A 57671-nucleotide genomic window follows, 5' to 3' on the forward strand; every position below is an offset into this window, starting at 1 on the left:
GAGGCCGAGAGCATCTTCATCATGCGTGAGGTGGTCGCTGAGTTGGAGCGGCCGGTGTTGTTGTTTTCGGGTGGTAAAGACTCGATCGTGATGCTGCGGTTGGCGGAGAAGGCGTTCGCGCCGGCGCGGGTTCCGTTTCCGGTGATGCATGTGGATACCGGTCACAATTTTCCGGAGGTGATCGCGTTCCGGGATGCGCGGGTGGCTGGGTTGGGCTTGCAGTTGGTGGTGGCCAGCGTCCCGGAGGCCCTGGAGGCGGGGTTGGTGCGGGAGTCGGGGGATGGTTCGCGTAACCGGATCCAGACGCCGGTGTTGCTGGCGGCGGTGGAAAAGTACCGGTTTGATGCGTTGTTTGGTGGGGCGCGGCGGGACGAGGAGAAGGCTCGGGCCAAGGAGCGGGTGTTCTCGTTCCGGGATGATTTCGGGCAGTGGGATCCGAAGAACCAGCGGCCGGAGTTGTGGTCGTTGTACAACGGTCGGCACCATCCGGGTGAGTCGATCCGGGTGTTCCCGTTGTCGAACTGGACCGAGTTGGACGTGTGGCACTACATCGCCGCCGAGGGGTTGGCGTTGCCGGAGATCTACTACGCGCATGAGCGTGAGGTGGTGGATCGGGCCGGGATGTTGTACGCGGTCAACGAGTTCTTGGCGGCCCGCCCCGGCGAGATCGTGTTCACCGAGACGGTCCGGTACCGCACGGTCGGTGACGCCTCCTGCACGGCGGCGGTCCGTTCGCGGGCGGACACGGTGGCCGCGGTGATCGAGGAGGTCGCCGCCACGCGGATCACCGAACGCGGCGCGACCCGCGGCGACGACCGGGTCAGCGAGGCGGCGATGGAAGACCGTAAGCGGGAAGGCTACTTCTGATGAGCGTGCCCGTGCTGGAGACCCGCACGATGGACCTGCTGCGGTTCGCGACCGCCGGTAGCGTCGATGACGGCAAGTCGACGTTGATCGGTCGGCTGCTGTACGACACCAAGTCGCTGTTCACCGACCAGTTGGAGGCGGTCGAGGCGGTCAGCGCCGCCCGCGGGGACGAGTACACCAACCTGGCCCTGCTCACCGACGGGCTCCGCGCCGAACGCGAACAGGGCATCACCATCGACGTGGCCTACCGCTACTTCGCCACCCCGCGGCGCAAGTTCATCATCGCCGACACCCCCGGCCACATCCAGTACACCCGCAACATGGTCACCGGCGCCTCCACCGCCGACCTGGCCCTGATCCTGGTCGACGCCCGTAAAGGCCTGGTCGAACAATCCCGCCGGCACGCGTTCCTGTGCTCGCTGCTACGCGTGCCCCACCTCGTGCTGTGCGTCAACAAAATGGACCTGGTCGACTGGTCCCAACAGGTCTACGAACGCATCGCCGACGAGTTCACCTCCTTCGCCGCCAAACTCGAAGCCCCCGACCTGACCGTCATCCCCATCTCCGCCCTACACGGCGACAACATCGTCACCCGCTCCGAGCACAGCCCCTGGTACGAAGGCCCCTCCCTGCTACACCACCTCGAACACGTCCACATCGCCTCCGACCGCAACCTGGTCGACGTCCGCTTCCCCGTCCAATACGTCATCCGCCCCCAATCCACCACCATCACCGACTACCGCGGCTACGCCGGCCAGGTCGCCTCCGGCGTCCTCAAACCCGGCGACGAGATCATGGTCCTACCCTCCGGCTTCACCAGCCGCATCACCAGCATCGACACCGCCGACGGCCCCGTCACCGAGGCCTACCCACCCATGTCCGTCACCATCCGCCTCCAAGACGAAATCGACATCTCCCGCGGCGACCTCATCTGCCGCCCCCACAACGCCCCCACCACCACCCAAGACATCGACGCCATGATCTGCTGGATGGACGAAACCCGCCCCCTCACCGTCGGCGGCAAATACACCGTCAAACACACCACCCGCACCGCCCGCGCCATCATCCGCAGCCTCCAGTACCGCCTCGACGTCAACACCCTCCACCGCGACGAAACCGCCACCCAACTCGGCCTCAACGAAATCGGCCGCATCCGCCTACGCACCACCATCCCCCTACTCGCCGACCCATACCGCCGCAACCGCACCACCGGCGGCCTCATCCTCATCGACGAAACCACCAACCGCACCGCCGCCGCCGCCATGATCACCGAAACCACCTAACCCCCACACCACAACCCCGCAGCCGCACCCCATCCGACAGCCCTACCAGCGGCGATCAGCCGAACGGCCCCCTCCGACAGCGACCGCCGGTCGTCAATCCAGAAAGCTCTCAACCTGCACGCACAAACAGGGCAACTCCAGAGCCGCTTCAGACAACCACCCGGCCGGCCCCGGGACCGGCGCCCGAGCCCCGGCCGCCCGGACCTGGTGGGTCGCCGCGGGTGGGTTCGCGACGGCTAGTGGGAGCCGGGTGGGCGGAGGGGCGGGCGGGCTACAGGCGGGTGGCGCCTGGGCCGGGGATGGCGACGAAGGGTTCTGGCGGGGTGTAGCCGCAGGCTGCGAAGGCGTCGGTGACCGCGCTGGTCACCTTGTTTGTCGCGTCCGCGTCGACCAGGGCCAGTACGCAGCCTCCGAAGCCGCCGCCGGTCATGCGGGCGCCGTAGGCGCCGGCGGAGAGGGCTGCCTCCACGGCCGTGTCGACCTCGGGGACGGTGATCTCGAAGTCGTCGCGCATGGAGGCGTGCGAGGCGGTCATCAGCGGGCCGATCTCGCGTACCCGGCCGTCGCGGAGCAGGGCCACCGTGTCCAGTACCCGCTGGTCTTCGGTCACCACGTGCCGGGCCCGCCGCTGCTGCACCGGGTCGGCGAGGTCGGCCACCATGGCGAGTGTCGCGTCGCGCAGCGCCGGGATGCCGAGCGCGTGGGCGGCTTCCTCGCAGGTGGTGCGGCGGGCCGCGTACTCGCCGGTGACGTGGCGGTGGGGTGCCTTCGTGTCGATGACCAGGACCGCGAGGCCGGCCGCCGCGACGTCGAACGGGATGTGCTCCACCTCGAGTGTGCGGCAGTCCAGGAAGAGCGCGTGCCCCGCGCGGCAGCGGATCGACGCGGACTGGTCCATGATGCCGCAGGGCATGCCGGCGTAGTCGTTCTCCGCGCGCTGGGCCAGCGCCGGGCGCTCGTCCACCGGCAGGTCCAGGCCGCCCAGGTCGGCGAGCGCGGTGAGCACAGAGGACTCCAGCGCGGCCGACGACGACAGGCCGGCGCCCAGCGGGACGTCGGAGGTGAGGGCCATGCGGGCGCCGGGCACGTCGAAGCCGGCCTCGCGCAGGACCCAGACCACGCCGGCCACGTACGCGGCCCAGCCGGCGACGTGCTCGGAGAGGTCGAACGTGATCCGCTCACCGGTCTGCTCGGACCAGACCGTCCACTCCGGAGTGTCGACGCGGGACGCGCCGACGACGGTGCGCTGCGGTAGCGCGAACGGGAGCACGAAACCGTCGTTGTAGTCGGTGTGCTCGCCGATCAGGTTGACCCGCCCGGGCGCCGCCCACACGCCCTCGGGCTCGGCGCCGTAGACCGCGACGAACTGCTTCACGACACGTGCTCGCGGTAGAAGGCCCACGCGTCGGAGACCATGTCGTGCAGCGTCGGCTTGGCCGGCACCCAGCCGAGCTCCTGGCGGGCCAGCTCGGACGAGGCCACCAGCGCGGCCGGGTCGCCAGAGCGGCGGGGCGCGATCTCGACCGGGAGCGGGTGGTCGGTGACCTCGCGGACCACGTCGACCACCTGCCGGTTGGAGAAGCCGGCGCCGTTGCCCAGGTTGTAGATCTTGTGCTCGCTGGGCGTGGCCACGTCCAGCGCCAGCAGGTGGGCGCGGGCGAGGTCTTCGACGTGGATGTAGTCGCGCACGCAGGTGCCGTCGTCGGTGGGGTAGTCGTCGCCGAAGAGCTGCAGCTTGTCGCGCTTGCCGGCGGCGACCCGCAGCGCGATCGGGATCAGGTGGGTCTCCGGCTCATGCCGCTCACCGATCGACACGCCGGGGCGCAGGTAGGCGCCGGCCACGTTGAAGTAGCGCAGCGACACCGCGGCCAGCTCGTGCGCGAACGCCTCCGAGGTCAGCGCCAGGTCGAAGGCGAGCTTCGTCGACCCGTACGTGCTCGTGGGGTGCTTGACCGCCGTCTCCCGGATGGGCAGCTCGGTCGGGTTGCCGTAGACGGCGGCGGTGGAGGAGAAGACGAACCGGCGCACGCCGGCCGCGCGCACCGCGTCGAGCAGGGCGAGCGAGCCGACCACGTTGGCGTCCCAGTACAGCTCGGGCTTGACCATCGACTCGCCGGCGGCGATCAGCCCGGCGAAGTGGAGCACGCCGTCGAAGCCGGCCTCCGGGGTGAGCACCCGCGCCGCGTCGTGGATCGACGCGCGCACGAACGTGGCCTCGGGCGCGATCGCGACCGCGTGACCGGTGCGCAGGTCGTCGAGGACGACCACCTCGTGGCCGGCGTCGAGGAGCATCCGGCTGACGACGCTGCCGACGTATCCGGCGCCGCCGGTGACGAGCAGTTTCACTGGTGGCCTCTCAACTCTCTTGATGTGCTGCCGTGGGCAACGCTACGGCCTCCACTATTCCACCAGATTCGCCCAAGAGTAAACAAGTTCGAACACTGGCTGGGAAAGCACACGGTGCCCGCGCCTGTCTACCATTTCCCCATGCAGGACACGGGCGGCGGAAACGCCGGGCCCCGACGACATACCAGGACGTCGGGGCGTCCCCGACGAGAGCCCGGTCCGGTCAGGCGAGCCGCCGCCCGGATCGTGATCCGGCTGGCCGACGCGGTCGCCGGAGTGCTCGGCGCCGGCCGCACGGCCGGCCGCGAGCGGATCAGCGAGGCCGAGCTGCGTGACCTGATCGCGGCCAACACCCTGCTCGACCCGGTGGAGCGCCGGATCATCGACGAGGTGCTCACCGCGGGCGCCAGCCTGGTCCGCGAGGTGATGATGCCACGCACCGACGTAACCTTTCTCGACGCCGGGCTCACCCTTGACGAGGCGGCCCAGATGGTACGGGCGGAGACACACACCCGTTACCCGGTAATCGATGGCACACACGATGACGTCGTGGGTTTCGTCCACCTGCGTGACCTGCTCATCCGGCCCCCGGGCGACGGGCGGGGTACGGTGCGGGAGCTGACCCGCGAGGTCAAGCGGCTGCCCGGCAGCAAGCGGGTGCTCGCCGCCCTCTCCGAGATGCGCCGGGAGCGGCACCACCTGGCGGTGGTCGTCGACGAGTACGGCGGGACGGCCGGCATCGTCACCCTCGAAGACCTCATCGAGGAGCTGGTCGGCGAGATCCACGACGAGTACGACGCCGCGCCCGACCCGGCCGCCGCGGGCGCCGAGGTCGACGGCCGCCTCAACCTCGCCGACTTCGCCGAGCGCGCCGGCTTCCCGCTGCCCACCGGCCCGTACGAGACGGTGGGCGGCTTCGTGATGGCGCGGCTGGGCCGGCTCCCGCTGGTGGGCGACGAGGTGACCGCCGTGGTGCCCGAAGACGACGACGGCGAGCCGGCCGCGTGGCGCCTGCGCGTGCTGGAGCTCGACGGCCGCCGGGTCGCCCGGGTGGCGATCGCCGCCCACGCGCCGCTCGCCGCGCCCGTACCGGCGACCCGCGTCCCGATCGAGGTCACGATCACCGAAAACGCGTAGCTAGTTCACCTGGAGCTTGCGCCACGTCGAGCCGTCCGCCGAAAACGCGGCCCAGTCCGAGCCGAACAGGTCGTACGCGACGTAGCCGGCGGGCGTGCGGACGATCGGCCCGACGGCGGGAAGCGAGCCGTCCGCCTGGGCGAACGTGCGCCCGTCGTCCTCGCTGACGTACCACTTCTGGTCGGTGCCGGTGACCAGCAGCCGCCCGTCGAGCAGCGGCACCGCCTCGCCGGCCAGCCCCGCCGGGGTGGCGACCGGGCCGGGAGTCGTAGGCGTGAACCGGCGGCCGGAGTCGGTCGACAGGAAGATCGCCGAGATCGCCCGGCCGGCGCCCAGCACCGTCGCGTACACGTGCTCGCCGAGCACCGACACCTGCGCGGTCGAGCCGGCCGCGGCGAGCGGATGTACCTCCCAGCTGCGGCCGGCGTCGCGGGTGACCGCCACCGCCGGCGCGCCGTTCCGGGTGCCGCCGACCCACCAGGCGCCGGCCGCAGTGGGAGCGCCGGCGACCCAGGTGACGGTCACGCCCGCCGGCTGCGTGACGAGTTCGCCGCGCCGGCCGTACATCGAGCTCCAGACCTCGACCGCGCCGCCGCCGAGCCGCAGCAGCTGGCCGTCGCCGACCGCGGTCGCCGGGCCGCCGGGGCGGGCGGTGGCCTGCCAGGTCCGCCCACCGTCCGTGCTGACGTACCCGCCGAGGAGGAGCCGCCCGTCCGGAAACGCGGTGAGGTCAAGGCCGGCACCCGGAGCCGGCGGCATCGTGGCGAGCGTCCAGGTGATGCCCCCGTCGGTGGAGCGGGCGAGGCTCGGCGGGCAGGGTTCCTCGCCGGCCCGGCACTGGACCAGCGCGTACCCGTGGTCGGGGTCGGCGAACTCCACGTCGGTGATCCACCCGCGCGGGTCGATGTACCCGTCGCCGGTCAGGCCGTTGATCGTGATGCCGGCGTCGGTGTAGACGACGCCGGGCGCGGGGTCGGCGACCGGCGGCGGGGGTGGCGGGTCGCCGCTCCACGGCCGGAGCGCGGCGAGGCCGGCCACCGCGAGCAGCGCCACTGCCGCGCCGGCGCGCCGGGCCCCCCGCCGGCGCCGCACCGTGGCCGCCCGCGCGCCGATCCGTTCCAGTGGCGGCTGCTCGATCGCGTCGAGCAGGTCTTCCCGCTCGCGGGCCAGCCGGGTCTCCAGCTCAGGCACGGGCCACCTCCGAGGGGGCGGGGCCGTCCGGAGCTCGGGCGGGTCGCAGGTCGCGGTAGTCGCCGAGCCGCTCGGCGAGCGCCGCCCGGCCCCGGGACAGGCGGGACTTCACCGTGCCGACGGGTACCGCCAGCACCGCCGCCACCTCCTCGACCGGCAGGTCGGCGAAGTAGTGCAGCACGATCACCTCGCGGTACGCGATGGGGATGCCGGCGAGCGCCTCCCGCAGGTCGGCCCGCTCGGGCCCCGGAGCCGGCTCGACCGTACGGGTCACCGGGCGGTCGCGGAGCAGGATCGTGTCGAGCAGCTTGCGGCGCCGCCACCGCCGGCGGACCACGTTGACCGCCACCGTCCGCAGCCACGCCTCCGGGTTGTCCACGCCGGCCAGCCCGTGCGGCCGGGCCAGCGCCCGGGCGAATGCCTCCTGCACCACGTCCTGCGCCTCCGTCAGATCGGTCGTGAAGGCGTAGACCTGCGCGACAAGGCGTCGGTAACAGGCGTGGTACAGCTCACCGATCGCCTGTTCCGCCGCCGCCCGCGCGTCCCGTCCCGGCACCCATCACCGCCCTCTGTGCGTTCTGTGGGGTATGAGCCCTGGCCGGCTTCGGTGGTTCCGGCCGCTCCTGTCAGAATGGCCGGCATGTCGGTGTCTGACGCAACCCCCCGCCCCCGGGTGCTTTCCGGCATCCAGCCGACCGCCGACTCGTTCCATCTGGGCAACTATCTCGGCGCGGTGCGCAACTGGGTCGCGATGCAGGAGACGCACGACACGTTCTACTGCGTCGTCGACCTGCACGCGATCACGATGGGCCACGACCCCGCCCAGCTGCGCCAGCGCACCCGGCTCTCGGCGGCCCAGCTCCTCGCGGCCGGCCTCGACCCCGAGCGCTGCACGCTCTTCGTGCAGTCGCATGTGCCCGAGCACCCGCAGCTGAGCTGGGTGCTGAGCTGCATCACCGGGTTCGGCGAGGCGAGCCGGATGACCCAGTTCAAGGACAAGTCGGCCAAGCAGGGCGCCGACCGGGCCAGCGTCGGCCTGTTCACGTACCCGATCCTGCAGGCCGCCGACATCCTGCTCTACCAGGCCGACGCGGTGCCGGTCGGCGAAGACCAGCGGCAGCACCTGGAGCTGACCCGCGACCTGGCGCAGCGCTTCAACGGGCTGTTCGGCAAGACGTTCACCGTGCCCGCGCCGTACATCGTGCGCGACACCGCCAAGATCACCGACCTGCAGGAGCCGACCGCCAAGATGTCCAAGTCGGCCTCGTCGCCGGCCGGCATCATCGAGCTGCTGGACGACCCGGCCCGCTCGGCGAAGAAGATCCGCTCGGCGGTCACCGACACCGGTCGCGAGATCATCTTCGAACCGGAGGCCAAGCCCGGCGTCTCCAACCTGCTGACGATCTTCTCGGCGCTCACCGGCCGCACGATCGACGACCTCGTCGCCGCGTACGACGGCAAGGGCTACGGCGACCTCAAGAGGGATCTCGCCGAGGTGGTGGTCGAGTTCGTCAAGCCGGTGCAGGAGCGCACCCGGGCGTACCTCGACGACCCCGCCCAGCTCGACAAGCTGCTCGCGATCGGCGCGGAGAAGGCCCGCGCGGTCGCCGCCGAGACGCTGCGGCTGGCGTACGAGCGGGTCGGGTTCTTGTCGCCGGCGCGAAACGCGTAACAGGTGTCCGCCGATGACCGGGTCACCCGGATCGGGGTGGCCATCGACATCCCGGAGCCGTGGGGGAGCCTCCTCACCCGCCGCCGCGCCGATGCGGGTGACCCGCAGGCCGCGTACGTACCGGCGCATCTGACCCTCCTCGGGCCGACCGAGATCGAGCCCGACCGGCTGCCCGCGATCGAGGAGCACCTCGCCGCGGTGGCAGCCACGCAGCCGCCGTTCGCGCTGCATCTGCGCGGCACCGGCACGTTCCGGCCGCTCACCGAGGTGGTCTTCGTCGTCGTGGCGGCCGGCATCAGCGAGTGCGAGCTGCTCGCCGCCGCGATCGGCAAGACCGGCGACATCCACCGGGAGCTGCGCTTTCCGTACCACCCGCACGTCACCGTCGCGCAGGACGTGTCGCCCGAGGCCCTCGACGCGGTGTACGAGGACCTGGCCGGCTTCTCGGCACTGTTCACCGTGGACGCATTCACCCTCTTCTCGCACACCGGCGAGGCGCGGTGGCGGCCCCGGAGGGACTTTCGTCTGGGCAGGTGACGGGCGCGTCGTGCGCGCATCCGTCAGGATGTCGGCGTGAACATCGTCGCCCGGGTGGAAGCGGGCATCAACGGGCGGCTCGACGCCGCCCGCCGCCGTTCCCGGGCGTTCGACCACGTGTACCGGGCGCTCGACCGGTACGGCGCGGTGCTGGGCGGTCGGCTGGCGGCGGCGATCGCCTACTACGGGTTCTTCGCGGTCTTCGCGCTCGGCCTGGTGGCGTACTGGGCCTTCGGCTTCGTGCTCAACCGGAGTGAGCCGCTGCGGGACGCGGTCGACGACTTCCTCAGCCAAAACCTGCCGTTCCTGCAGCTCCAGCAGATCCAGGAGAGCAGCGGCACGATCGGCGCCGTCGGCCTGCTCACTCTGGTGTTCACCGGGATCGGCTGGGTGGAGGCGATCCGCTCCTCGCAGCGCGCCCTGTACGGGGTGCCGCAGCAGCCGGGCAACCTCGTGGTCCGGCGGGTCCTCGACCTGGCCGTGCTGATCGTGGTGTTCCTGCTCCTGGCGATCTCGGTGGCCGCCGCCGACGCGGTCGAGGCGCTGCTGCGGTGGCTGGTCGGCCAGGACGGGCTCCTGCTCACCATCGTCGGCTGGGTGCTGACCGTGGCGTTCAACGTGGTGCTGGCGACCGCGCTGCTCGTGGTGATCCCGCGGCTGCGCATGCCGCTGCGGCGGCTCTACCCGTCGGTGCTCGTGGTCGCGGTCGGCATCACGGTCCTCAACAGCGCCGGCCGGGAGTACGTGATCCGGGTCGACCGCAACCCCGCGTACACAGTGGTCACCGGCGCGGTCGGCCTGCTGCTCTACCTGTACCTGCTCAACCAGCTGCTGCTGCTCGGTGCCGCCCTGGCCGCCACCAGCGGCCACGGCGAGGTGACCGACCTCGCGGCTGGTGGCCCGACTGGCACTGATTTGTCCGAAAACGAGGATCCGCGGCGCCCAGACACCTCATGATGACTGGAATGGGGGCGCTGGTGACATTGGAGCTGCCGGAGGACTCGCCGGCACTTGAGCTGCCGTGGATCGTGACGTTCGGCCCGCTCGGCGACGCCGAGGAGTGGGAGCCGGTGGTCTGCGGCCCGTACGAGCGCCCGCACGCGCTCGCCCTGGCCGAGTCGGTGGTCGCGGACGAAGACCTGATGGCGGTCGTGGAGCCACTGCTGCCACACGTGACCGTCGAGGAGATCCAGGGCGAGATCGCCGCGGCCCGGATGGCGGCCGAGGACGAACGCGCCACGGCCGACGACGCCGCGGACTTCGAGGACTACGACGAGCTCACCCTGAACGGCGCCGACGCCGTGGACGAGGACCAGATGGTCGAGGCCTCCCCACCGCCGCCCCCGGAGGAGGTACGGGCCGGCATGACACGCATAGCCGCCCGGCTAGCGGGGTAGGACCAAACAAGCCCGGTCGTTCGTCGCGCTCCGCGCCGGCGGGCGGCTGAGGAAAAGGTGGCTCCCGGGCCGCCACGGGCCACCGGGAGCCACGTTCCTCCCCGCAAGTGGGCCGACCTGCCGAAAGGCGGGCCGGTCCACTGCCATGTGGGCGGGCTAGGCGGGCACCGGCAGCGGAGCCGCGCCGGTCGAGGAGCGGACCACGAGCTCGGGGCGGAAGACGTACTCGGAGCGGTGGGTGCCGTGGCCGTTGATCTCGTCGATCAGCGCCCGTACGGCCGCCACCGCCATCGCGGTCACCGGCTGGCGCACGGTCGTCAGCGGCGGGTCGGTGAACGCGATCAGCGGCGAGTCGTCGTACCCGACCACGGAGACGTCTCCCGGGATGGCGAGTCCACGCTGGCGGGCGGCCCGGATCGCGCCGAGCGCCATCAGGTCGGAGCCGCAGACGACGCCGGTCACGCCCTGGTCGAAGAGGCGCCCGGCGGCGGCCTGGCCACCCTCGACGCCGAAGAGCGAGAGCGAGATCAGCTCGTCGATCGCCGCGTCGTCGAGCCCGGCGAGCTTCTTCACCGTCGCGCGGTACCCGGCGATCTTGCGCTGTACCGGCACGAAGCGGCGCGGGCCGGAGATCAGGCCGATCCGCTTGTGGCCCAGCGCGACGAGGTGCGCCACCCCGAGCTCGCCGGCCGCGCCGTCGTCGCACGAGACGAACGGCGCGTCGATCCCCGCGGCGTACCCGTTGACCAGCACGATCGGCAGCGGCCGGGCGAGCAGCCGGCGGTAGCGCTCGTGGTCGGCGCTGGTGTCCGCGTGCAGGCCGGAGACGAAGACGATGCCGGAGACCTGGCGGTCGAGCAGCATCTCCACGTACTCGTCCTCGGTCACCCCGCCCGGCGTCTGCGTGCACAGCACCGGTGTGTAGCCGCTCTGGGCCAGGTTGGACTCGATGATCTGGGCGAACGCCGGGAAGATCGGGTTGTCCAGCTCGGGCACGACCAGGCCCACCAGGCCGGCGCTGCGCTTGCGCAGCCGGGCCGGACGCTCGTAGCCGAGGACGTCCAGCGCCGTCAGCACCGCCTGGCGGGTTTCGGTCGACACGCCCGGCCGGTCGTTGAGGACGCGGGACACGGTGGCCTCGCTGACCCCGGCCTGCTGGGCGATGTCGAGCAGTCGTGCCGCCATGCGAACACGCTAGCGCAACGGCAACTTCTTACGCTGCGCGCAAGAGCTTGCTACGCCACCGCCACCCGCAGGGCGTCCCGCAGCCAGACGTAGAGCGGCGTCTGGGTCGGGATCGGCGGCCAGCCGTTGATGATCCCCATGAGCTGCCAGTACCGCTCCGGGCGGGGATCGGTCGAGGATTCGAGTGCGGCGAGCACTTCCCGACGGTACTCGGGCAGGTCGGAACGGCCGGACGCGCCGGCCATCGCGGCGAGGAGGTCGTCCACGACGGGCGCCGCCGCCGCGGAGGCCGGGTCGATGCCGGCCGTGACCGCCGCACCCACCTTCTCCGTGATCAGCTCGGCGGTCTGCGCCCCGACGGCCGGGGGCGCCGGTGCCGCGCCGCCGAACGTCCCCTCGCTCATCCGCCGCAGCAGCGCCCGGAAGTCCGGGTCGCTGACCAGCTCGTGCAGCTCCAGCCAGGCGTCGACCTGCTCGTCCGTGGGCTCGTCGGGCAGCTCGGGCGCCACCGAGCGCATCCGCCCCTCGAACTCGGGGTCCACCGGTATGCCTTCGAAGACGCTGTCGAAGAACTCGGCGATGATGCGGCGGCGCTCCTCGGCCGTGGCGCGCGCGATGCGGTTCATCCGGTCCACCTCCTGTGGTGTGGGCTCATGCCTGGCCAGCGCGCGCAGCACCGCTCGCTGTACGCGCAGCACCCGGATCTGCGCCCCGATCGCCTCCGCGTGGCGGGCCGCGACGCTGCGCAGGTCGGCCTCCCGGTCCAGCAGGCGGCGGATGGTCGCCAGGTCGAGGCCGAGCTCGCGCAGCGTGCGGACGAAGTCGAGGCGCAGCGCGCTCTCCGCGTCGTACCGCCGGTGTCCGGTCCGGGTCCGCGCCGCCTCGGGAACCAGCCCGAGGTCGGAGTAGTACCGGACGGTCTTCACCGACAGGCCGGTGCGGCGAGCGAGCTCTCCGATGTGCATGAGACCGATCGTGGGACCTCCAGCCACGGGAGATTCAACCCTTTAAGAGCACCCGCAGCGCGTCCGCGTACGTCTTGCGGTCCGGGCCGTTGGCGAGGATGCGCTGGAGCGCGAAGCCGGGGATCATGCCGAAGAGCGCGGCGCCGATCGCCTCGGTGTCGGCGTCGGGCGGCAGCTCGCCGGCCTCCTGCGCGCGGCGGGCCAGCGTGGCGAAGAGCCCGCGGAAGCGCCCGTACTTCTCCGCCACGAACCCCGCCAGCGCCGGGTCGCGCAAGGACTCGGCCCACACCTGGATCGCGATCCGCAGCGCGCCCCGCGGCCCGGTCTGCGAGTCGGCGAAGCCCAGCGCGCGGTCCATCGCCTCGGCCAGCGGCAGCGGCGGCTCGTGTGCCGCGAGCTCGGCGAACACCTCCCCGGCGCCCTCCAGCGCGCCTTCCGCGATCGCGGTGATCAGGTCGTTCTTGCTCTTGAAGTAGCGGTAGACGGCACCGACCGACAGCCCGGCCTCGGCGATCACGTCCTGCATCGAGGTGTTGTGGAAGCCGTTGCGGCTGAAGCAGGCGTGGGCGGCGTCGAGGATCTGCTGCCGCCGCGCGGCCAGGTGTTCGTCCGAGACTCGGGGCATGCCGCCAGTATAAAACGAATGCTCATTCGGAGAATGGCACGGTATGCTCACCGGCCGTGGAGGCTCTGCGACTCATCCTGCTGTACGCCCACCTGATCGGCTTCGCGCTGCTGCTCGGTGGCGTGGTGGTCCAGTACCTCTCGGGGCCGATCCGGATCAACCCCCCGATCCTCTGGGGCGCGATCATCCAGCTCGTCACCGGCATCGGGCTCGCCGCCCCGCTGCGCGGCGAGGGCGAGGAGCCGGCACCGGCCAAGCTCGCGGTCAAGCTCGTCATCGCGCTGATGATCTTCGTAATGGTCTTCTTCGCCCGCAAGCGCGAGGTGGTCAACAAGGGCCACTTCCTCGCGATCGGCGGACTCACGCTGGTCAACGCGGCGGTGGCTGTCTTCTGGCGCTGATCCCCTCGGAGAAGCCCTGACCCCACCTTGGAGAAACCTACGACCCGGCGGGAACGCCGGAGGGTTTCCTTTGGACGGTCCAGGCATTACCGGTCGCTCGGGCGCCTGTTCTACTACCCGGAACGCCGCTCACCTCCGGCTGGTGATCTCTGAACCTGCCGGTCACAGGCGGGTAACAGGGGTTCAACAACCGTGCACGAATCTCAGCCGTCGAGCGTACGGAAGCGTACGCTCCCGACCGTGGAAGCACCGCAAACTTTGCGGTGAGCTTTGGGGAAGGAGACCGTCTTGCGCTCAGCGCGTGGGATGCGGGTCGTCTCGTTGTTTGCGGTGGGCGGGCTCGCGCTGAGCGCCGCCGCGTGTGGAGACGCGCCCGACGAGGGTGGCAGTGGCTCGAGCCCTGCCGCTCAGAAGTACACCGCCTGCATGGTTACCGACGTCGGCGGCATCGACGACCGTTCGTTCAACACCTCCGCCTGGAAGGGCGTCCAAGCCGCCGCCAGCGAAAATAACAACATCGATCCGAAGTACGTCGCGTCCAGCGCCGAGGCGGACTACGAGCCCAACCTGACCGGCTTCGTGACGCAGAAGTGCAACTTCATCCTGGCGGTCGGCGGCCTCATGTCCGATGCCACGAAGAAGGTGGCCCAGGCCAACACGACCCAGCAGTTCGGCATCGTCGACTCCAACCCGGGCGTGTCCAACATCTACCCGATGCAGTTCGACACCGCGCAGGCCGCGTTCCTCGCCGGTTACCTGGCCGCGGGCTACTCGAAGACGGGCAAGGTCGGCACGTACGGCGGCCTGCCGATCCCGCCGGTGACCATCTTCATGGACGGCTTCGTCGACGGCGTCGCGCACTACAACCAGGCCAAGAGCAAGAACGTCCAGGTGCTCGGCTGGAACAAGGGCACCCAGAAGGGCAACTTCACCAACGACTTCGTCAAGCAGGACGAGGGCAAGAAGGTCAGCGACACGCTGGTCGCCCAGGGCGCCGACATCGTCTTCCCGGTCGCCGGTGGCGCCGGTCTGGGTACCGCCGCGGCCGCGCAGGCCTCCAACGGCAAGTACAGCGTGATCTGGGTCGACGTCGACGGATGCGAGAGCGCGCAGCAGTACTGCTCGACGTTCCTGACCACCGTCGTCAAGAACATCCCGGACGCCGTGAAGGACGCCGTCTCCAAGGGCGCCAAGGGCGAGGCCCTGCCCAGCTCGCCGGGCTTCCTCGGCACGCTGGCCAACAACGGCGTCTCGCTCGCCCCGTACCACGAGTTCGACAGCAAGGTGCCGGCCGAGCTCAAGGCCGAGGTCGACAAGCTCAAGCAGGACATCATCGCGGGCACCATCAAGGTCACCTCGGCGGCCCAGCCCAAGTAACCGTCCCTTCGCGATCAGGGCGTCCTCCAAAAGGGGGACGCCCTGATTACCACCCGGAGGTTCCGCTGAAACTCGAGCTGCGCGGCATCACCAAGCGGTTCGGTGAGCTGGTCGCCAACGACCACATCGACCTGACGGTGGAGCCCGGAGAGATACACGCCCTGCTGGGCGAAAACGGTGCCGGCAAGTCGACGCTGATGAACGTCCTCTACGGCCTGCTCCAGCCGGACGAGGGCGAGATCCTGGTCGACGACGAGCCGGTGCAGATCCGCAGCCCCCGCGACGCGATCAACGTGGGCATCGGCATGGTCCACCAGCACTTCATGCTGGTACCGGTCTTCACCGTCGCGGAAAACGTGATGCTGGGCGCGGAGAAGGTGCGCGGCGGGATCGCCGGCTTCCTCGACCGCCGCCGCGCGCGCCGCGAGGTGGAGGAGGTCTCCACCCGGTACGGCCTGCGGGTCGACCCGGACGCCGTGGTCGAGGACCTGCCGGTCGGCATCCAGCAGCGGGTCGAGATCGTCAAGGCGCTCACCCGCGAGGTCGACCTGCTCATCCTCGACGAGCCGACCGCCGTGCTCACCCCGCAGGAGACCGACGAGCTGCTCGCCGTCATGCGGTCGCTCAAGGAGTCCGGCAAGTCGATCGTCTTCATCACCCACAAGCTCGGCGAGGTAAAGGCGATCGCCGACCGGATCACCGTGATCCGCCGCGGCCGTACGGTCGCCACCGCCACGCCCGACGCCAGCCGCGACGAGCTCGCCGCGCTGATGGTGGGGCGCAGCGTGAGCCTGACCGTCACCAAGCTCCCCAAGGAGCCGGGCCCGCCGGTGCTGCGGGTCGAGGGCCTGGTCGTCAACGACGAGCGCGGCCACCAGGCGGTCGCCGGCGTCGACCTCGAGGTGCACGCGGGCGAGGTGCTCGGCATCGCCGGCGTGCAGGGCAACGGCCAGACCGAGCTGGTCGAGGCGATCATGGGCCTGCGCCCGGTGCTGGCCGGCACCGTCACCCTCGACGGCCAGCGGATCGACGGCTGGAGCGCCAAGAAGGTGCTCCACGCCGGCGTCGGCTACGTACCCGAGGACCGCAGCGTCGACGGGCTGGTCAAAGAGTTCACCGTCGCGGAAAACCTCGTGCTGGACATCTACGACCGGCCGCCGTTCGGCTCCCGCGGCGTGCTCCGGCCGGACGCGATCGCGGCGTCGGCCAAGGAGCGGATCGCCCAGTTCGACGTGCGAACCCCCTCGCACGACGCGACGGTCGGCACGCTCTCCGGCGGCAACCAGCAAAAGGTCATCGTGGCCCGGGAGATGTCCCGCCCCCTCAAGGTCTTCATCGCCGCGCAGCCCACCCGGGGCGTCGACGTCGGCTCGATCGAGTTCATCCACAGCCGGATCGTGCACGAGCGCAGCGTCGACACCGCCGTACTGCTGGTGTCGAGCGAGCTCGACGAGGTGATCGGCCTCGCCGACCGGATCGCTGTCATGTACCGGGGACGGATCCTCGCGGTCGTCCCGCCCGACACCCCGCGCGAGGAGATCGGCCTGCTGATGGCCGGCGTCGTCCAGGAGGAAGGATGAGCACCGCGACCGAGGAGAAAGCCCCGCAGCAGCGCAAGGAGTCCTTCGCGGAGGCCTTCCTGCACGGGCTCTGGGCGGCCAACACGGTCACCGTCACGATCCTGGCGGTGGTGCTCGCACTGGTCATCGGCGGGATCCTGATCATCGTCTCCGACCCCGACGTGATGGCGCAGTACGGCTACTTCACCGCCCGCCCCGGCGACGCGCTGCAGGCGAGCTGGGACGTGGTGAGCAACGCGTACGCCAGCCTCTTCAAGGGCTCGGTCGTCGACCCGGCGGCGGTCAGCGACTGGATCAGCGGCGACGGCAGCTGGGAACGGGTGTTCGCGCCGATCTCGGAGACGCTGACGTACACGACGCCGCTGGTCTTCACCGGCCTCTCGGTGGCGCTGGCCTTCCGCGGCGGCCTCTTCAACATCGGCGCGCAGGGCCAGGCGATCGTCGGCGTGATCCTGGCCGCGCTGGCCGGCTTCCTGATCCCGCTGCCGCCGGTCATCCACCTGATCGTGGCCCTGCTCGCGGGCGCGCTGGGCGGCGCGATCTGGGGGTTCATCCCGGGCTTCCTCAAGGCGCGCACAGGCGCCCACGAGGTGATCAACACGATCATGCTCAACTACGTCGCGCTCTACTTCCTCACCTGGATCATCGTCCAAAAGGGAATCCAGAACCCGGACCGCACCGACGCGATCAGCAAGCCGGTCGACTCCTCCGCCCAGCTGCCCCGGCTGCTCGGCGACAACCTGCGGGTGCACGCCGGCATCATCCTCGCGGTGCTGGTCACCTGGGGCGTGGCCTGGCTGCTCAACCGCTCGACGCTCGGCTTCGAGCTGCGCGCGGTGGGCAACAACCCGGACGCCTCCCGTACGGCCGGCATCAGCGTCACCGCCACGTACGTCTCGGTCATGGTCATCGCCGGCGCACTGGCCGGCCTCGGCGGCGCCAACATGGTCGTCGGCTCCACCGCCGACGCGCTGACCCCGCTGGTCGTGGCCCAGATCGGCTTCGACGGCATTCTGGTCGCACTGCTCGGCCGGGTCAGACCCTGGGGCGTCGCGCTCGCCGCGCTGCTCTTCGGCGCGCTGCGGGCCGGCGGCAACACCATGCAGTCGGTATCGAGCATCTCGCTGGAGCTGGTCACCGTGCTCCAGGCGCTGATCGTCATCTTCATCGCGGCACCCGCACTGGTAAAGGCGATCTTCCGGTTGCGCGCCGCCCGGGCCGCGCGCCTCTCGACGAGCTTGGCGAAGGGCTGGTGACCGGGGTGTCCACGATCACCGCGGAGGAGATTGCCGTCGCGCCGGTCGAGACCGGCTTCTGGACCCGTTCCCGGAAGGTCGGTGTCGGGCTCGCCGCCGCCGGTGTGCTGGCCGCGATCGTGTTCGGGGCGCTGGCCACCTCGCAGACCGCGCGCTTCACGCTGAGCGAAGACGCGCAGGGCGCCGCGCTCTCGATCGACGGCACCTTCGGCGCGATCCTGTTCGGCCTGATCGCCGCCGTCGCGGGCGCCGCGATGTTCACCGACCGGTGGTTTCCGTGGCTGCTCGGCGTGGGGATCGTCGGCTTCGTCCTGTCGTTCCTGTGCTGGCAGATCTCCGACGCGCCGGCCGGGCAAAACTTCATGCCCCTGGTCAACATGGTGCGCGGCACGTTCCTGCTGGCCGTACCACTGATCTTCGGCGCCCTCGCCGGCGTGCTCTGCGAGCGCTCCGGCGTGGTCAACGTGGCGATCGAGGGCCAGCTGCTGATGGGCGCGTTCGCCGGGGCGCTGGTCGGCACGATGGCGGCGAGCGCCTGGATCGGGCTGATCGCGGCGGCGATCGGCGGCGCGTTCGTCTCGCTGCTGCTGGCGATCTTCACGATCCGCTACCTGGTCGACCAGGTCGTCATGGGCATCGTGCTCAACCTGCTCGCGCTCGGCCTCACCGGCTTCCTCTACGAGCGGCTGATGCAGACCGACCAGGCCAAGTACAACCAGCCACCGCACTTCGGCAGCTGGGAGATCCCGCTGCTCAAGGACATCCCGGTACTGGGGCCGGCGCTCTTCCGCAGCAACCTGTTCCTGTACCTGGCGCTGATCCTCGTGCTCGTCGTCCACATCGCGCTCTTCCGCACCCGCTGGGGGCTGCGCACCCGCTCGGTCGGCGAGCACCCGACGGCCGCCGACACGCTGGGCGTGCGCGTGCTCGGCCTGCGCTACCGCAACGTGCTGCTGGCCGGCGTCGTGGCCGGTATCGGCGGGGCGTCGTACACGCTGCTGCTCTACTCGTTCACCAAGAACATGATCGGCGGCAAGGGCTTCATCGCGCTGGCCGCGCTGATCTTCGGCCGCTGGAGCCCGACCGGGGCGCTGCTCGCCGCGCTCTTCTTCGGCTTCGCCGACCAGCTCGGCGTCTACCTCGGCGCGATCAACAGCATCATCCCCAGCCAGTTCCTCGCGATGCTGCCGTACCTGGCGACGATCCTCGCGGTCGCCGGTCTGGTCGGCCGGGTGCGGGCCCCCGCGGCTGACGGCAAGCCGTACATAAAGGGGTGACAACCGCGCTGGGAAGGAGCTTCGCTCGCGGGGGAGGGTAAGAAAGACACGTGGAGATCGATTGGGAACGGCTGCGCGCGGCGGCCGTGGAAGCCATGCGCAACGCGTACGCGCCGTACTCGAACTTCCCGGTCGGCGTGGCCGGGCTCGTCGACGACGGGCGGATGGTCGTCGGCTGCAACGTGGAGAATGCCTCGTACGGCGTGACGCTCTGCGCCGAGTGTGGACTGGTCTCGTCGCTGCACGCGACCGGCGGGGGACGGCTGGTCGCGGTCTCCTGCGTCGGTGGCGACGGCGAGCCGCTGATGCCCTGCGGCCGCTGCCGCCAGCTGCTGTACGAGCACGGCGGCGCCGAATGCCTGGTCGAGGCGGTACCCCGGCCGCTGCGCGTCGCCGAGCTGCTGCCGTTCGCGTTCGGCCCGGAAGACCTGGTGGCGGCCGAGGCGTCCAAGGAGCCGAAGGTGCCCAGCCGGCTGCTGCGCTGGCGCGGTCGCGGCACCGTCTTCGTACACCCCGACCTGGCCGCCGGGCAGCGGGTCTGGACCGGGTACTGGGACCGGTCCACCGGCACCGACGGCAAGGAGACCGGCATCCTGGAGGAGGCCCCCTCCTGGGGCAACGTCGATGACGCGATCGCCTGGGGACGGGTACGCACACCCCGGGTCGTGCTGATCGACGAAGAGGGCAAGATGCGCTGGGTCGGCGAGGGCGATCCGCCTCCCAGCGAGTGAGCGCCGCCGCCCGGCGGCGTGACCGGGGCCAGAAAGCAGGGCGGCGATGACGTTCGCGGCGGTTGACGTGATCCGGACCAAGCGCGACGGCGGGGTGCTCTCCGACGCGCAGATCGACTGGGTGGTCGACGCGTACACCCGGAGCGAGGTCGCCGACGAGCAGATGGCCGCGCTGGCCATGGCGATCCTGCTGCGCGGCATGACGCCGGCCGAGATCGCCCGGTGGACCGCGGCGATGATCGCCAGCGGGGAGCGGCTGGACCTCTCCGCGGTGTCCCGCCCGACCGTCGACAAGCACTCCACCGGAGGCGTGGGCGACAAGATCACGCTGCCGCTGACGCCGCTCGTGGCCGCCTGCGGTGCCGCGGTGCCGCAGCTGTCCGGGCGCGGGCTCGGCCACACCGGCGGCACGCTCGACAAGCTGGAGTCCATCCCCGGGTGGCGGGCGGCGCTGACCAACGAGGAGTTCGTGGCCCAGCTCCGGGACGTGGGCGCGGTCGTCTGCGCGGCCGGCGAGGGCCTGGCGCCCGCCGACCGCAAGCTGTACGCCCTGCGCGACGTCACCGGCACGGTCGAGGCGATCCCGCTCATCGCCAGCTCGATCATGAGCAAGAAGATCGCCGAGGGTACCGGGGCGCTCGTGCTGGACGTCAAGGTCGGCTCCGGCGCGTTCATGAAGTCGGCGGCCGACGCCCGCGAGCTCGCCCGCACGATGGTGGACCTGGGCAAGGCGCACGGCGTGGCGACGGTCGCGCTGCTCACCGACATGTCCACGCCGCTCGGCCGCGCGGTCGGCAACGCGGTGGAGGTGGCCGAGTCGGTCGAGGTGCTGGCCGGCGGCGGACCCGCCGACGTGGTCGAGCTGACGCTGGCGCTGGCCGACGAGATGGTCGCGGCGGCCGGGCTGCACGCCGACCCGGCGCGGGTGCTGGGCAGCGGCAAGGCGATGGACTCGTGGCGCGCCATGATCCGCGCGCAGGGCGGCAACCCCGAGGCGCCGCTGCCGGTCGCCCGGGAGACCGAGACGGTACGCGCCGAGCGCGACGGGTACGTCTCCACAGTGGACGCGTTCGGGATCGGGGTGGCCGCCTGGCGGCTCGGGGCCGGCCGGGCGCGCAAGGAAGACCCGGTCAGCGCCGCCGCCGGCGTGGTGCTGCACAAGAAGCCCGGCGACCCCGTGCGGGCCGGCGAGCCGCTGTTCGAGCTGCGTACCGACGATGCCAGCCGGATGCCCGCGGCGCTGGCGGAGGCCGTCGGCGCGGTGCTGGTGGCGGAGGTCGCGCCGGGTCCTCGTGCCCTGGTCATGGAGCGCATCGCCTAGAGCCTGCGGGAGGGGCGTGGTGCGGACCGGCCGGAAGAGCTATTCTCCCTGGCCAGGGGGCGCAGCAGCGACGATTGGCAGGACGAGGACCAGTGGCTGTTCCGGCTCCCGACCCGCGGCACGTGCGCCTGGCCAGCGTGGAAGAGATGCGCCGCCTGGGGCTACCCCTGCCGCCGCCGCAGTTTCCGCTGGTCTGGGAGCCGGGTGACGAGGTCGAGCTGCGGCCGACCGCCGAGATCGAGGCCCGCGCGGCGATCCTCCACGTGGTGCTCGCCCGCTGCTTCGGCATGCCGGCCCAGGCGGCGATGAGCTGGCTGCTCGGCTCGCGCCTGGTCGAGCAGGTGACCCCGCCGGAGTGGCAGTTCGTCATGGGCGGGCGGGGCGACCACCGTTCGTTCGTGCTGCACCACGACGCCGTGTACGCGCTGGCCTGGCTCCTCGGCCTCTCCAAGCATCTCGACCCGGAGCAGGTCGCCGACGACCGGCTGGTGGAGTTGCTGCCCAACCTGCCGGCGGGGGAGACGTTCGCCGAGTGGCGCTCGCGCAGCCTCGCCGCGCCCCGCTCGGCCGTCGACGCCGCCACCGTGCTCGACTTCTACTACTGCCTCGACTGGGGATACCTGGAGGCTGAGCGGATCGGCGCGCCGCTGCCCGGCGAGATCGACGCCAACGCGATCGGCCAGCGGCGGTGGGCCCTGGAGTGGGCCGTGGTCTTCCGCGGGCCGTATCACGACCCGCCGGCAGGCTGGGAAGAGGTCGACCTCTCCACGTAGACGCCGAGCCGCACCGACGCGGTCACCGTGACCGGGCTCGCTCCGCTCCGGAGGGCGGCGGTCGCCGGGACGGTGTGCCAGGCGCTCGGGCCCATCCCCACCAGGGTGGCCGCCTCCCGCGGGCTGAGCGTCAGCGTGCGGGTGAGCGAGGTCTCCTCGGCGAGCCGGAAGTGCCCCTCCAGGCTGGCCGCCACCCGCTCGGCCTTCTCCGGGTCGACCTGGAGCAGCGATAGCCGCTCGACAAGCTCCGCCAGGTGGTCGGCGGCGGGTGTCACCACCAGCAGCACGCCGCCCGGCCGCAGCACCCGGCGAAACTCCGTGCCGTTGCGCGGCGCGAACACGTCCAGCACCACCCCGGCCGACCCGTCCGCCACCGGCAGCCGGCCCCACGTGTCGCAGAGGGCGGCGCCGGCCCGCGGGTGGGCGCGCGCCGCGCGGCGCAGCGCCGGCTTCGAGACGTCCAGCGCCAGACCGGGCGCGGCCGGGAGGGCGTCGAGCACCGCGGCCAGGTGCCGGCCGGTGCCAGCGCCGGCGTCCAGGACCAGACCGCCCGGGTACGCGGCACGCGCGGCAGCCGCCAGGGCGGTCGAGATGAAGTCGTAATGCCCGGCAGCCAGGAACTCGGCCCGCGCCGCGACCATCTCCGCGGTGTCGCCGGTGTGCGGGGAGCGGCCGGTGCTCAGGTTGACGTACCCCTGGCGGGCGATGTCGAAGCTGTGGCCGCGCGGGCAGCGGAGCACTCCCGGCGCGGCGCCGAGCGGCTCGCCACAAACCGGGCACCGCATGTTTGCGAGTACCGGAGCGTCCATAATCTTTCCCATGGTCGCAATCGCGTACGAGGACATCGTCAAGGCCCCGAAGGCTCTGTTGCACGACCACCTCGACGGCGGGCTCCGCCCGGCGACGATCATCGAGCTGGCGGCCGAGGTCGGCCATCCCCTCCCGGCGACAGAGCCGGACGAACTGGCCAGATGGTTCGTCAGCGCGTGCGACTCCGGCTCGCTGGAGCGGTACATCGCGACGTTCGAGCACACCGTGGCGGTGATGCAGACCGAGTCGGCGCTGCGGCGGGTGGCCGCCGAGTGCGCGCTCGACCTGGCCGACGACGGCGTCGTGTACGCGGAGGTCCGCTTCGCCCCCGAGCAGCACCTCAACCGCGGGCTCACGCTGGAGCAGGTGGTGGAGGCGGTGCTCGCCGGGTTCGCCGAGGGCGCGGAGCGGGCGGCGGCGGCCGGCCGGCCGATCCGGATCGGGACGCTGCTCACCGCGATGCGGCACGCGGCCCGCTCGATGGAGATCGCCGAGCTGGCGGTCCGCTTCCGGGACACCGGCGTGGTCGGCTTCGACATCGCCGGCGCGGAGGCCGGCTTTCCGCCCACCCGGCACCTGGACGCGTTCGAGTACCTCCAGCGGGAGAACTTCCACTTCACCATCCACGCCGGCGAGGCGTTCGGGTTGCCGTCGATCTGGCAGGCGATCCAGTGGTGCGGCGCCGACCGGCTCGGCCACGGCGTACGGATCGTCGACGACATCACCGGCGGCGTGCTGGGGCGGCTCGCGGCGTACGTGCGGGACAAGCGGATCCCGCTGGAGCTCTGCCCCTCCTCCAACGTGCAGACCGGCGCGGCTCCCTCGATCGCCGAGCACCCGATCGGCCTGCTGCGCGACCTGCGCTTCCGGGTCACGGTCAACACCGACAACCGGCTGATGAGCGGCACCTCGATGTCCCGCGAGATGGCGCTGCTGGTGGAGGCGTTCGGATATGGCTGGGCTGAATTGCAGTGGTTTACGATCAATGCGATGAAGAGCGCTTTTATCCCGTTTGACGAGCGGCTCTCGATCATCAACGAAGTGATCAAGCCGGCGTACGCGAAGTTGTTGTAATTCCGTGTCGCTGGCCGTACGGGCAACTGTGGCGATACGGTCAGTCAGGCCGCACCGAGTGGTTACCCGGCGGTATGCACGCAGCGCGTAAACCGGCACTTCGGCCTTGCCGTCGATGGCCGGTCGGGCAATGGTCGGCACTGCCGCGGCGTCGCCATCCTTGGCGAGGTACTCATCACGGCCCAGGCCTAGCGAGCAGGACAAGTTGGACAGCGGGTGCGCTCACAATCAGTAGTTGATCGCAGACGCATTGCTATCAATGCTACTTTCGTCCAAATGCGGGGATGGTTAGGGCGAACCTGGCCTTTCTCTTTGACACGGGTCGTGATGGAATCTCGGGGGTTCGACCCGACCGGGTCGGTCGATGAGCGGTGCCCAGTTTGACGGGCCGGGCGCCGGAGCTGGAGAGGGCGGTGACGTGAGTAAGCAGCCGAAGACGGCGGACTCTGTCATGTCGCGTCTCCGCCGGCCGCTGGGCCGGCTTCGAGATCTTCCGATCTGGTCCAAGCTTGGCCTGATCATGATCGTGCCCACGCTCGCCACGATCGGCGTCGGCACCAACGGCCTGATCGAGCACCTCGGCACCGCAAACGACGCTGACCGCGCGCGCACCCTGTCGCAGCTGTCGGAGGCGTCCGGCGCTCTGGTGCACAACCTGCAAAACGAGCGGGCCGCGGCGGCGATGCTGCTCGGCGTCCGGGCGAGCGACACCGCCGCCAAGCAGAAGTACAACGAGGCGTACACGAAGGTGCAGCCGACGGTCGACGAGACCAAGCGGCCGTACCAGCAGGAGCGCAACGCGCTCAACGCCGACGACCTCCCGGTCAACTTCCGTGACGCGCTCACCACGATCGACCAGCGCCTCGCCGACCTGCCCGCGATCCGCAGCCAGGTCACCAACGCCAAGCTCCAGCTCAGCCAGGCCAGCAGCAACTACACGACGCTGCTCACCAGCCTGATCTCGGTGCGTGACTCGGCCGCGCAGCTCGCCGGTGACACGACGCTCGGTGACCAGATGCGCGCCACGGCGGCGCTCGCCCGCTTCAAGGAGTTCATCTCCCAGGAGCGGATCGTCGGCCTCAACATCATCAGCACCGGCACGTTCACGCCCAACCTGCGGACGCAGTACATCGAGACGCAGACCGGGCAGGACCAGGCCGTGCAGGCGTTCAAGGCGGTCGCCACCCGGACCGACGCCGAGCTGTTCGACCAGACGGTCGCCGGCTCCGACCTGCGCAAGGTCGAGGGATACGCGGGTTACCTGCAGAGCCGCGACGGCCCCAACATCAGCGACCGCCCGTTCGACGCGGCGAGCTGGGACAGCGCCCTGCTGGCCAAGGCCGAGCTGGTCCGCAGGGTCGAGACCGCCGTCGACGGCGAGGTCGTTGACCGCGCCACCACACTGCGTGACCAGGAGTACGAGCAGCTGCTCATCGAGGCCGGCGTGCTGCTCGGCGTCCTCCTGCTCGCCATCCTCTTCGCCTGGGCGGTCGCCCGCTCGATGGCCCGGTCGCTGCGCGAGCTGCGGCACGGCGCCCTCTCCGTCGCGCAGTACGGGCTGCCCCAGGCGGTCTCCCGGCTCCGTGACCCGGCCCTGTCCAGCCAGCTCTCGCCGGTGCAGGTGGCCAACCAGATCGCCGAGCCGCTGCCGGTCCGGAGCAAGGACGAGTTCGGGCAGGTGACCGAGGCGTTCAACGCGGTCCACCTGGAAGCCGTCCGCACCGCCGCCGAGCAGGCCGCGCTCCGCGCCTCCGTCGCGACGATGTTCGTCAACCTGGCCCGCCGCTCGCAGATCCTGGTCGACCGGCTGATCGGCCACCTCGACCGGCTGGAGCGCGGCGAGGAAGACCCGGACCGGCTGGCCGAGCTCTTCCAGCTCGACCACCTGGCCACCCGGATGCGCCGCAACGACGAAAACCTCCTGGTCCTCGCCGGCGCGGACTCCACCCGCGTGCAGCGCGAGCCGGCGGCGCTCATCGACGTGCTGCGCGCGGCCCAGTCCGAGGTCGAGCACTACACGCGCATCGAGTTCGGCGTGATCGACCGCGACATCGAGGTCGCCTCCAGCGCCGTCAACGACCTGGTCCACCTGGTCGCCGAGCTGTTCGACAACGCCACCGCGTTCTCGCCGCCCGACTCGCACGTCATGGTCGAGGCGCGCCGCGTCGGCGACCGCGCCGTGCTGTACGTCGAGGACCGCGGCATCGGCATCACCCCCGACCAGCTGCACGACCTCAACGAGCGGCTCGCCACGCCGCCCATGGTCGACGTCGCCGTCTCCCGGATGATGGGCCTGGTCGTGGTCGCGCGGCTGGCCGCACGGCATGGCGTCAAGGTCGAGTTGCGGCCGGCCAGCGAGCGGGGCACCGTCGCCGATGTGACGCTGCCGACGTCGGTCCTCGTGCCCCGGGCCCTGTCCGGGCGCAACGAGCCGGGCGCGGCTCCGTTCCAGCCCACGATGGTGCCGCCGGCCGGGCAGCCGCCGCTACCGCCACCGCCGGTGCAGCGCCCACCGGTCGGCGCGACGCCGCTGGCCCTGGAGAGCGGCCCGACCTCGGCACCCCCGGGACGCCCGTTCGACCCCGCACCGCTCAACGGCGGTCGTATGGTCGGGCCGTCGGGTCAGCCGCAGCGGTCGATGCCGGCCTGGTCCGACCTCACCGGCGCCGCCTCGGCGGCCAACGGCGGCACCAACGGCGCGGGCGGCACGTTCAGCCCGCGTACGCCGACCAACGGCCAGTCGAGCGACCCGCTGCCGCAGCGGCGGGGCACCGACCACTGGACCGTCGACGGCGAGGTGACCGGCGGCACTCCGGCGCCCGGCATCCCGCGGCAGATCCCGGCCAACCCGGAGACCCAGACGCGTGGCGGCGGCTTCCCGCCGGTTCCCCCGGTGTCCGCGCCGCCCGTACCGCCGGTCTCCGCCCCGCCGATCCCGCCGCAGGCGCAGGTGCCGCCACCCGCTTCGGCCCCGCCGGCGCCGCCCGTGGCCCCACCCGGCCCGGCCGTTCCGCCCTCTTCGGCACCGCCGGTGTGGCCGCCGGTCAGCGCGCCGGAGACCGGACCGACCACGACGCCGCCGGTCCCGGAGACGCTCGCCGCCGCGCTCGACATGACCGCCGAGCTGCCCAAGGTCAACAATCGCAACGAGTCCGGCGCCAAGCCGCCGGCCGCGACCACTCCACAAGCGACCGCCCCGCCCGAGGCCACGCCGGCCCCGGCCGCGGCGACCGGGCCCACGACCGCTGCGACGGCCGGAGCGGCCGGCCAGCCGCGGTTCGCCGACGAGACCATGGAACTGCCGATCTTCCGCGAGCTGGAGTCGGCCTGGTTCCGCACCCGGCGTGCTGTGCCAGAGGAGCCGCGCACGCCCGCACCAAACGGTGACTTCGTCACCGTGGACGCCGCACGACCGGCCAGCCCAGCCCCGCAGGGCGCCCCGACGGCCAGCGCGACCACCGCCACACCGGTGCCCGCCGCGGCCACCCGCCCCTCCGTTCCGCCACCCTCCGGCGGCAACGGCAACGGAGCGGCGCGCAGGGAGCCCGTGGGCGGCTGGCAGACCGCCGCCGACGACGGCTGGCGCGCGGCCACCGCCGCTGCCGAGCGGCCGGCATCCGAGACCACCCAGGCCGGGCTCCCCAAGCGGGTGCCGATGGCTCAGCTTGTGCCCGGTGGGGTGGAGAAGGGCGCCGCTGCTGTGCAGCGTCGTACACCAGAGGCGGTGCGCGGTCTGCTGTCCGCGTACCACCGCGGGGTGCAGCGCGGTCGCACGCACCCCAAGGACGACCAGCCGGCGACGTCGGGGGAGACCTCGCAGACCGGTTTGGGCCCCGCGGCCGGGAGCGGCCAGAAGGAGCATGAGGGATGACAACAACGCAGGATCTCGGCTGGCTACTCGCCAACTTCGCCGATCGGGTGCCGGGCGTCGCGCACGCGGTCGCGGTGTCCGCCGACGGTCTGCTGCTGGCAGCGTCGCGTGATCTCCCGCGCGACCGGGCAGACCAGCTCGCGGCGATCGCGTCGGGGCTCGTCAGCCTCACCCAGGGGGCCGCGCGGTGCTTCGAAGGCGGCGCGGTGCTCCAGACAGTGGTCGAGATGGACAACGGCTTCCTGTTCCTGATGTCGATCTCGGACGGCTCCTCCTTCGCCGTGCTGGCGGCGCGCAGCTGCGACGTCGGCCAGGTCGGCTACGAGATGGCGCTGCTCGTCGACCGGGTAGGCGACGCGCTGACGCCAGCTCCGCGCACGACCGCAGGCATGTTGGGTTGAGCGCACAAGCGGTCCGACATAGGGGGCCGCAGGTGCACGGATTCTGTTCGAGATTTGTTCGGGTCGACAGGAGGGGGTGAACGGCGATGATGGCGGAACGCGACGAGCCGACCGGTGCGCTGGTCCGACCGTACGCCGTTACCCGCGGCCGGACCCGTCCCAGGCTCGAGATCGCGCTCGAGGCGCTCGTGGAGACCACCGTAAGGGGCCGGTCCGCGGGCGCTACCAAGGGCGGTCAGGGCCGGGAGCATCAATACATCGCCGCGCTCTGTGACGGGCGGCTGCAATCGCTTGCGGAGATCGCCGCGCGGATGCAGCTTCCGCTCGGGGTGGCCCGGGTCCTCATCGCCGACATGGCCGCCGACGGCCTGCTCGCGGTGTACGAGCCGACCTCCCTCGACGACGCCAACGACGCGGTGGGCACTGAACTGCTGGAGAGGGTGCTGAGTGGACTTCGCAGGCTCTGACATGTCGCATCGCCCGCCGCTGACGGGGCGCGTGACGTCGGCGAAGATCGTCATCGCCGGTGGGTTCGGCGTTGGTAAGACGACGCTGGTCGGCTCGGTTTCGGAGATCACGCCGCTGACCACCGAGGCGATCATGACGTCGGCCGGTGTCGGCGTCGGCGACACCCGGCAGGTGCCGGGTAAGACGACCACCACCGTGGCCATGGACTTCGGCCGCATTTCGATCGACCGCGACCTGATCCTGTACCTGTTCGGCACACCCGGCCAGACCCGGTTCTGGTTCATGTGGGACGAGCTGGTGCGGGGAGCCATCGGCGCGGTCGTGCTCGTAGACACGCGCCGACTCGCCGACTGCTTCGCGGCGATCGACTTCTTCGAGCACCGCCGGCTGCCATACCTGGTGGCCATCAACTGCTTCGATGGCATGCAGTACCACGACCCGCAGGATGTGCGCGACGCGCTCGCCATCTCCAGCGAGATCCCCGTGGTCAGCTGCGACGCCCGCAACCGCGAGTCCACAAAGCACGTTCTCATCTCCCTTGTGGAGTACGTGCTGAGCATGCGCCGCTCCCGCGCGGTCGCACCCGCCTGACGGACTCGCGCCACCTCGCCGCCGGCGGGCCAACGCCCGTCGGCGGCCGTGTGCTGCCCAGACTCCGCAACGTCCACTGTGGGCAATGCGCGACGCGGCATCGTTGCTCCGCGGCCTCACCCTCCGCGGTAGGCAACCCACTCCACGCGTTCGACCCGCTGATCGTCAGGCTGCGCCCGCTGTAGGCGCCTGCGCACGAGGGCTGAACGTCGCGGAGCAAGATCCCGACAAAGTCCCTGACTTTGCTGCCTCGCCCGCGGCCCGTAGCACCAAAGTCAGGGATTTTGCTGCCACCCCGGCCAAACCCGGCCCGGCGGCGGCTGCCCTGGAGTTGGTGACGCGAAAGCGTAGGTGCGGCGCGGAAACCGTGACGGGCCCGCCTTCCAGGGACCAGCGGCCGAAGGCCGGTGAGCGTTGGTGGCCACCGGAACTAGCGAGGGGCGATGGGTGACCACGAAGCACGGCGTGCGGCGATGTCGACCTGAGCCTTCGGGACAGGCCATCGGCTCTGCCTCCCGGACGTTCGGACCGGTGGTGAAGCTCGCCGAGCGGCATCGACCCGGGTGCCGACCACCATCCTGGCGGCGCCGCCGACCATGCTGGCGGGGCGGCAGCGAAAAGGCGCCGGACCGTGCGGGTCCGGCGCCTTCCGACGATGGGTCAGGAGCGGTAGCCCGCCGAGCGGTACTCGTCTTCGCGGCCCACGGAGTCGCGGCTGAAGTCCCAGCCGCCGGCCGACTCGCGGCCCGGGCGGCCGCCGACCGCGTACCCGCCGATCTCCTGACCGCGACGCCAGCCGCGGAAGTAGCCGGTGGTGTGGGCGGCGATGCTCTGCGCGTCGCGGACGATGCGCAGCGGGCGCTCCTCGCGGGGCGGGAGGGCGGAGCCCGGCACCAGGTTGGCCTGGGGGACGCGGCGGGGGAGCCCCGAATTCGTCTCGGCGCCCACGGAGGGCGTCGCGGCCTGGGACGCGGCCTGCCAGCCGGTGTCGGCGGAGGAGGTCCAGTCGAGCTGGTTTTCTTCGTCCGGGTGGCCGACGAACCAGGCGGAACGGGTCTGGGCGAAGATCAGCAGGTCGCCGTCGCCCTCCTCGGCCACCGGCACGGCACTGCGCTCCACGGCGCGGCGAGACCGGGCCGTACGGGCACCGCGGTCGCTCGTGTCGGTGTCGACCAGGCGCAGCGACGGCGCGTCCAGCGCGGTCGTGCCGCTGAGCGGGCGGTCGTCGAGCGCGCGGTCGGACAGCGGCGGCGGCTCCACCAGGCGCAGCATCGGCGGCTCCTGGGGCAGGTCGTCCGCCTGCCACGGCGGCTTTATGCGGCCGTCCGTGGCGGCCGGCTGAGCGGGCCGGTCGAGCTCGCTGTAGCCCGAGTAGGGGCGGTCGCCGTTTGCCCGCTGAGGCAAGCCCGGCCGGGCCGCCGGCTCGGCCTCGCGACGCGACCGGGCGGCTGGCTCAGCGTCGACGCGCGGCCGGGCAGGGGGCTCGGCGTCGAGGCGGGGGCGCGAGGGCTCGGCGTCCGCGCGGGAACGGTCGCTGTCGGACGAGTTGACCAGGGGCCAAGCGGCGCGCGAGCCGGGCTCGGGCGCGTGTCGGGGCAAGGGCACGCTCAAATCCGTAGCACCAAAACCACCCTGAGTGGGCGCGCCACTCTGGTCGGGTGACGGGCCGTCGTGCCGGGTGCTGGGGCGCGGCGGGATCGGCGTGGGGCGCTGGCGCTCGGCACGGGCGCTGTTGATCGCGGCCGTCGTGAGCGTGGCGCGGAACGGCTCGCCGCTGTCGGCCGGTGCCAGGCCGCGCTGGCTCGGCACCACGGCGGCGGGCGCGATCGGCGTGATGCCGGGCGGCGGGGGCGGCGGCGCGGAGACCGGCCGGTTGCTCACCGGCTCGGGGGCGCGTGGCGGCTCCACGCGGGGCGGCTGCGGCGTGCGAGGCGGCTCCGGCCGGGACAGCGGCATCGCGATCTGGGCGGTGTCGGACATGCCACCGCCGCCGTACACCGTAGGGGTTGCGGGCCGGGCCGGCGGTGCCGACGAGCGGATCGGCAGCGGGGTCGGTGCGCTGATCGCGGCCGGCGCGACCGGCGGTCGGCTCGCCGGGGGTGGCGCGACCGGCGGGCGCACGGCCGGTCCGGCCGAAGCGGCCGGGGCCAGCGGCGGTGCCGAAGCCGGCGCGACCGGCGGTGCCGAGGCCGGCGTGGCCACTGGCGCCGGGTGGGTGGCCGGCTCGGCGTGGCGGCGGCCGGTGTCTCCGCCACGCGCGGCGGCGGGGCGGCTGACCGGCGGGGGCGCGACCGGTGGGCGGGTAACCGGGGAGGGGGCCACCGGCGGCGTCGTCACGGCGTGCGGGATCGCGGGAGCGGCGCTGGCAGCCGCGGGCTCCGGGCGGGCCCGGCGCCCGACGCGGGTCGGCGCGGGCTCCTCGGCCGGCGGGCGGACCGCGTGCAGGCCGGCACCGGCCGGGGTGGCCTGTGGCGCGCTGGTGGCGCCGGCCCGGCGCAACGTGCTGCGCCGCCCGGTGCTCGCCGGAGGAGCGGTCAGGCGGGCGCTGAGCGTGGAGATGAGGGCGTCGCAGCCGAGGTCGCAGGCGCGCACGGCGGCGACCGCCTGCCGCACGGTCTCGGAGATCGCCGGCACCAGCGCCTTGCTCGTGCTGCCGCGGCGCGGGGTCTCGGCGATCGCCACGCGCAGTGCGGTGATCTTTTCGGAGACCGTCTCGGCGTCGGCCACGCCTTCGGCCGCGAGCTGGCCGATCACCGCGTCGGCGGCGGAGGTGGACTCGCGCCCCCGCCCGCCGGCCGTGCCGTTGAGCAGGCTCGGCTCGGGCAGCGCGTCGAGCACCGCGAGCGACACCGGCTCGGCCGGGTCGGGGTAGGCCCGCAGGGCCGCCGGGTAGAGCTCGCGAAGCACCTCGCGCAGCGCGACAGCGGCGGAGAGCCGGCCGTTGCAGAGTGCGGCGTGCGCGGCGAGCACCGGCTTGTACGACAAGAGGTCGCGCGGCACGGGGAGGGCGACCGCGGAGAGGGCACCGGCCTGGAGGGCACGCGCGAGGCCGACCGCACGCCGCTCGGCGGCGGGAGACTCCATCTCCTCTACCGATTCGTCATCGGCAAAGCGCTCTGCGTAATCGTCGACCGCGTCGTCATCCGCGACGGCGAGCAGGCGTCCAGCTGCGGTGAGGAGCGACGTGACCAGGTGATCATCGCTGTCCGCGGCGATCGCGACCCCGGTCGGCCCGCTGGAACGCTCCACGAGCAGCGCACCCAGCTGGGCATAGCCCGCCGGGTCGTCGCTGACCTCGCAGACGTCGAGCAGCCGCCCCGCGTCGTCGACCACGGCGACCGTCAGGCGCGACTCAGCCGAAGCCGCTCGCGCTGTCGGATCCGCCGACGCCAGACCGCAGTACACGCGCACGAGCGCCACGGCGTCGTCCTCCTCCCCGGACTTGAGCGTGTGCCAAGGACTGATGCTCCCTGGTAAGGGGTCAGTCGCGCCAGTCCACAGCGGCAGAGATCTTGCCGATAATCGTGCGCCAGCCGAGACTTGCCTGTTGTGCCCCGATTTTCTTCAGCCGCCGGCGACCCCGGAAAGCGCCGATTCCACCACCGGCGGCGGAACGAAGTGCCTCGTCAAGGTCATCGAGCGGGGATCCGGGGGACAGGGCGGTAAGGACTGGTGTGAGGCGCAGGGCATACGACAGGTCGCGTGCCGCCTCACCGGCTTCGATCAGCAGGTTGAAGTCCCAGGTGTCGTGCCCGCCGCGCAGGTTTTCCACGACCAGGTCGAGCTCGTACGAGTCGTCGTCCGAGGGAGCCACGTCGGCCGGCTGGATCCGCTCGACCACCTCGGCCCAGCCGTCCACCTGGGCGAGGTCGTTGGGAGCGCCGGAGCGCACGAAGGTCACCAGCGACTCGGGGCTCTTGAAGAGCAGCAGCTTGCCCCGGTGGCTCAGGAAGACCGGCACCTCTTCGGCCGGCGCTTCCTCCTCCTCTTCTTCCTCGTCTTCGAAGTCTTCGGCCGAGGGCTCGTCAGCCTCGTCCGAGTCCGAGTCCGAGTCCGAGTCGTCCGAGTCCGAGTCCGAGTCCGAGTCGTCCGAGTCCGAGCCGGAGTCGTCGCGGGCGTGCCGGCCGCGCCGCTTGGCCTCCTCGGCGTCCTCCTCGTCCTCGTCGCCCGGGAAGTCGTCGTCGAGGATCACCACGGTGTCGTCGTCGTCATCCAGCATCGCGTGCCTGGCCTTCGCGGCGAACGGGTCGTCTTCGTCGCGGTCGCCGATGTCGGTCGGGGTCAGCGAGGTGGAGAGCCGGTACGCCCGGAGCGTGTAGCCGACGCCGGACGGGAGCGCGATCTCGACCGGATCGATCCTGGTGTCGGCCCACAGCGACGACGGGCCGCCCGACGAGGCATCCTCTGCCTCTGCCTCTTCCTCTTCGTCGACCTCCTCGAGATCCTCGTCGATCTCGAGGTCGGGCTCGGGCTTGTCGGCGTCCGGCCGGTTGGGCGACTGGCGGGCCACGCTGACCTCCGTGTGGGCTCAGGTCTGGCACCGGCCCGATGGCTGTCGGGTCGGCGACTCTGCGCACACAGTAGTAGCCCATGCTGCGCGGTGAACGCCCGCACCCCGTTGGAGAAGCCCGCCCACATCGGTAGCCTTACTACCTATGAAGTCGCAGGCCCTGCACGGACACCTGGATGCGCTGCTGCTTTCCGTGCTGGAGGGCGGCGCACTGCATGGCTACGCGATCATCGAAGCGCTCAAGTCCCGCAGCGGCGGCACGCTCAATCTGCCCACCGGCACCATCTATCCGGCGCTGCGCCGGCTCGAGCGGGCCGGGTATGTGGAGAGCGAGTGGAGCACGGTCAATGGGCGCGAGCGCCGCACCTACCGGCTCACCGCCCCGGGCCACCGCGCCCTCGCCGGGGAGCGGGCAAGCTGGCAGGAGCTCAGCTCGACGGTCGGCCGCTTCCTGGGGACCGAGCCGCCGCCGGCCGCTGCGACCTGACCGCACCGCCGCCGGCCGGCACGCGACGACCCGCTATAAACCTGGACGAGCCGCCGCTGGTCGCTGCGACTGACCGCACCGCCGGCCGGCCGGCACGCGGCGACCCGCCAAAAGCGGCGACCCGCTATAAACCCGGCCGAGCCGCCGCCTCCCGCTACGACCTGACCGGCTCGCCGGCCGGCACGCGGCGAGGGGCCGCGACCAGGCAGGTCACCGCCGAGTGCGCCAGCCAGGTGACCGCCGCTCCCACCAGCAGCCCGCCCGCCACCATCGGCGGCCAGGTGAGCGCGGCGTCCCACAGCGAGAGCGACCAGACGTAGATGACCGTGCCGGCCAGCCAGGTCAGCCCGACGATCGAGAGCGCGCCGGCGCCGATCGCCCGCACCGTAACCCGCCCGGTCGGGCGGCCGCGCCGGGCGGACCAGGTCAGCCACAGGTAGGCGGCCAGCGCCAGCCCGGCCCAGACGTACCCGAGGTAGTCCTGGGCCTGCGAGATCATCAGGTATCCCGCCGGCGGCCGCTCCGCGGTCGTCGAGGTCGACCATGGCGAGCCGCGCCACATGAAGTCGGCCAGCGTGGTGAAGAGCGCCGGCACCAGCACCATCTTGAGCGCCAGCCGCCGGGCCGCGCCGAGGCCCAGCTCCGCCTGGTAGGCCGGGGCCAGCGCCCGCACCTCGCCAAACTCGGCCACCGCGAGCCGTTCCGCCTCCGCGCGAGGCAGACCCTCCTCCTGGTACGCCTCCGCCGCGTCCGCCAGGCCGTGCCGCGCCTCGCGCAGCATGTCGCCCTTGAGCCGGCCCGGGCCGCTGAGTGCGCGGTCCAGGGTCCGGACGTACTCGTCGATCGGGGCCGGCATGGCCCGAGCCTGCCACGCACCCGCCACGCGCCACATCCGGGAGCGGCCCTAAGGGCGGGTGATCAGGTATCCGCGCTCGGCCGCTTCCTGGGCGAGCCACTGGTCGCGGTACCAGCCCGGGGCCTCGACCAGCTCGGCGTGCGTGCCCCGGGCCACCACCCGGCCGGCGTCCAGCACCATCACCTCGTCCATGCCCTCCAGCCCGCGCAGCCGGTGCGTCACCAGTACCACCGCGCCGCGGGCCGTGCTGGTTGCGCTCGCTTCGCTCGCTGAGAGGCCCGGGAGGCCGGCGCCATCCGGTCTCGTCGCTGCGCTCCTCGGGCCGGATCCCGCCAGCCCCCGGGCCGCCCCGAGCACACCGGCCAGCACCTGGTCGGCCGCCGCCGGGTCGAGTCCCTCGGTGGGCTCGTCGAGCAGGAGTACGGCCGGGTCGAGCAACACCGCGCGGGCCAGCGCCAGCCGCTGCCGCTGCCCGCCGGAGAGCTGCGCGCCGTCCTCGCCGACCACGGTGTCCCAGCCGTCCGGCTGCTCCCGTACCCAGTCCAGGAGGCCGGCCGCCGCGCAGGCCGCGGTGAGGTCGTCGTCGGTGGCGTCCGGGCGCCCGAGGAGGAGGTTTTCCCGCACGCTGGCGTGGAAGACGTACGCCTCGGCGAGCAGCCCGCCCACCTCCCGCGGCGACCCGCCCCACTCGGCGAGCGTCGCCAGCAGCGTGCTCTTGCCCGCTCCGCTGGGACCGACCACGCCGAGCCGGCGGCCGGGCGGCAGGTCGACGCGGACACCGTCGAGCGCGGGCGGGCCGCCGGGCCGGTACCGCACGGTGATGCTGGCGATGTCCACGGTGGACGTCGCCGGCGAAGGCGACGGGGCCTCCAGGAGCGCGGAGACCCGGGCGAGCGGCGCCCGCAGCTCGGTCAGCTGCCGGGCGGCGGCGACCAGCGCGAGGCAGGTCTCCACGGCCGCGAGCGTGCCGACCGCCAGCACCCCGACGAGCACCCCGTCGACGCCGGCCCGCAGCGCGATCGCCGCCACCGCGCCCGCCGTGGCTCCGGAGACGAGTACACCGGCCGCGTCCACCGCCCAGCCCGCCGTGGCGAGCCGGCGCTCCAGCCCGGCCAGCTCACCGGCCCGGCGCCGGGCGGCGTCGAGCGCGGCACCGGTCGCGCCGTACGCGGCGAGGTCGGCGGCGCCGTGGGTCAGGTCGACCGCGTCGTTCGCGAGCATGCCGCGCAGCGGGGCGACCCGCTCGGCGGTACGCCGGGTCAGTGCGGTGGCCGCCGCGGGCAGGCCGATGCCGGCCACCAGCAGCCCCACCGCCAGCGCGGTCGCGGCGGCCGGGGAGATCAGGGCCGCACCACCCACCGCGAGTACGCCTACTGCGGCCGCCGCCGCGCCGGGCACCAGCACCCGCAGCAGCAGATCCTGTACCGCGTCCACATCGGACACCACGCGGCTGAGCGCGTCGCCGGAGCGGGTCTCCACCGAGGGCGAGCGCCGCGCGGCGAGCGTGGCGAAGACGCGGGCGCGTACCTCCGTCAGGATCCGCAGCACCGCGTCGTGCCCGGTGAGCCGCTCGGTGTACCGCAGGACGCCCCGCCCGATCGCCAGCGCCCGCACCGACACGATGGCGACCGTGAGCGCGCTGATCGGCGGCTGGCCCGCGGCCGTCATCAGCAGCCAGGTCGCGGTGGCCATCAGCGCCACGCCGGCGGCCTCGGTGCCGGCGGCGAGCAACCCCGCGCCGATCAACTGGCTGAGGTAGGGGCGGGCGAGCCGCAGCACGGAGGTCATGCCGCCGCCGCCTCGAGCGAGACCACGTGCCCGTCGGTCACCCGGATCACCCGGTCGGCCTCGGCGAGCAGGGCCGGGCGGTGGGCCACCATCAGGGCGGTACGCCCGGCCACCAGCCGCCGGGTCGCGTCGAGCACCGCCGCCTCCGAGCCGCCGTCGAGCCGTGCGGTGGGCTCGTCGAGCAGCAGGATCGGCGCGTCCCGTACGAACGCGCGGGCCAGCGCCACCCGCTGCCGCTGCCCGCTGGAGAGCCCGTGGCCGCGCTCGCCGAGCGGCGTGTCGAGCCCGTCGGGCAGCGCCTCGACCACGTCGTCCAGTGCGGCCGCCTTGACCGCCGCCCGTACCGCGTCGTCGGAGGCGGTGGGCGCGCCGAGCCGGATGTTGTCGGCGAGCGAGGCGGCGAAGAGGTGCGCCCGCTGCGGCACCCAGGCCAGCCGTGCCCGCCACGCGTCGAGGTCGAGCGTGGCCAGGTCGACGCCGTCGACGAGCACCCGCCCCGCCGTCGGCTGTACGAAGCCGAGCAGCAGGCCGAGGAGCGTGCTCTTGCCCGCCCCGCTCGGCCCGATGATCGCCACCCGCTCGCCGGCCCGGATGGTCAGCGACACGTCCCGGAGCGCGACCGTGCGGTCGTACTCGACGGTGACCGACTCCAGCCGGATCTCCCGTACCGCCCCGGGCAGGGCATCCGCCCGCTCGGGAGCTTCCACAGTGGAGAGCGACAGCGCGGCGTCCAGCGCGGTCAGCCCTTCCATGCTCGCGTGGAAGCGGGCGCCGGCCGCGCGCAGCGGCAGGTACGCCTCGGGGGCGAGCAGCAGCACCAGCAGCGCGGTCTGCAGGCTCACACCGCCTTCCAGCAGCCGCAGGCCGATCGGCACCGCGACGAGCGCCACCGAGAGCGTGGCGACGAGCTCGAGCACCATCCCGGAGAGGAACGCGATCCGCAGCGTCCGCATCGTCGCCAGGCGGTGCTCGTCGGCCATCCGCCGCACCGCGCCGACCTGAGCCCGCTCCCGCCCGAACGCCCGGAGCGTGGGCAGCCCGGACACCATGTCGAGGAAGTGGCCGCCGAGCATCGAGAGCCGCCGCCACTGGCGCTTGGTCGCCGCCTCGGTGTGCCAGCCCAGCAGCGCCCCGAAGACCGGGATGAGCGGGAGCGTCACCGCCACGATCAGCGCCGAGCTCCAGTCGGCGAGGACCATCCGGGCGAGCACCGCGACCGGCACGGTCACGCCGAGCACGAGCTGCGGGAGGTAACCGGTGAAGTAGGCGTCCAGCGCGTCCAGGCCGCGCCCGGCCAGCGTGGCGATCTCGCCGGCCCGCTGCCCGGCCACCCACTCCGGACCGCGCCGCCCGACCGCGCCGAGCAACTCGCCGCGGAGCGCCGCCTTGACCGTGGCCGCCGCCCGGGCCGCCACGACACCCTGCCCCCACACCACGCCCGCCCGGGCGGCCACCGCGGCCACGAACCCGGCCAGCGCGGCCCGGTCGAGCCGCCCGCCGGCCGCGCCGGCGAGTAGCGCCGCCAGCGTCGTGGCCTGGGCGATCACGACGAACGCGGCGGCCACGCCGAGGAGCCCGAGCGCGGCGAACTGGCGCCGGGTCGCGGGGACCCGGCGCAGCAGGCGTGGATCGAAGGGGCGGCGGTTCACCAGTACACCGGCGCCCGGCCGTCGATCCGTCCGCGGAAGACCCACCAGGACATCACCTGGAAGCTTAGTAATACCGGAACGAGCGGCACCGCGAGCCAGGTCAGCAGCCGCAGCGTGGGACCGCTCGCGGCCGCGTCCACGACGGCGAGGCTGGCGCCCGGGTCGGCGGTGGAGACCAGCGCGTAGGGCCACGTGGCCGCGCCGACCAGCGCGACCGGCACGGCCAGCGCCACCGACGTCGCGGCGAAACCCAGGCCCGGCCGCCCCCGGGCGAGCGCGCCGCCGGCGACCACCAGCGCCGCCACCAGCAGGCACAACAGGGGTACGGCGGCGGCTGGGCGCTGCACCGCGTCGCGTACCCGGGCAGAGAGAAGGCCCACGACGGTGGTGGCGGCGACCGCGGCGAGCGCCCACGGGACCAGCCGGCGTCCGGTCTGCGCGTGCCCGCTCCCGGGCAGCCGGAGCGCGAGGAACGCGGCGCCGTGCACCGCCGCGAGCGTGAGCAGTGTCACGGCGCAGGCGGCCGCGAACGGCGTGACGACGTGCCCCACGCCCTCGACGTGGCCGTCCGCGTGCAGCGGTACGCCCTGCAGGAGCCCGCCGAGGACCGCGCCCCAACCCAGCACGGCGAGCGCGCTGCCCCCGATGATCGCGCGGTCCCAGGCGGGTCGTCCGGCGAGCGACCGGCTGCGCAGCTGCACGGCGGCGGTGACGGTGAGCACGCCGGCCAGCGCCAGCGCCACCGCCGGGTAGAGGCCGGCGAGGAGTTCGCCCTCCAGCATCGGAAACGCTCCGAAGAGGATGCCGGCCGCCGCCACCAGCCACACCTCGTTGCCGAGGAAGAAGGGGCCGACGGCGGTGAGCACCACCCGCCGGTCGGTGCCGCCCCGGGCGAGCAGGAGACCGGAGCCGTAGTCGTAGCCGCCGAGCACGAGGTAGGCGGCGAAGAAGAGGCCGAGCAGGCCGTACCAGATGGTCACCACGATGTGCCTCCCGTCAGGCCAGGACCGGGTCGGGCCGGTCTGCGGGTTGGGGTACCGGCTCGTCCGGCCGGCGGCCGAGCGCCGGGTCGGCCGTGCCGCGGTGGGCGACGCGCGCGAGCAGCAGCCAGTCGGCGACGGCGAGCCCGAGCAGCAGCACGGTGAAGCCGACGAACGAGGTGAGCAGCACCGCGCCGCTCGTCTGGGTGACCGCGTCTTCGGTGGGTAGCAGGCCGTAGACGGTCCAGGGCTGGCGGCCGATCTCGCGGAAGAGCCAGCCGAAGATCGCCGCGACGAACGGCAGCGGGGTCGCGGCCAGGAGCAGGTAGAGCGGCGCCTTCAGCCTGATGATCCAGTCACGGAAGAAGAAAGGGATCAAGACCCAGACCCACATCAGCGTGAACGCGATGAGGATCATGAAGCCGAGCGGCGCTCCGACCCAGGTCGGCGGCAGGTAGTCGGCCGGGCTGCCACCGAAGCGGGCGGCGAAGTCGGCGGCTGCCGCGGCCTTGTCCCCGTCGTCGCCAAACTTCGTGGGCTGGATCCGGCCGAGGTAGCCGAACTGGGCGAAGCCGAAGCCCATCACCAGCGTGACGCCCACGCTGGCCGTGACGACGCCGATCCGCAGCGACCGGCGGAACGCCTCGTAGTCCGGGGTGCGGCGGATTAGTTGCCACGAGCTGATCCCGGCCACGAGGAAGCCGCCGCAGGTCAGGGCGGCCGACACCACGTGCCCGAACGCGTTGCCGAACGCCGGGTTGCGCAGCAGCGCCCCGAAGTCGGTGAGGTGCGCGATGCCGCCGGCCTCCTCGTACCCCACGGGGTGCTGGAGCCACGAGTTGGCCACCATGATCCAGAAGGCCGACGCGTAGGCGGTGATGGCGACGCCGTAGATGAGCGCGAGGTGTACCCCGCGCCGCAGCCGCTGCCACCCGAAGATCCACATGCCGAGCAGCGTGGACTCCAGGAAGAACGCCCCCAGCGTCTCGATCGCGAGCGGGGCGCCGAAGACGTTGCCGGCGTACTGGGACAGGCCGCTCCAGTTCAGCCCGAACTGGAACTCCATGACGATGCCGGTGGTGATGCCGAGCGCGTAGTTGACCAGGTAAAACGTGCCCCAGAAGCGGGTCAGCCGCTCGTAGACCGGCTTGCGGGTGACGACCCACGCGGTCTGCAGGTAGACCAGCAGCGTGACGAGGCCGAGCGTGACGAGCACGAAGAGGAAGTGGATCGAGGTGGTGGTCGCGAACTGAAGGCGCGCGAGGAGAAGCGGGTCCATGGGCCCTCCCGGGTCGGCTCTCTTCAGTCAGCCTACATGTAGAACAACTACCTATAACTACGACACTTTGTAGTAGATGACTCTACAGTGCTGCCCCACCCGGTGTGTGCCGCGGGTTTATCCGACGAAGAGGGCGACGGTCGTGACGACCAGGGTGGCGGTGATCCCGAGCGCGACCGCGCCCCGGATGCGCGGCGGGCGTCCGCTGGTGAGCAGCCGGCGCACGCGGGCGTCGAGATGGCTGTCGGCGACGCTGAGCGTGATCGGCAGCGGCCGGGTGGCCGGGCCCTCCGCGATGCCGAGCGCGCCCGCCGGCGTCACCCGTGAGGGAGCCGCGGCGAAGCGAAGCAGCGCGGCCGCGAGCGCGCCGTCCATGTGCAGCCGCCGCGCCCGGTCGTCGGCGCGCATCTCGACCAGCAGCGCCACGGTGTCGCGCGCGGCCCGCACCCACTCGACCCAGGGCAGCGCCCGGACCAGCGCGGTGAACGGCAGCAGCACCAGGTCGTGCCGCTCGTCGGCGTGCGCCCGCTCGTGGCTGAGCACCGCCGCGAGCTGGGCCCGGTCGAGCAGGCTGAGCGTGCCGGCGCTGACCACGACGGTCGGCCGCACGCCGGGCAGGCAGTACGCCGCGGCGCTCGGGTGGTCGAGCACCAGCGCACCCGGCGCGGCCGGGTCGTCGCGGGCGACGAGCGTGAGCAGGTCGCGGTGGCGGCGCTGGGCGCTCAGCGCGCGCAGTCCGCAGATGACGGTCGTGCCGATCAGCACCCCGCCCACGCCGAACCCGCCGGCGACCAGCGCCGCGTGCGCCAGCCCGAAGCCCGGCGCCAGCTCACCGGAGGCGAGCCGGATCAGCGCGTCGCCCACGCCGTCCTCGTACGGCGCGAGGCCGACCGCGAGCGGCAGCCCGATCGCCGCCAACCCCAGTGCGAGCCCCACCGCCTGCCAGCAGATGATCGCCACGCGGGGCGAGTCGTAGGTCCACGTGGACCGGGTGAGCACCTGGGCGATGAGGTAGCACGCCAGCACGGCGACGGCGAAATGCACCGCATACACCATGGCGGTCAGTCTTTCCCGTCCGCGGCTTCCTCGCCGGACGTGGTGCCCTTACCGCCGGCGGCTTCCTCGGCGAGGGCGGCCCGCAGCACCTCGGCCTCGGTGCCGCTCACCGAACGGGCGAAGCGCACGAGCGCCGCGTCGCGGCTGCTGGAGAGGTCGAGGGCGTCGAGCATCAGCTGGGCGATATACGCCTCGCGGCTGGCCGCCGGCCGGTAGCTCCACGCCCGCCCGGCCCGCTCCCGCTCCACCATCTCCTTGCCGGCCAGCCGGTCCAGCACGGTCATGACAGTCGTGTACGCCAGCTCCCGGTTGCGCAGGGCCTCGGCGACCTCCCGCACGGTCAACGGCGTGCCGCGATCCCACAGCACGTCCATCACCGCACGCTCCAACTCACCCAGCCGCATCACGCCCCGAATCCTACCGACCCTTCGGGACCAGCCGCCCCTCTCGCTGTGCTCGCTTCTCGATGCTCACTTCTCGATCGAGGGCCGACGGCTACTGTTCAGGCACGTGTCCTGCGGCTGGAGTCCTTGATCGACGCAAAAGCCCTTGATCGGGACAAGCGGGGCGGACAGGAACACCCGTACGATGACAGCATGAGCCGCGTGAGTGGAGTGGCAACCATGGTTGAGTTTCCGATCGACCTCATCCAAGAAGGGCTTTCCGAGGATGACCTCGACGAGCTCGGAGCCTCCCTCGCCCACACCGGGATCCGTTTCGAGTTGGACAACGGGAGGCTCATCTTGATGTCGCCGGTGAAGGCGTGGCACGCCGACATCGCCAGGCGGTTGTGCAACGCGTTGATCGCGCAGGGCAAGCGCGCCTACTTGGAGCAGGGCATCCGGATCAGCAAGCGGAAGGTTCGCTATCCAGATGTGGGTGTGTTCCGGGAGGAGCCCGACCTCGATCGATCCCGGCACGACCCGGCCGCTTTCGCACTCGTCGTCGAAGTCGTTTCGCCCGACTCGGCGGAGGAGGACCGCGTCGTCAAGCCGCGTGTCTACGCCGGCGCGGGCATTCCCGAGTACTGGATCGTCGACCGGCACCCGACCGATCGGCGAGACGCCAGCATCGAGTATTTCAAGCTCGGCGTCTCCGGCGCCTACGAGCGCACCGGCCAGGCCGTCCTGAGTGAGCTGGAGACGGGCGCCTAGAGACGGAGGCGCGTGAGCGTCAGCAGCGGGGTCTGGGGATCAAGTGCCCTTGGGGTGCCAGACGGTCTTGGTCTCCAGAAATGCGGTCATCCGGCCCGTGCCCGGGTCGGCGGCCCAGTCCACCGGCGTCGCCGGCGGGCGCAGGACGCGCTTGAGGTTTTCGGCGGCGGCCTCCTCCAGCGACGTCGCCAGCGCCGCATCCCGGACGCCGGCCAGGTCGAGCGCGTTGACGTCCATGTGGGCGGCCAGCCACGGCGCGGTCTCGGCCGGCTTGCCGGTCAGGATGTTGACCACGCCGCCGGGCAGGTCGGAGGTGGCCAGCACCTCGGCCAGGGTGACGGCGGCGAGCGGGCGCTCCTCGGCGGCGAGCACCACGACCGTGTTGCCCGTGACGATCGCCGGGGCGACCACGCTGACCAGGCCGAGCAGCGGCGACTCGGGCGGGGCGACCACGCCGACCACGCCGGTGGGCTCGGGCGAGGAGAGGTTGAAGTACGGGCCGGCGACCGGGTTGGCGTTGCCGTACACCTGGGCGATCTTGTCGGACCAGCCGGCGTACCAGACCCAGCGGTCGATCGCGGCGTCCACCTCGGCCTCGGGCTCGCCCAGCGCCACGAACTGCTCGCGCCGCCCCTCCAGCATCTCGGCCGCCCGGTAGAGGATCTGCCCCCGGTTGTACGCGGTGGTGCCCGACCAGCCCTTCACCGCCGCGCGGGCGGCGACCACCGCGTCGCGCACGTCCTTGCGCGAGGCCAGTGCCACGTTGGCGTCCTGCACGAGATACGACCGCCCTGACTCGCTGCGCGGAAACTTCCCGCCGATGAAGAGCTTGTACGTCTTACGGACGGCAAGGCGACTAGACGTCAAGGTACGCCTCCAAACCGTGCCGGCCACCCTCGCGGCCGTAGCCGGACTCCTTGTACCCGCCGAACGGCGACGTCGGGTCGAACTTGTTGAACGTGTTGGCCCAGACCACCCCGGCGCGCAGCCGGTCGGCCATCCACAGGATGCGCGAGCCCTTGTCGGTCCAGACGCCGGCGGAGAGCCCGTACGGCGTGTTGTTGGCCTTTTCGACCGCCTCGGCGGGCGTGCGGAAGGTGAGCACCGAGAGCACCGGCCCGAAGATCTCCTCGCGGGCGATGCGGTGCGCCTGGGTGACGCCGGTGAAGATCGTCGGCGCGAACCAGAAGCCGCGGTCGGGCAGCTCGCAGGGAGGAGACCAGCGCGAGGCGCCCTCCTCCGAGCCGATCTCGGAGAGCGTGCGGATGCGCTCCAGCTGGGCGGCGGAGTTGATGGCGCCGATGTCGGTGTTCTTGTCGAGCGGGTCGCCGACCCGCAGCAGCGCCATCCGCCGCTTGAGCGCGGCGAGCACCTCGTCGTACATGGACTCCTGCACCAGCAGCCGCGACCCGGCGCAGCAGACGTGGCCCTGGTTGAAGAAGATGCCGTTGACGATCCCCTCGACGGCCTGGTCGATCGGGGCGTCCTCGAAGACGATGTTGGCCGCCTTGCCACCGAGCTCCAGCGTGAGCTTCTTGCGGGTGCCGGCCACCGCGCGCGCGATCGCCCGCCCGACCTCGGTCGAACCGGTGAACGCGACCTTGTCCACGCCCGGGTGCGACACCAGCGCGTGGCCGGTCTCGCCGGCGCCGGTCACGATGTTGACGACGCCGGGCGGCAGTTCGGCCTCCTGGCAGATTTCCGCGAACACCAGCGCGGTCAGCGGCGTGGTCTCGGCCGGCTTGAGTACGACCGTGTTGCCGCAGGCCAGGGCGGGCGCGATCTTCCAGGCCAGCATGAGCAGCGGAAAGTTCCACGGGATGACCTGGCCGGCGACGCCGAGTGGGCGCGGATCGTCGCCGAAGCCCGCGTACCCGAGCTTGTCGGCCCACCCCGCGTAGTAGAAGAAGTGCGCGGCGACCAGCGGTACGTCGACGTCGCGCGACTCGCGGATCGGCTTGCCGTTGTCGAGCGACTCCAGTACGGCCAGCTCGCGGCCGCGCTCCTGGATGATGCGGGCGATGCGGAAGAGGTACTTGGCCCGCTCGCGGCCGGGCATCTTCGACCACACGTTCTCGTACGCCGCACGGGCCGCCCGCACCGCACCGTCCACTTCGGACTCGGTGGCCCAGGCGACCTCGGCGAGCACCTCTTCGTTGGCCGGGTTGACGGTCTTGTCGCGTACCTCGCTGTCGACCCACTCGCCGTTTACGAAGAGGCCGTACGACGGCTTGATGTCTACAATGGAGCGTGATTCGGGTGCGGGAGCGTATTCGAACATCGTCAGTCCACAGTGAAGTAGTCCGGACCGGAGTAGCGCCCGGTCTTCAGCTTGGTGCGCTGCATCAGCAGGTCGTTGAGGAGCGTGGAGGCGCCGAACCGGAACCAGTCCGGGTGCAGCCAGTCTTCGCCGGCGGTCTCGTTGACCACCACGAGGTACTTGATCGCGTCCTTGGTCGTGCGGATGCCGCCCGCCGGCTTCACCCCCACCTGGCGCCCCGACGCGGCCCGGAAGTCGCGGACCGCCTCGAGCATCACCAGTGTCACCGGTAGTGTCGCGGCGACCGGCACCTTGCCCGTCGAGGTCTTGACGAAGTCGCCGCCGGCCAGCATCGCGAGCCAGGAGGCGCGGCGCACGTTGTCGTACGTGGCGAGCTCACCGGTCTCCAGGATGACCTTGAGGTGCGCGCCGCCGCAGGCGTCCTTGACGGCGACGATCTCGTCGTACACCTCCTGGTAGCGCCCGGCCAGGAAGGCGCCCCGGTTGATCACCATGTCGATCTCGTCGGCCCCGGCGGCGACCGCGGCCTTGGTGTCGGCGAGCTTGACGTCGAGCGGCGCCTGCCCGGACGGGAACGCGGTCGCCACGCTGGCCAGGTGGACGCCGGAGCCGGCGAGCTCCGGCGCCGCCACCGGCACCATCGAGGGGTAGACGCACAGGGCGGCGACGGCGGGGCAGGACGGGTCGGCCGGGTCGGGACGGCGGGCCTTGGCCGAGAGCGCCCGCACCTTGCCGGGCGTGTCGGCTCCCTCCAGCGTCGTCAGGTCGACCATGCGGATCGCCAGGTCGATCGCCCACGCCTTGGCGGTCGTCTTGATCGAGCGGGTGGCGAGCATGGCGGCCCGCTGCTCGGCGCCGACCTGGTCCACGCCGGGCAGTCCGTGCAGGAAAGCGCGCAATGTCGCATCGGAGCGCCCTATGTCGGCCAGCGCCGCCGACGTCGCTGTCGCCGTCATACCCGCGAGTCTAGACAGGAGAGCGGTAGGTTGACCGCCGTGGACGTTCTCGTCGTTGACCACCCCCTGGCCCAGGCGCGCCTCACCGCCATGCGCGACGCCCGCACCGACTCGGCGGCGTTCCGCGCCGCGCTCCACGAGCTCACCACCATGCTCGTGTACGAGGCCGCCCGCACCCTGGCGGTCGAGCACTTCCCGATCCAGACGCCGGTGGCCCCGACCCAGGGCACCCGCCTGGCCGACCCGCCGCTGCTGGTACCGGTGCTCCGCGCCGGGCTGGGCATGGCCGACGCCGCGCTCGCCCTGCTGCCGGAGTCGTCGATGGGGTTCGTGGGGCTGGCCCGCGACGAGCACACGTTCGAGCCGCGGGCGTACATGGAGTCGCTGCCGGTGGACCTCGCCGGCCACCCGGTCTTCGTGCTCGACCCGATGCTCGCCACCGGCGGTTCGCTGGAGCACTGCTGCCGTCTGCTGGCCGACCGCGGCTGCACCGAGATCATCGTGCTCTGCGTGCTCGCCGCGCCCGCCGGCATCGAGCGGCTGGACCGTTCCGGGCTGCCGTTGCGCCTGGTCACGGCCTCGATCGACGAGGGCCTGAACGAGAAGGCGTTCATCGTGCCGGGGCTCGGTGACGCGGGTGACCGCCAGTTCGGCGGGATGCCCCGCTTCTGATCATGGAAAGCCCGCCGGAGAGGGTGAGTGCGTCGCTGGCGACAAGGGGATACCGTTCGGGCTCATGAGCGAGCGTAGCGAGCGAATCATCAGGCACAGGGCGTCAAGTGGCTCATGGCCGCCCGCGGCGAAGCGAGGACGGCCGTGAGCTCCGTTGCCTTGGCCGAGGAACTGCTGCTACTCGCGTACGACAACGAGTCCGGCAAGGCCATCGGCTCCCGGATCGGTCTCGACCTGGGCATGGCCGCGGCCGTGCTGGTCGACTTGGCGCTCGCCGGCCGGATCGCGTACTCCGACGGCACGATCATCGCCACCGACCCCAAGCCCACGGGCGAGCCGATCGCCGACGACGTCCTGGCCCGGATCGCCGCCGACACGCCGCACACGCCCGCGTCCTGGGTGCAGCGGCTGCGCCACGGGCTGCGCGCCCGCGTGCTGGCCGACCTCTGCGCCCGCGGGGTGATCTGCGACGTCGACGAGACCGCCATGGACGGCTACGTCCACCTGCACCGCTACCCGACGATCGACGCGTCCGTGGAGACCGAGGTGCGGGAGCGGCTCGGCAAGGCGCTGACCGGCGAAGGGGTGCCCGCCGAGCGTACGGCGGCGCTGGCCACGCTGGTCGCCGCGGTCCGGATGGAGCCGACGCTGGGCCTGAGCGGCCCGGAGATCCAGGAGGCGCACAGCCAGCTGGAGAAGATCGGCGGCGGTGCCGGCTTCACCGGGAGCGTGGGCCTGGAGGAGTCCACGATCCGGCCGAGCGTCGCCCTGGTGATCGCTGCCCTGGCCAAGGCCATCGACCAGGCGCTGGGCGCCCCCCGCCAGGCCCCTCAGCCCGGCTGACCCCTCCCACAGCCGCCCCCTCCCGCAGGTGACCCCGGCAGTTGATCAGGGATTTCGTGGAGCGACACGCCGCGCGACACGCCCACCAGCTCCCTGATCAATAGGGGGAGAGGGGTGGTTACCAGATGCCTAGCGCGGCGGCGGTCTCGGTGCGTAGCGCGCGGACGGAGGCGGCGGCGCGCTCGCGGGCGCCGGCCACGTCGTCGTCCACCACCTGCTCGACGACCTCCAGGTACGCCTTGAGCTTCGGCTCGGTCCCCGACGGGCGGACCACCACGCGGGCGGTCTCGGTGCGCAGGATGATCACGTCTGCATCCGGCAGCCGGTCCTCCACCGAGGCGATCGGCTCGTCCAGGAGCGCGTCGGGCGTCTTCTGCCGCAGGCGGGCCATGATCTCGAGGATCTCGTGCGGGGCGTCGACCCGCACCGAGAGCTGGTCGGTCACGTACACGCCGAACTCCGCGGCCAAGTCGTCCAGCCGGTCGCCGAGCGTACGCAGCTCCGCCTTCAGCCCGGCCGCGAGCTCGGCCACGGTCAGCGCGGCCGTGATGCCGTCCTTGTCGCGTACGTGCTCGGGCGCCACGCAGTAGCCGAGCGCCTCCTCGTAGCCGAAGACCAGCCCCTCGCCCGCCCGCACGATCCACTTGAAGCCGGTGAGCGTCTCCGCGTACGGCACGCCGCGCGCCGCGCACATCGCCTTGAGCAGCGAGGACGACACGATCGTCGTGGCGTACAGCCCGCGCTCGCCGCGCCGCATGAGATGGTCGGCGATCAGCACGCCCACCTCGTCGCCGCGGAGCATCCGCCAGCCCCGGACCGGGTCGGGGATCGCCACCGCGCACCGGTCCGCGTCCGGGTCGTTGGCGATCGCGATGTCGGCGCCGTTCGCCGTGGCGAGCGCGATGACCCGATCCATCGCCCCCGGCTCCTCCGGGTTTGGAAAAGCCACGGTCGGGAACGCCGGGTCGGGATCGGCCTGCTCCGGCACGATCGACGGCCGGTTGAACCCGGCGCGGGCGAACGCCGCCGCCAGGACCGTCGCGCCCACCCCGTGCAGCGGCGTGTACGCCACACCGAGGTCGCGCGGCGTGTCCGGGTCGAGCACCGCCACCGCCCCGTCCACATAGGAGGTGACCAGGTCTTCGCCGAGCACCTCGCCCGCCGGGCCGAGGGGCACGTCCGCGATCCGCCCGACCGCCTGGATCGCCGCCTCGATCTCCCGGTCGGCCGGCGGCACGATCTGCGCGCCGTCGTCGAGGTACACCTTGTAGCCGTTGTCCTGGGGCGGGTTGTGGCTGGCCGTCACCATCACGCCGGCGGCCGCGCCGAGCCGGCGGATCGCGAAGGCGAGCACGGGCGTCGGCAGCGGGCGGGGGAGCACCAGCGCGCTCCGGCCGGCCCCGGTGGCCACCCGCGCGGTCTGCTCGGCGAAGGACTTCGAGCCGTGCCGCGCGTCGTACCCGATGACGAGCGGACCCTGCGCCCCGCGGGCGGCGAGCCAGCCGACCAGGCCGGTCGCCGCCCTGGTGACGACGGCGAGGTTCATGCCGTTGGGGCCGGCGCGCAGCGGGCCCCGCAGCCCCGCCGTGCCGAACTCCAGCGTGCCGGCGAACCGGTCGGCCAGGTCGGCGGCGCTCGCCGGCAGCCGGTCCAGCACGGCGCGCAACTCGTCGCGGCTCGCCGGGTCCGGGTCGTCTTCGAGCCAGGCGAGGGCGCGCTCGCGTAGGACCTCAACGCCTGGCTGGGAGCTGCGGCCACCCGCGACCGCGCCGGCACCGAATTCCGCTGAGGTCTCCATGCCGCTTTGATAGCACGTGTCCGTTACCGCCGCGCGACCGAGGGTCAAAGATCCCTGGCGCCGTCACGCGGTGAGCTGGAACGTGCGCACCATCTCGTCGAAGATCTGCTTGCTGTCGGCGAACTTGTCTTCCGGCGTGGTCAGGTAGAACGAGTACGCCTTGCCGCCCTCGACGATCGCCCGCCACACCCCGTGCCGCTTGCTGCCGCCCTCGCCGCAGGTGTACTCCAGCTCGGCGGCCGGCTTGCCGGCGACCTCGACCTCGGTGAGGCCAAGCTCCGCGTACGGCCGGGTGCAGTTCTTCGACACGTTGTCGCGCAGGCGGTTGCCGGCGGCCTGCAGGAAGCGGATCGGCTCGGACTTGGAGTTTTCGACAAGGATGCGCACCCGGCGACCCTTGTCGTCGGGGTCGATGTAGTCGACGAAGACCTGGTCGCCCTTGCCGCCGCTCTTTGTCCAGCCTTTCGGCACCTCGACCGCGACGCCGCGGCTGGCGTGGCGCTGGGTCTCGAACGCGGGCGCCGCCGGTGCCGAGGTCGCGTTTGCCGCCGGTGCCGGAGTCTCGGGGTCGCCGCCGCCGCTGAGTAGCACGATGCCGCCGATCAGCACCACGGCGGCGACACCGGCCGCGGCGGCGATCTGGACGTTGCGCGGCCAGCCCTTGACGGTCGTGACGAGCTGGGAGCCGGTGCGGCGGGCGGTCTCGACCAGCGCCGCGCCCCGGCCACCCGCCGGGCGGGCACGGGGCGGGCCCCAGCCGGGCTGCTCCCAGGCCGGCTGGGCGCCGGTGGGCGCGTCGTACCGGGCCGACGACTGGACCACCGCGTGCGGCGGGATCGGCGCGGTCGGCGAGGCGCCGGTGGGGTCGTCGTAGCGGGGGGCGGCGGCCGGCGCGGGGGACTGCGGTGCGGCGGCTCCGCCCTGCTGGAGCTCGCGCAGCCGGTCGGTGAGCGACTCGCCGGGCTGCAGCATGGCCCGCCCGCCGATCTGCCCGCTCGGCTGCGGCGGGGGTGCCGGGGTCGGCGGCTGCCAGCCGGCGCGCTGGGTGGGCACCACCGCGTACGGATCGGTCATCATGTGCGCCGGCGCCTTGCTGGCCAGCGGTCCGGCGAGCAGCTCGCGGAGCATGTTGCGGGAGAGCATGACGTCGTAGCGCCGGGAGGGGTCCTTTTCCAGCAGGCCGAAGAGCACCTGGGTGAGCGCGCCGGCCCGGGTGGGCGGGGCGGGTGGATCCTCGACCACCGCGTGCATGGTCTCGATCGGGTCACCCTTGTCGAACGGGGGCCGCCCCTCCACCGCCGTGTAAAGCGTCACACCGAGCGAGAAGAGGTCGCTGGGTGGGCCGAAGTCCTGGCCCATGGCCCGCTCGGGCGAGATGAAGTGCGGCGAGCCGAGCACCATGCCGGGCGTGGTGAGCTGCACGTCGGTCGGCATCCGGGCGACGCCGAAGTCGGTGAGCACGCAGCGGCCGTCGGTGCAGATCAGCACGTTGGCCGGCTTGACGTCGCGGTGCAGCACGCCGATCGCGTGCGCCACCTCCAGCGCGCCGAGCAGGGCGATGCCGATCTTGGCGACCGCGCGGGGTGCGACCGGGCCGTCCTCGATGATCATGTCGGCGAGGCTGCGGGCGTCGAGCAGCTCCATCACGATCCATGGCCGTCCGGCCTCGTGGACCACGTCGTAGACCTGCACCACGGCTGGATGCTGGAGCGCGGCGGCGGCGCGCGCCTCGCGCAGCGTCCGCTCGTACATCGCGTCGCGGTCGCTGGGCGCCATCCCCGGGGGAAGGATGACCTCCTTGACCGCGACATCTCGCCGCAAAAGGGTGTCGGCGGCACGCCAGACCGTGCCCATGCCGCCGTGTCCCACGGCCGCACGCAGGGCGTATCGACCGCCGATGGTGGTGCCTGGTGCCGCGCGTCCGTTGGTGGGGCTGACTTGTCCGCCACTCCACGTCGGAATCTGAGTCACTGGTTATGCCACCGAGGGGGATCGAGGGGCCGGAAACCAACCCCCCTATCTTGCGGGGTAGTTCGCCCGGAGAAAAGCCGCGGGGCCCGGGTTTACTGCTTGTGGTTGGTCGAAGGCCTAGCGTACAAGTTGTGTCGTATCACTCACGGTACAGAGCCCGGTTCCGCCCTACTATCCGGTAATGAGCGAGTCGGGCTTTCCGATCAAACCCATATACGACGAGAACGACCTGCCGGATCACCTCGTGTCGCGCCTGGGTGCGCCGGGTGAGTACCCGTACACGCGCGGCGTGTACAAGACGATGTACACGTCCCGCCCGTGGACCATGCGACAGTACGCCGGCTTCGGCACCGCTGCCGAGTCCAACGCGCGCTACCACCAGCTCCTCGCGGCCGGCACCACCGGCCTCTCCGTCGCGTTCGACCTGCCCACCCAGATGGGGTACGACTCGGACGACCCGATGGTGCACGGCGAGGTGGGCAAGGTCGGCGTGGCGATCGACTCGCTCGACGACATGCGGCTGCTCTTCGACGGGATCCCGCTCGACAAGGTCTCCACGTCGATGACGATCAACGCGCCCGCCTCGCTCCTGCTGCTGCTCTACCAGCTCGTGGCCGAGGAGCAGGGGGTGGCCGGGCCGGCGCTCAACGGCACGATCCAGAACGACATCCTCAAGGAGTACATCGCCCGGGGGACGTACATCTTCCCGCCGAAGCCCTCGCTGCGTCTGGTTGCCGACACCTTCGCGTACTGCCGGGCGGAGGTGCCGCGCTGGAACACGATCTCCATCTCCGGCTACCACATGGCCGAGGCGGGCGCGACGCCCGTGCAGGAGATCGCGTTCACGCTCGCCAACGGCGCGGAGTACGTGCGCGCCGCCCTCGCCGCCGGCCTCGGCATCGACGACTTCGCGCCGCGCCTGTCGTTCTTCTTCGTGGCCCGCACCACGCTGCTGGAGGAGGTCGCGAAGTTTCGCGCCGCCCGGCGGATCTGGGCCCGGCTCATGCGCGACGAGTTCGGCGCCAAGGACCCGAAGTCGTGGATGCTCCGCTTCCACACCCAGACCGCGGGCGTGCAGCTGACCGCGCAGCAGCCCGAGGTCAACCTGGTACGGGTGGCCGTGCAGGGCCTCGCCGCGGTGCTCGGCGGCACGCAGTCGTTGCACACCAACAGCTTTGACGAGGCGATCGCGCTGCCGACGGAAAAGGCGGCCCGCCTCGCGCTGCGCACGCAGCAGGTGCTGGCGTACGAGACCGACCTCACGTCCACTGTGGATCCGTTCGCGGGGTCCTATGTGGTCGAAGCGATGACCGCCGAGATCGAGACCGCGGTGGTGGAGCTGATGGATCGCGTGTTCGCGCACGGTTCGTCGGTGGAGGCGATCGAGACCGGCTTCCAGAAGCGGGAGATCGAGACCTCGGCGTACAAGGTGGCGCAGCAGATCGACGCCGGTGAGCGGGTCGTGGTCGGGCTCAACCGGTTCACCCTCGACGAGGAGGAGCCGTACGAGCCGCTGCGGGTCGACCCGGCGATCGAGAAGGCGCAGGCGGCGCGCCTGGCCGAGCTGCGGCGCTCGCGGGATGCCGGCCCGGTCGAGCGCGCCCTGGACGACCTGCGCGCGGCGGCCAAGGGCACGGAAAACGTGCTCTACCCGATGCGCGAGGCGTTGCGCGCGCGTGCCACGGTGGGTGAGGTCAGCGGGGCGCTGCGCGAGGTCTGGGGCGTCTACCGCCCGTCGGATCGATTCTGATCCTCGCGGGGTCTTCTGGGAGATCCCGCGAATGTGAGAGCTGCTCACGGGGTATCCCCGATCGACGGACGGGATGTGCGGGCGCCGGCCGTACGGCGTGCCACTGTTGACCATCCGCGAACGACACTCGCCCAGGCGGGTGGATTTGAGTAGATTTTCTGGTTTGTCGATTGGCTGACGTGACCGACGAGACCGTCACGCGTTGTAGGAGGTGTGGGACACTTGGGAGCGTTCGAGGGTGACGCAAACCGTGTTCCGCAGCTTGCCGAGCGCGTCTACCAGGGCTTTCGTAACGCTCCGCGAGCCCACCGCTACCAGAACGATGTTGCGCAGCGTCACCGTTCTGGGTCTAGGCTGTCCGAGTCCCATCCCATCCACAGTGATCGAGAATTCGACGTGACGAGTGCGTTGACGCTGTCCTCCAGTGGCAGCCCGCTGGCATCGTCCTGGCCCGAGACACCGCCCGGGGCCGACCCGCTGCCAGGCCAGCTAGACCGATGGCTCGCTTCCCGAGGCGCCGAGCTGGTAGCCGTACGACGTCACATTCACGCTCATCCGGAGCTCTCCAACCAGGAGTTCGAGACCGCCGCGCTGGTGGCCCGCGAGCTCGCCGTGGCCGGCCTCTCGCCGCGCTTCCTGCCCAAGGGCAACGGCGTGATCTGCGACATCGGCGAGGGTGACCGGGTGATCGCGCTCCGCGCCGATCTCGACGCGCTCCCGCTGATGGACACAAAGGACGTTCCCTACCGGTCCACAGTGGATAACGCGGCGCACGCGTGCGGTCACGACGTGCACACGACGATCCTTCTGGGCGTCGGCCTCGCGCTGTCCCAGCTCGCCGAGCGCGGCGAGCTGCCCGGCCGGGTGCGGCTGCTGTTTCAGCCGGCCGAGGAGCAGATCCCGTCCGGCGCGCCCGAGGTGATCGCCGCTGGCGGCCTCAAGGACGTCTCCGGCATCTACGCCCTGCACTGCGCGCCGCAGCTCCCCACGGGGCTCGTGGGCGTGCGTTCCGGGCCGTTCACCGCCGCGGCCGACACGGTCGAGGTCCGGCTCAGCGGGCGCGGCGGGCACACCGCCCGGCCGCACCTGACCGCCGACCTGGTGCACGCGCTCGGCCGGGTGATCGTCGACGTGCCGTCGCTGCTCGACCGGCGGGTCGACCCGCGCGCGGGTGTCTCGATGGTGTGGGGGCGGGTGCACGCCGGCGAGGCGTACAACGCGATCCCCGCCGAGGGCAGCCTCAAGGGCACCGTCCGGGTGCTCAACCGGGAGGCCTGGCGCGAGGCGCCCGAGCTGGTCAAGAAGCTCGTGCAGGACGTGGTCGCCGGCACCGGCGCCAGCGCGGAAGTGATCTACACGCGGGGCGTCCCGCCGGTGATCAACGACCGCATGGCCTCCGCGATCATCGCGGGTGCCGCCGGCGCCGCGCTCGGCCCCGACCGGGTGGTCGAGGCCGAGATCAGCATGGGCGGCGAAGACTTCGCCTTCTACCTGGAGCAGGTGCCGGGCGCGATGATCCGGCTCGGCACCGGCATCCCGGGCGCCGCCTCGCCGCTCGACATCCACCAGGCCGGCTTCGACGTCGACGAGCGCTGCATCGGCTACGGCGTCCGGGTGATGGTCCACACCGCCCTGGCCGCCCTCTCGACCCCCATGCTGTAGCCCCTGCGGTCCAGCGTGATCGAAGCTCCTTTCAAGTCGCTAGAACGACTTGAAAGGAGCTTCGATCACGGGTGGGGTTGTGTAACCGCGGAGGGTGAGGCCGGCACCGGCTGGATGCGCCGGCGGCGGAGGCGGCGGGCCAGCCACAGCGCGCCCACGACCGGCAGGCCCAGCGCGACCAGCCACGGCAGCAGCGCTCCGACGACCGTCAGCAGGACGACGAGGGCGCCGACCAGCGCGTTCCAGCCGCCCTTGAGCCCGGTGAGGAAGCCGATCTCGGTCTCCTCCTCTTCGACGGGCGCCTCGGCCTCCGGGCCGAGCAGCGTCACGGTGATCGTGGAGAGGGCGGTGAGGTTGTCCATCCGGCGCTTCTTGGCCTCCAGCGAGGCCAGGTCGGCCTCCCGCTTGGCCAGCTCACCCTCCAGCATCACGAGCTCGCTGAGCGTCTTGGCCTGGGCGAGCAGCCGCCGGCCGCTGTCCACCCGGGCGCGCTGGCTGCTGATCCGGGCGTCGAGGTCGAGCGCCTCCTCGGTCACGTCTTCGGTGCTGACGTCGCGCTGCTGCTGGTCGCCGAGCTTGGCGAGCTGGTCGACCACCGCGGTGAACTTGGGCGCCGGTACCCGCAGCACGATCGTGGCCTCGGCGTACGCGTCGGTGCTTGACCGCTTGTCGCCGCCGACGAAGCCGCCCGAGCCGGTGGCGATCGAGGTGGCCTCCGCGGCGGCGGCGCTCACGTCCTCCACCCGTACCGTGATCGAGCCGGTGTAGACGATCGCCCGGTCGTCCAGGCGGTACTTGACCGGCGCACCCGCGTCGGGCGCTGCCGCCTCGGCTCCGGGCTTGTCGGCGGCCGGCGGAGCCCCCTGGGCCGGTGCCGCGTTTTCGACGGACGAGGCGCCCGAGTCCGATCCACCGCCGCTGCCGCAGCCGGCCGCGACGAGCGCCACGACGCCGGCTGCCAGCGCGACTCTCCACCACTTCCTGTACGCCATCTATCTGCCCCCTGACGGATCGTTGCCGTTGGTGTTTGCTGGGACGAGCCGCGGCCACCCGGCGGTTCCGGCAGACTGCGTTCCGGGGTAGTCACGGTTGGAAGACGAGGAGGTCACGATGCGGTTGACCAAGTACGGCCACTCCTGCGTCCGGATCGAGCGCGACGGTGCGGTCCTGGTCGTCGACCCGGGTGAGTTCAGCGGGCGGGAGCCGCTCGACGGGGCGGACGCCGTGCTCGTCACGCACGAGCACCCCGACCACGTCGACGTCGACGCGGTGGCCGAGGCCTGCGAAAAGAACCCGTCCCTGCGGGTGTACGCGCACCCCGGCACCGCGTCCACTCTGGACCGGCTGGGCGCCGCGGTGACCACTGTGGAGTCGGGTGACTCGTTTCAGGCGGCCGGCTTCGAGGTGAGTGCCTGGGGCGGCCTGCACGCCGTCAACCACCCCGACATCCCCCGGGTGCCCAACCTCGGTTACCTCGTCGAGGGTGAGATCTACCACCCCGGCGACTCGTTCGACCCGCCGTTCGGCGCCGAGGTGGGGACGCTCTTCGTGCCGATCTCCGCACCCTGGCTCAAGCTGGCCGAGGCGATCGAGTTCGCCCGCGCGGTCCGCCCCCGCCGGGCGTACGGGCTGCACGACGGGATCCTCAACGACCGCGGCCTCAAGATCGTCAACACCCACCTGGCCCGGCTCTCCGGCACGGAGTACGCCTGGCTGCGGCCCGGGACTACGATCAACTGATGCGCGGCGACGTCGGCGAGCGCCTGTACAGCGCGCCTCCCGAGGGCTTCGTCGCCGCCCGGGACGAGGCGGTGGCGGCGGCCAAGGAGGCCGGTGACCTCGACGCCGCCCGCGAGATCGCCAAGCTGCGCAAGCCGACCGTGGCCGCCTGGCTGGTCAACCTGCTCGCGATCCAGCGCCCCGACCTGATGGGCGAGCTCGTCGAGCTGTCCCGCGCGCTGCGGGCGGCCCAGCGCGAGCTCAAGGGCGCGCAGCTGCGCGAGCTCTCCGCGCAGCGCCGGCAGGCGGTCGCCGGCCTGGTCGACGAGGCCCGCAAGCTCGCGCTCGCCGCCGACCCCGGGCTGTCCCGGGCCAAGCTGCCGCTGGGCGAGGTGGAAAACACGCTCACCGCCGCGCTGTCCGATGAGGACGTCGCCGCTCAGGTCCGCTCCGGCCGGCTGGTGCGCGCCGCGGCGTACGCGGGCTTCGGCGAGGTGCCCCGCCCCCAGCTGCGCCTGGTGACGGCCGAAGACACCGTGCCGGAGCGCCCCGCGCCCCGGGCCGAGGACCGGCGCGCTCCGCTGAAGAAGGAGCTGACCGCCGCGCGGGCCGCCCAGAAGCAGGCGGAGACCGACCTGGAAAAGGCCGTGACGGCCGAGCGCCGCGGCGCTGATGCCCTGGCCAGGGTCGAGGCCGAACTGGCCGAAGTGGAGCGACGGCGGGCCGCCGCCGAAGAGGAGCTCAGCCGGCGCAAGCTGGCCCGCAAGGCGGCCGAGCGGGGCGTGGCCACGGCGCGGCGCCACACCGGCGAAGTGGAGGGCGCGCTGGAAGCTCTCGACCGGGACCGCGCCGGGAAGGCACAATCTGGCGCGTGACCCCAGAACAGGCCGCGGCCGCCGCGAAGGCGAGTGTGCTGGAGCTGGGTGGGGCGTTCAGCGAAGATCCGCGCACGCTGCGGCGGGCCCGCATGATGGGCCTGTCCGGCTGGGCCTTCTACGTGGCCGGGCGGGGCGGCGCGCTCGGCGACGTCCGCACCGACACCGTGGCGGCGGCGCTCGGCTTCATCGCGCCCGACGCGGTGACCGACGGCTGGGAGGCCGCCCGCCGGGTCGTACCGCCGATGG

Annotated in this window: 52 protein-coding genes and 1 pseudogene (1 of these 53 running past the window's edge); 29 read left to right on the forward strand and 24 right to left on the reverse strand. The window is 72.2% G+C overall.

Features of this window, described 5'->3' with window-relative positions:
• Together cysD and RB614_RS36470 are read left to right on the forward strand one after the other, a co-directional pair.
• Positions 1-867: sulfate adenylyltransferase subunit CysD (cysD, locus tag RB614_RS36465; RefSeq protein ID WP_308717261.1), on the forward strand; the 867-nt coding region annotated here is incomplete at its 5' end.
• Positions 867-2150, forward strand: a complete 1284-nt coding sequence (locus tag RB614_RS36470) for a sulfate adenylyltransferase subunit 1 (RefSeq protein WP_308717262.1) — start codon at positions 867-869, stop codon at positions 2148-2150. The genes cysD and RB614_RS36470, both read left to right, overlap by 1 nt.
• A gap of 271 nt (positions 2151-2421) precedes the next feature.
• On the opposite strand, the gene galK is transcribed toward RB614_RS36470, so the two are convergent.
• The gene (gene galK / locus RB614_RS36475) at positions 2422-3525 is read right to left on the reverse strand and encodes a galactokinase (RefSeq protein ID WP_308717263.1); all 1104 of its coding nucleotides are present in this window, start codon (positions 3523-3525) and stop codon (positions 2422-2424) included.
• A complete protein-coding gene (galE, locus tag RB614_RS36480; RefSeq protein ID WP_428983182.1) occupies positions 3522-4496 on the reverse strand; it encodes a UDP-glucose 4-epimerase GalE in 975 nt (324 codons plus the stop codon). Before galE ends, galK begins: the two co-directional genes overlap by 4 nt.
• A 141-nt stretch (positions 4497-4637) precedes the next feature.
• On the opposite strand from galE, the gene RB614_RS36485 reads away from it, so the two are divergent.
• Positions 4638-5633 (forward strand): hemolysin family protein, encoded by a 996-nt coding sequence (locus tag RB614_RS36485; protein WP_308717264.1) that lies wholly within the window; start codon positions 4638-4640, stop codon positions 5631-5633.
• Here RB614_RS36485 and RB614_RS36490 read toward each other — a convergent pair whose 3' ends face one another.
• On the reverse strand, positions 5634-6824 hold the full coding sequence (locus RB614_RS36490; protein ID WP_308717265.1) for a sialidase family protein: 1191 nt from the start codon (positions 6822-6824) through the stop codon (positions 5634-5636). It lies immediately after the preceding gene.
• Positions 6817-7380: an RNA polymerase sigma factor gene (locus tag RB614_RS36495; protein ID WP_308717266.1), complete on the reverse strand. Its 564-nt coding sequence runs from the start codon at positions 7378-7380 to the stop codon at positions 6817-6819. The genes RB614_RS36490 and RB614_RS36495 overlap by 8 nt, the downstream gene beginning before the upstream one ends.
• 90 nt (positions 7381-7470) lie before the next feature.
• On the opposite strand from RB614_RS36495, the gene trpS reads away from it, so the two are divergent.
• The 4 genes from trpS to RB614_RS36515 are packed head-to-tail and all read left to right on the forward strand — an operon-like array spanning position 7471 to position 10430.
• A complete protein-coding gene (trpS, locus tag RB614_RS36500; protein ID WP_308717319.1) occupies positions 7471-8496 on the forward strand; it encodes a tryptophan--tRNA ligase in 1026 nt (341 codons plus the stop codon).
• Positions 8497-8499: 3 nt separating this feature from the next.
• Entirely contained in the window at positions 8500-9033 is a 534-nt protein-coding gene (locus tag RB614_RS36505; protein WP_308717267.1) for a 2'-5' RNA ligase family protein, read from the forward strand.
• 36 nt (positions 9034-9069) lie between these two features.
• The gene (locus tag RB614_RS36510; protein WP_308717268.1) at positions 9070-9990 is read left to right on the forward strand and encodes a YihY/virulence factor BrkB family protein; all 921 of its coding nucleotides are present in this window, start codon (positions 9070-9072) and stop codon (positions 9988-9990) included.
• An 8-nt stretch (positions 9991-9998) separates the two neighbouring features.
• The gene (locus tag RB614_RS36515; RefSeq protein WP_308717269.1) at positions 9999-10430 is read left to right on the forward strand and encodes a hypothetical protein; all 432 of its coding nucleotides are present in this window, start codon (positions 9999-10001) and stop codon (positions 10428-10430) included.
• A gap of 156 nt (positions 10431-10586) precedes the next feature.
• Here RB614_RS36515 and RB614_RS36520 read toward each other — a convergent pair whose 3' ends face one another.
• Genes RB614_RS36520 through RB614_RS36530 form a run of 3 tightly spaced genes read right to left on the reverse strand, consistent with a single transcriptional unit; the run spans position 10587 to position 13205 of the window.
• The gene (locus RB614_RS36520) at positions 10587-11615 is read right to left on the reverse strand and encodes a LacI family DNA-binding transcriptional regulator (protein WP_308717270.1); all 1029 of its coding nucleotides are present in this window, start codon (positions 11613-11615) and stop codon (positions 10587-10589) included.
• A 50-nt stretch (positions 11616-11665) separates the two neighbouring features.
• Positions 11666-12580 carry a MerR family transcriptional regulator gene (locus RB614_RS36525; protein ID WP_308717271.1) on the reverse strand — a complete coding sequence of 305 codons (915 nt, stop codon included), beginning with the start codon at positions 12578-12580 and terminating at the stop codon, positions 11666-11668.
• A 34-nt stretch (positions 12581-12614) separates the two neighbouring features.
• Positions 12615-13205, reverse strand: a complete 591-nt coding sequence (locus RB614_RS36530; RefSeq protein WP_308717272.1) for a TetR/AcrR family transcriptional regulator — start codon at positions 13203-13205, stop codon at positions 12615-12617.
• Between the two features lie 56 nt (positions 13206-13261).
• Here RB614_RS36530 and RB614_RS36535 point away from each other — a divergent pair, with 56 nt between their 5' ends.
• From RB614_RS36535 to RB614_RS36570, 8 genes are all read left to right on the forward strand, one after another.
• A complete protein-coding gene (locus RB614_RS36535) occupies positions 13262-13606 on the forward strand; it encodes a hypothetical protein (RefSeq protein WP_308717273.1) in 345 nt (114 codons plus the stop codon).
• Between the two features lie 306 nt (positions 13607-13912).
• Positions 13913-14983: a BMP family lipoprotein gene (locus tag RB614_RS36540; RefSeq protein ID WP_308717320.1), complete on the forward strand. Its 1071-nt coding sequence runs from the start codon at positions 13913-13915 to the stop codon at positions 14981-14983.
• A 125-nt stretch (positions 14984-15108) separates the two neighbouring features.
• On the forward strand, positions 15109-16563 hold the full coding sequence (locus tag RB614_RS36545; protein WP_308717321.1) for an ABC transporter ATP-binding protein: 1455 nt from the start codon (positions 15109-15111) through the stop codon (positions 16561-16563).
• Positions 16560-17819 carry an ABC transporter permease gene (locus RB614_RS36550; protein ID WP_308717274.1) on the forward strand — a complete coding sequence of 420 codons (1260 nt, stop codon included), beginning with the start codon at positions 16560-16562 and terminating at the stop codon, positions 17817-17819. Before RB614_RS36545 ends, RB614_RS36550 begins: the two co-directional genes overlap by 4 nt.
• 5 nt (positions 17820-17824) lie before the next feature.
• Positions 17825-19096, forward strand: a complete 1272-nt coding sequence (locus RB614_RS36555; RefSeq protein WP_308717275.1) for an ABC transporter permease — start codon at positions 17825-17827, stop codon at positions 19094-19096.
• Between the two features lie 50 nt (positions 19097-19146).
• The gene (locus RB614_RS36560) at positions 19147-19827 is read left to right on the forward strand and encodes a cytidine deaminase (RefSeq protein ID WP_308717276.1); all 681 of its coding nucleotides are present in this window, start codon (positions 19147-19149) and stop codon (positions 19825-19827) included.
• A 46-nt stretch (positions 19828-19873) separates the two neighbouring features.
• Positions 19874-21148, forward strand: a complete 1275-nt coding sequence (locus RB614_RS36565) for a thymidine phosphorylase (protein WP_308717277.1) — start codon at positions 19874-19876, stop codon at positions 21146-21148.
• Positions 21149-21294: 146 nt separating this feature from the next.
• Positions 21295-21921, forward strand: a complete 627-nt coding sequence (locus RB614_RS36570) for a DUF4272 domain-containing protein (RefSeq protein ID WP_308717322.1) — start codon at positions 21295-21297, stop codon at positions 21919-21921.
• Here RB614_RS36570 and RB614_RS36575 read toward each other — a convergent pair.
• On the reverse strand, positions 21876-22730 hold the full coding sequence (locus RB614_RS36575) for a putative RNA methyltransferase (protein ID WP_308717278.1): 855 nt from the start codon (positions 22728-22730) through the stop codon (positions 21876-21878). The genes RB614_RS36570 and RB614_RS36575 overlap by 46 nt on opposite strands.
• Positions 22731-22740: 10 nt before the next feature.
• On the opposite strand from RB614_RS36575, the gene RB614_RS36580 reads away from it, so the two are divergent.
• The 5 genes from RB614_RS36580 to RB614_RS36600 all read left to right on the forward strand — a co-directional run bounded on the left by RB614_RS36580 (position 22741) and on the right by RB614_RS36600 (position 29136).
• The gene (locus tag RB614_RS36580) at positions 22741-23805 is read left to right on the forward strand and encodes an adenosine deaminase (RefSeq protein ID WP_308717279.1); all 1065 of its coding nucleotides are present in this window, start codon (positions 22741-22743) and stop codon (positions 23803-23805) included.
• 418 nt (positions 23806-24223) lie between these two features.
• On the forward strand, positions 24224-27676 hold the full coding sequence (locus tag RB614_RS36585) for a sensor histidine kinase (protein WP_308717280.1): 3453 nt from the start codon (positions 24224-24226) through the stop codon (positions 27674-27676).
• Positions 27673-28077 (forward strand): roadblock/LC7 domain-containing protein, encoded by a 405-nt coding sequence (locus tag RB614_RS36590; protein WP_173057852.1) that lies wholly within the window; start codon positions 27673-27675, stop codon positions 28075-28077. The genes RB614_RS36585 and RB614_RS36590 overlap by 4 nt, the downstream gene beginning before the upstream one ends.
• 89 nt (positions 28078-28166) lie before the next feature.
• Entirely contained in the window at positions 28167-28544 is a 378-nt protein-coding gene (locus RB614_RS36595) for a DUF742 domain-containing protein (protein WP_173058844.1), read from the forward strand.
• 1 nt (position 28545) lies between these two features.
• Positions 28546-29136 carry a GTP-binding protein gene (locus RB614_RS36600; RefSeq protein ID WP_308717281.1) on the forward strand — a complete coding sequence of 197 codons (591 nt, stop codon included), beginning with the start codon at positions 28546-28548 and terminating at the stop codon, positions 29134-29136.
• 660 nt (positions 29137-29796) lie between these two features.
• On the opposite strand, the gene RB614_RS36605 is transcribed toward RB614_RS36600, so the two are convergent.
• Positions 29797-32556: a transposase gene (locus RB614_RS36605; protein WP_308717282.1), complete on the reverse strand. Its 2760-nt coding sequence runs from the start codon at positions 32554-32556 to the stop codon at positions 29797-29799.
• 61 nt (positions 32557-32617) lie between these two features.
• Positions 32618-33646: a DNA primase gene (locus RB614_RS36610; RefSeq protein WP_308717283.1), complete on the reverse strand. Its 1029-nt coding sequence runs from the start codon at positions 33644-33646 to the stop codon at positions 32618-32620.
• Between the two features lie 145 nt (positions 33647-33791).
• Between RB614_RS36610 and RB614_RS36615 the strand changes: the two genes are divergently transcribed.
• Positions 33792-34133 (forward strand): PadR family transcriptional regulator, encoded by a 342-nt coding sequence (locus RB614_RS36615; RefSeq protein WP_308717284.1) that lies wholly within the window; start codon positions 33792-33794, stop codon positions 34131-34133.
• A gap of 154 nt (positions 34134-34287) precedes the next feature.
• Here RB614_RS36615 and RB614_RS36620 read toward each other — a convergent pair whose 3' ends face one another.
• The 7 genes and pseudogenes from RB614_RS36620 to RB614_RS36650 all read right to left on the reverse strand — a co-directional run bounded on the left by RB614_RS36620 (position 34288) and on the right by RB614_RS36650 (position 42148).
• Positions 34288-34989, reverse strand: coding sequence for a permease prefix domain 1-containing protein (locus RB614_RS36620; protein ID WP_308717285.1), 702 nt, complete (start codon positions 34987-34989; stop codon positions 34288-34290).
• A gap of 48 nt (positions 34990-35037) precedes the next feature.
• Positions 35038-36837 (reverse strand): annotated as a pseudogene (cydC, locus tag RB614_RS36625) (thiol reductant ABC exporter subunit CydC); the annotation flags it as partial.
• Positions 36774-38426 carry a thiol reductant ABC exporter subunit CydD gene (gene cydD / locus RB614_RS36630; RefSeq protein ID WP_308717286.1) on the reverse strand — a complete coding sequence of 551 codons (1653 nt, stop codon included), beginning with the start codon at positions 38424-38426 and terminating at the stop codon, positions 36774-36776. The gene cydD and the pseudogene cydC, both read right to left, overlap by 64 nt.
• Positions 38423-39409: a cytochrome d ubiquinol oxidase subunit II gene (locus tag RB614_RS36635; protein WP_308717287.1), complete on the reverse strand. Its 987-nt coding sequence runs from the start codon at positions 39407-39409 to the stop codon at positions 38423-38425. The genes cydD and RB614_RS36635 overlap by 4 nt, the downstream gene beginning before the upstream one ends.
• Positions 39410-39422: 13 nt before the next feature.
• Positions 39423-40685: a cytochrome ubiquinol oxidase subunit I gene (locus tag RB614_RS36640; protein WP_308717288.1), complete on the reverse strand. Its 1263-nt coding sequence runs from the start codon at positions 40683-40685 to the stop codon at positions 39423-39425.
• Positions 40686-40802: 117 nt separating this feature from the next.
• Positions 40803-41741, reverse strand: coding sequence for a M56 family metallopeptidase (locus tag RB614_RS36645; RefSeq protein ID WP_308717289.1), 939 nt, complete (start codon positions 41739-41741; stop codon positions 40803-40805).
• A 5-nt stretch (positions 41742-41746) separates the two neighbouring features.
• Positions 41747-42148 (reverse strand): BlaI/MecI/CopY family transcriptional regulator, encoded by a 402-nt coding sequence (locus RB614_RS36650; protein ID WP_308717290.1) that lies wholly within the window; start codon positions 42146-42148, stop codon positions 41747-41749.
• Positions 42149-42337: 189 nt separating this feature from the next.
• On the opposite strand from RB614_RS36650, the gene RB614_RS36655 reads away from it, so the two are divergent.
• Entirely contained in the window at positions 42338-42895 is a 558-nt protein-coding gene (locus tag RB614_RS36655; protein ID WP_308717291.1) for a Uma2 family endonuclease, read from the forward strand.
• A gap of 39 nt (positions 42896-42934) precedes the next feature.
• Here RB614_RS36655 and RB614_RS36660 read toward each other — a convergent pair whose 3' ends face one another.
• From RB614_RS36660 to deoC, 3 genes are read right to left on the reverse strand one after another with little or no spacing between them, the layout of a single operon-like run.
• Complete coding sequence (locus RB614_RS36660; RefSeq protein WP_308717292.1) at positions 42935-43762, reverse strand: aldehyde dehydrogenase family protein; 828 nt, start codon at positions 43760-43762, stop codon at positions 42935-42937.
• Entirely contained in the window at positions 43752-45176 is a 1425-nt protein-coding gene (locus RB614_RS36665) for an aldehyde dehydrogenase family protein (RefSeq protein WP_308717293.1), read from the reverse strand. Before RB614_RS36665 ends, RB614_RS36660 begins: the two co-directional genes overlap by 11 nt.
• 2 nt (positions 45177-45178) lie before the next feature.
• Positions 45179-46132: a deoxyribose-phosphate aldolase gene (deoC, locus tag RB614_RS36670; RefSeq protein ID WP_308717294.1), complete on the reverse strand. Its 954-nt coding sequence runs from the start codon at positions 46130-46132 to the stop codon at positions 45179-45181.
• Between the two features lie 39 nt (positions 46133-46171).
• Between deoC and upp the strand changes: the two genes are divergently transcribed.
• A complete protein-coding gene (upp, locus tag RB614_RS36675) occupies positions 46172-46804 on the forward strand; it encodes a uracil phosphoribosyltransferase (RefSeq protein ID WP_308717295.1) in 633 nt (210 codons plus the stop codon).
• A 144-nt stretch (positions 46805-46948) separates the two neighbouring features.
• Positions 46949-47647: a GOLPH3/VPS74 family protein gene (locus RB614_RS36680; RefSeq protein WP_308717296.1), complete on the forward strand. Its 699-nt coding sequence runs from the start codon at positions 46949-46951 to the stop codon at positions 47645-47647.
• 118 nt (positions 47648-47765) lie between these two features.
• Here RB614_RS36680 and RB614_RS36685 read toward each other — a convergent pair whose 3' ends face one another.
• Together RB614_RS36685 and RB614_RS36690 are read right to left on the reverse strand one after the other, a co-directional pair.
• On the reverse strand, positions 47766-49445 hold the full coding sequence (locus RB614_RS36685) for a phospho-sugar mutase (RefSeq protein ID WP_308717297.1): 1680 nt from the start codon (positions 49443-49445) through the stop codon (positions 47766-47768).
• A 63-nt stretch (positions 49446-49508) separates the two neighbouring features.
• The gene (locus tag RB614_RS36690; RefSeq protein ID WP_308717298.1) at positions 49509-51416 is read right to left on the reverse strand and encodes a protein kinase domain-containing protein; all 1908 of its coding nucleotides are present in this window, start codon (positions 51414-51416) and stop codon (positions 49509-49511) included.
• Between the two features lie 181 nt (positions 51417-51597).
• Between RB614_RS36690 and RB614_RS36695 the strand changes: the two genes are divergently transcribed.
• Positions 51598-53166, forward strand: coding sequence for an acyl-CoA mutase large subunit family protein (locus RB614_RS36695; RefSeq protein WP_308717299.1), 1569 nt, complete (start codon positions 51598-51600; stop codon positions 53164-53166).
• A gap of 195 nt (positions 53167-53361) precedes the next feature.
• On the opposite strand, the gene RB614_RS36700 is transcribed toward RB614_RS36695, so the two are convergent.
• Positions 53362-53505, reverse strand: coding sequence for a hypothetical protein (locus RB614_RS36700; protein WP_308717300.1), 144 nt, complete (start codon positions 53503-53505; stop codon positions 53362-53364).
• A gap of 57 nt (positions 53506-53562) precedes the next feature.
• Here RB614_RS36700 and RB614_RS36705 point away from each other — a divergent pair, with 57 nt between their 5' ends.
• Positions 53563-54828 carry an amidohydrolase gene (locus RB614_RS36705; RefSeq protein ID WP_308717301.1) on the forward strand — a complete coding sequence of 422 codons (1266 nt, stop codon included), beginning with the start codon at positions 53563-53565 and terminating at the stop codon, positions 54826-54828.
• Positions 54829-54893: 65 nt separating this feature from the next.
• On the opposite strand, the gene RB614_RS36710 is transcribed toward RB614_RS36705, so the two are convergent.
• The gene (locus RB614_RS36710; RefSeq protein WP_308717302.1) at positions 54894-55820 is read right to left on the reverse strand and encodes a DUF4349 domain-containing protein; all 927 of its coding nucleotides are present in this window, start codon (positions 55818-55820) and stop codon (positions 54894-54896) included.
• Positions 55821-55938: 118 nt separating this feature from the next.
• Between RB614_RS36710 and RB614_RS36715 the strand changes: the two genes are divergently transcribed.
• The 3 genes in view from RB614_RS36715 to RB614_RS36725 are tightly spaced (each overlapping or abutting the next) and all read left to right on the forward strand, a layout consistent with a single transcriptional unit that may run on beyond the window.
• On the forward strand, positions 55939-56568 hold the full coding sequence (locus RB614_RS36715; RefSeq protein WP_308717303.1) for an MBL fold metallo-hydrolase: 630 nt from the start codon (positions 55939-55941) through the stop codon (positions 56566-56568).
• Positions 56568-57422 carry a hypothetical protein gene (locus RB614_RS36720; RefSeq protein WP_308717304.1) on the forward strand — a complete coding sequence of 285 codons (855 nt, stop codon included), beginning with the start codon at positions 56568-56570 and terminating at the stop codon, positions 57420-57422. The genes RB614_RS36715 and RB614_RS36720 overlap by 1 nt, the downstream gene beginning before the upstream one ends.
• On the forward strand, positions 57419-57671 hold the 5' end (the start) of the coding sequence (locus RB614_RS36725; RefSeq protein ID WP_308717305.1) for an SCO6745 family protein. 515 nt of this gene lie beyond the right edge of the window; only the first 253 of its 768 coding nucleotides appear in the window; the start codon lies at positions 57419-57421; its stop codon lies beyond the right edge, outside the window. The genes RB614_RS36720 and RB614_RS36725 overlap by 4 nt, the downstream gene beginning before the upstream one ends.

Origin of the sequence: Phytohabitans maris (genome assembly GCF_031085175.1) — a bacterium.
Lineage (GTDB): Bacteria > Actinomycetota > Actinomycetes > Mycobacteriales > Micromonosporaceae > Phytohabitans > Phytohabitans maris.

Bases quoted from the DNA above. Each gene is read 5' to 3' on its own strand.
- RB614_RS36600 (WP_308717281.1), top strand. From the start codon at position 28,546: ATGTCGCATCGCCCGCCGCTGACGGGGCGCGTGACGTCGGCGAAGATC.
- RB614_RS36550 (WP_308717274.1), top strand. From the start codon at position 16,560: ATGAGCACCGCGACCGAGGAGAAAGCCCCGCAGCAGCGCAAGGAGTCC.
- RB614_RS36715 (WP_308717303.1), top strand. From the start codon at position 55,939: ATGCGGTTGACCAAGTACGGCCACTCCTGCGTCCGGATCGAGCGCGAC.
- RB614_RS36485 (WP_308717264.1), top strand. From the start codon at position 4,638: ATGCAGGACACGGGCGGCGGAAACGCCGGGCCCCGACGACATACCAGG.
- RB614_RS36570 (WP_308717322.1), top strand. From the start codon at position 21,295: ATGCGCCGCCTGGGGCTACCCCTGCCGCCGCCGCAGTTTCCGCTGGTC.
- RB614_RS36530 (WP_308717272.1), bottom strand. From the start codon at position 13,205: ATGCCCCGAGTCTCGGACGAACACCTGGCCGCGCGGCGGCAGCAGATC.
- RB614_RS36620 (WP_308717285.1), bottom strand. From the start codon at position 34,989: ATGCCGGCCCCGATCGACGAGTACGTCCGGACCCTGGACCGCGCACTC.
- RB614_RS36655 (WP_308717291.1), top strand. From the start codon at position 42,338: ATGAGCCGCGTGAGTGGAGTGGCAACCATGGTTGAGTTTCCGATCGAC.
- RB614_RS36515 (WP_308717269.1), top strand. From the start codon at position 9,999: ATGGGGGCGCTGGTGACATTGGAGCTGCCGGAGGACTCGCCGGCACTT.
- RB614_RS36615 (WP_308717284.1), top strand. From the start codon at position 33,792: ATGAAGTCGCAGGCCCTGCACGGACACCTGGATGCGCTGCTGCTTTCC.
- RB614_RS36685 (WP_308717297.1), bottom strand. From the start codon at position 49,445: ATGGAGACCTCAGCGGAATTCGGTGCCGGCGCGGTCGCGGGTGGCCGC.
- RB614_RS36695 (WP_308717299.1), top strand. From the start codon at position 51,598: ATGAGCGAGTCGGGCTTTCCGATCAAACCCATATACGACGAGAACGAC.
- RB614_RS36525 (WP_308717271.1), bottom strand. From the start codon at position 12,580: ATGCACATCGGAGAGCTCGCTCGCCGCACCGGCCTGTCGGTGAAGACC.
- RB614_RS36645 (WP_308717289.1), bottom strand. From the start codon at position 41,741: ATGGTGTATGCGGTGCATTTCGCCGTCGCCGTGCTGGCGTGCTACCTC.
- RB614_RS36590 (WP_173057852.1), top strand. From the start codon at position 27,673: ATGACAACAACGCAGGATCTCGGCTGGCTACTCGCCAACTTCGCCGAT.
- RB614_RS36565 (WP_308717277.1), top strand. From the start codon at position 19,874: ATGACGTTCGCGGCGGTTGACGTGATCCGGACCAAGCGCGACGGCGGG.
- RB614_RS36540 (WP_308717320.1), top strand. From the start codon at position 13,913: ATGCGGGTCGTCTCGTTGTTTGCGGTGGGCGGGCTCGCGCTGAGCGCC.
- RB614_RS36520 (WP_308717270.1), bottom strand. From the start codon at position 11,615: ATGGCGGCACGACTGCTCGACATCGCCCAGCAGGCCGGGGTCAGCGAG.
- RB614_RS36665 (WP_308717293.1), bottom strand. From the start codon at position 45,176: ATGTTCGAATACGCTCCCGCACCCGAATCACGCTCCATTGTAGACATC.
- RB614_RS36710 (WP_308717302.1), bottom strand. From the start codon at position 55,820: ATGGCGTACAGGAAGTGGTGGAGAGTCGCGCTGGCAGCCGGCGTCGTG.
- deoC (WP_308717294.1), bottom strand. From the start codon at position 46,132: ATGACGGCGACAGCGACGTCGGCGGCGCTGGCCGACATAGGGCGCTCC.
- RB614_RS36595 (WP_173058844.1), top strand. From the start codon at position 28,167: ATGGCGGAACGCGACGAGCCGACCGGTGCGCTGGTCCGACCGTACGCC.
- RB614_RS36720 (WP_308717304.1), top strand. From the start codon at position 56,568: ATGCGCGGCGACGTCGGCGAGCGCCTGTACAGCGCGCCTCCCGAGGGC.
- RB614_RS36470 (WP_308717262.1), top strand. From the start codon at position 867: ATGAGCGTGCCCGTGCTGGAGACCCGCACGATGGACCTGCTGCGGTTC.
- RB614_RS36575 (WP_308717278.1), bottom strand. From the start codon at position 22,730: ATGGACGCTCCGGTACTCGCAAACATGCGGTGCCCGGTTTGTGGCGAG.
- RB614_RS36640 (WP_308717288.1), bottom strand. From the start codon at position 40,685: ATGGACCCGCTTCTCCTCGCGCGCCTTCAGTTCGCGACCACCACCTCG.
- RB614_RS36580 (WP_308717279.1), top strand. From the start codon at position 22,741: ATGGTCGCAATCGCGTACGAGGACATCGTCAAGGCCCCGAAGGCTCTG.